Below are 57,671 nucleotides of genomic sequence, written 5' to 3'. Positions count from 1 at the left end.
TAACCGCTTGCTTTGCCTCAAAGATGGCCTTGGCCTCTTTCGCATCTGGATACTGTGCCAACAGATCTGTTGATGGGCAGTAAAGGGCGGCATCGCCTCTTAACGCGCTGATTTTATTTTTAGCAAACGCCTTGGGATTGGCATCATATATAGCAAGCATGGCGCCATAAACACTTACATTCCATTCGTTCGCATAACGATTTGCAACCCGCCAGAGGGTTTCGCTTGAGTCATAATTGAGCAAACATTCCTTAGTTGGCATCATCTTGGGTGCGTTACCAGTCTCTTGATCAGGCTCATCTTTAGAAAATATAAAACCCGTTGTAACGATAGATTCAGAACCCATACTTTTCGTTATAGGGGTTAAATTACTTGATGACACCGCTGGTAAGGACTTAGCTTCTGTTGCCACAATATCCACTTTGTTTAGCCCCACTTCGGAACTAAGCTCTGCAGATTTAACACCTTGAGATATTCTTGTTGAATCCACTGAAGTGGTGTGACTCGCAACGGCAGAAGGCTCCACAAAAAGTGGGATCTTTTTTACCTCATACCAACGATCAACACGATATTCCCTCACTACTAACTGCGCCTTGGGATCTTTGACGTCTTCAACCCCAGTGAGTAACACTAGAAAGCGATTGAGCTCCTGCGCCATCAACTTCTCTTCACCACTTGATTGGCGCAGCACAAATTCAAGCCGTGTAATATCCTGATTATCAGTAATCACATTGAGGCGCATCTTAGGATAAGTCCCCAACTCAAACATCATGTTATTGATGCTCACATGGGATACTTGAGCCATCGAAGATGCACTGCAAACTAAGATGAATAGACCTAATGATTTCACGATATTAGCCATCAATTTACTCTCCACTATCCTTAGATAAACCATCATTAGGACTAGCCCTTGCTAGCCGTGCTGAGTACACTAAACCCCATTCTCATTAAGACTTGCCTAGCATATGTCACTGTTTGTCGAAGTTGCGTTACCTGTACCTATGCGGCAAAACTTTAGTTACCGCGTTCCCGAAACCTACCCGCAAACACCACAAATTGGGGTTCGCGTTAAAGTGCCTTTCGGTCGCCAGCAACTTATAGGGTTAGTCACCGCGGTGACTGACACTTGCAGCCTAGAGCCAAAGCAAATAAAAGCTGTCATTGATTTTATTGATGACACGCCACTATTGCCCGAATCCCTTTATAAATTAACTTTATGGGCAGCAAGATATTACTTTTGCAGCCAAGGGCAAATGCTAACTCAAGCCCTTCCTGTCGCATTACGTAAGGGACTCGATGCCGCACCACAAAAAATCCAATATTGGCAATTAACTGAACTAGGGCAAAATATTGCTCCCGAGATCGTTAAACGCGCTCCCGCGCAGAAAAAACTGCTCGAGTTACTCAAAAAGACTAGCCTAACTCAAGAAGAAGTGATCACTTTCGCGATAAGTAAAACCGCCTTAAAAGCCTTGGAAGATAAAGGTTGGGTTGCTCGTCACGAAAAAATAGCCGAACTTAACCTTGATTGGCGTACCCAATTAGTTCTGGATGAAACACCGCATAGACTCAATAAAGAACAAGCTATTGCCGTGACTATTTTAAATCAGCAACAAGGTTATCATTGCACCTTATTAGAAGGTATTACCGGTTCGGGTAAAACCGAAGTCTATTTGGCCGTACTCGAAGAAATTCTAAAACAAGGAAAGCAGGCACTGATCTTAGTGCCAGAGATTGGCCTAACGCCACAAACCATCAACCGATTTAAACGTCGTTTTAAGGTCAATGTCGCGGTTTTACATTCAGGGTTAACCGATAACCAACGCCTCGAAGCATGGCGTCAAGCTCGCTGTGGACAGGCGGCGATCATTATTGGCACACGTTCAGCGTTGTTCACACCTATGGCCTATCCTGGGATTATTATTCTCGATGAAGAACACGACAGCAGTTTCAAGCAGCAAGAAGGTGTGGGCTATCATGCTCGTGATTTAGCGGTTATGCGTGGCCATTTAGAATCTATCCCTGTCATTTTAGGCTCTGCCACACCGTCACTCGAAAGTCTGCAAAATGCCTTGAGTGGTCGCTATGTGCATTTACAACTTGGTGAGCGCGCAGGTGCCGCCAAAAAAGTAAGACAAGGTATTATTGATATTAAAAATCTGCCCCTAAAGGCAGGGATGTCGGCACCACTATTAAATGAAATTAGGCTGCATCTAGATGCAGGAAACCAAGTATTACTGTTTTTAAACCGCCGTGGTTTTGCGCCAGCCCTGCTATGCCACGAGTGTGGGCACTTACATGAGTGCGACCGCTGCGATGCATTTTTTACTGTGCATCAATCCCTTGGTGAAATTTGCTGCCACCATTGTGGTAACCAATATGCCATTCCCAAACAATGTCACAAATGCGGCAGCACTATGCTGATGGGTCAAGGCATAGGCACAGAGCAACTTGCCGAAGCATTACAGCAGGAGTTTCCGAAATATCCTGTGGTGCGCATCGACCGAGATACGACGCGTCTTAAAGGCTCCCTAGAAAGCCATTTAAGTGCGATTCATAAGGGTGAATATAAAATCTTAGTCGGCACTCAAATGTTAGCAAAAGGACACCATTTCCCCGATGTAACCCTTGTTGGGCTATTGGATGTCGATGGGGCCCTATTTAGCGCCGACTTCCGCGCGCCTGAGCGTTTTGGGCAACTCTATACTCAAGTCGCAGGGCGTGCGGGCCGCGCCAGTAAACCCGGCACAGTGCTACTACAAACACACCAGAGTGATAACCCCATCTTGCGGGATTTGCTGCACCGCGGTTATGGCGAGTTTGCCCGTAGCCAGTTAAAAGAACGCCAACAGGCACTACTGCCACCAGCATGGCATATGGTACTCGTACGCGCCGAAGCGCATTCTGCCTTGGATGCCGACAGTTTTCTCAATGCCTTTGCAGCACTTTTACCTCAAGATAAAGAGTTTGAGGTAATAGGCCCAATGCCTGCGCCACTGGATAGAAAAGCAGGTAAGTTCCGCCGCCAGTTAATGTTTCAGGCCAAGAATCGCAATCGCCTGCAGCAAGAGTTTGAACGTATTCATCCGCTTGTGGAGTTACTCCCCGAAGCAAAGCGTTGCCGCTGGAGTTTGGATAGGGATCCACAGGATCTGCTATAAATCGATTATTTGATAAAAAATCATCGGGAAGATAGCAATTGTTAACCACAAGCGGCTAAAATATGCGGTTATTCCCTGTATTCACTCTTAAAGTTAGTGCTAATTAATCCATGAAATCACATATCCAATCATTACTTGAACAAACAATCGAATCCTTTAAACAACAAGGTATTTTGCCTGCTGATTTTGAAGCACGCATTCAAGTAGATCGAACCAAGGATAAGAGTCATGGCGACTTGGCAACCAACTTAGCCATGATGCTGACCAAGGTCGCTGGCAAGAATCCACGTGAATTAGCCCAGTTGATCATAGATACCCTACCCGCTTCGGCATTTGTGGCTAAGGTTGAAATCGCAGGTCCAGGCTTTATCAACTTTTTCATCAACGACAGTGCCCTAGCGGATCAACTGCAAAATGCGGTTAACGATGAACATTTAGGTATTAAGTTACCGACTCCGCAAACTGTAGTGGTTGATTACTCTTCCCCCAACCTCGCCAAAGAAATGCACGTAGGTCACCTACGTTCAACCATCATTGGTGACAGTGTTGTGCGTGCTCTGGAATTTCTGGGCCACAAGGTGATTCGCCAAAACCATGTGGGCGATTGGGGTACACAATTTGGTATGTTGCTGGCATATATGGAAGAGCTGCGCGCCAAAAATGGTGAGCAGGCTCATCTTGAGCTGTCTGATCTTGAAACCTTCTACCGTGCCGCTAAACTGCGTTTCGATGAATCAGCAGAATTTGCCACCCGCGCTCGTCAGTTAGTGGTTGAGTTGCAATCGGGCGACGAGTATTGCAACAAACTGTGGCGCGAATTTAACGATATTTCGTTAAGCCACTGCCATGAAGTCTACGCCCGTTTAGGTGTGAGCCTAACCCGCGCCGATGTGCACGGAGAAAGTGCCTATAACGCCGACCTCGAACAAGTGGTGAAAGATTTAGATGCCCAAGGTTTATTAACAGAAAGCAACGGCGCCAAAGTGGTATTCCAAGAAGCCTTCCGCAATAAAGAAGGTGAGCCACTGCCTGTGATCATCCAAAAAGCCGATGGGGGCTATTTGTATGCCACCTCAGATCTCGCGGCAATGCGCTACCGCTCTAACGTGTTAAAAGCCGATCGCGTACTGTATTTTGTTGACCTACGTCAGGCGCTGCATTTCCAACAAGTTTTTAGCCTCGCCAAGCTAGCTAAATTTGTTCGTGAAGATATGTCATTGGAACACTTAGGTTTTGGCACTATGAACGGCGAAGATGGCCGTCCATTTAAAACCCGTAGCGGCGGCGTTGTGAAGTTAGTTGACCTGTTAGAAGAAGCCAATGTGCGCGCGCTAGAACTCGTTCGCAGCAAAAATCCTGATATGGATGAGGAAACGCTGGCAGAAATCGCCCGTGTTGTAGGAATAAGCGCAGTTAAATACGCCGACTTATCGAAAAACCGCACCAGTGATTACATCTTCAGCTTTGAACAAATGCTCAGCTTCGAAGGCAATACTGCACCTTACCTGTTATACGCTTATACCCGTGTTGCGGGCATATTCAAGCGAGTCACTGGTCTGGATCTCAGCCAAGCTAAAATCGTGCTTGAGCATGAAAAAGAGAAAGATCTCGGTAACAAATTGGCTCAGTTTGGCGAAATCCTTAATCGTGTTGTCGATAAAGGCCAGCCGCACGTATTGTGTGCCTACCTATATGAGTTAGCAGGCGCTTTCTCTAGTTTCTATGAGGCTTGCCCTGTACTTGCCGCCGATAACGATGAGCAAAAAAATAGCCGGTTACTGTTGTCACAGTTGACTGCTCGCACCCTACAAAAGGGACTCAATCTGCTAGGTATCGAAACCCTAGAACGGATGTAAGCTATGAGCCATCGCGACTATGCCAACAGAAGACCGCAATCGGGCGCTAAACCGCGCCCGATCCGCGCAACCCGAGCTCGGCCAGTTCAAAAGTCTGCACCGCGTAAGAAGTACCCTGTCGCACTGATCCTGTTTGTCATCCTTGCCGTGGGGTGTTTTAGCTATTTTCTGTGGAGTATCAAAGATACAGCAAAACAGCAAACGACAACCACAACACCTAAAACAGAGAGTCGTGTTAAGGTTAAAGAAACTTCAACACTAACCCCAAAAGTGAAAGAAGCGCAAGTGCAGGAAGAACGTCAAGCTGTGACTCTTCCGGTAGAAAAACAAGAGGTAACACCTAAAGTCGATCCTAATGCGCTGCCACCAAAACCTAAGGAAGAGTGGACCTATCTTAACGAGTTAGAAAACAAGCATGTTGAGGTTGATATTCCTGACGTTGTTAGCACACGAGCACCGCAACAATATCAATTACAGTGTGCGTCATTCCGTCAGGAGTCCCAAGCCAATCAAATGAAAGCCGTCATCGCTTTTCAAGGGTTGGAGGCGCAGGTAAGGCAAATTGAAGGGACAACTGGCACTTGGTATAAGGTATCCTTAGGACCATATACCACCAAACGTGATGCAGAACGTAAACGCCATGTGTTGCAAAATGCAGGCATTAACGGTTGCCAGATTTTAGCCGTTCCTAAATAACCCAGTCGTAACCACAAATTAGCGGTCAGTTTTTAGAACTCACCGCTATTTTTATCCCTGCACCTTATTGATTAAAATTCACCACACAACCAAGTCTCCGCCCTTAAATATACGTTTTTATCATTTATCCACTAACACCTCTTTTTGTATAACCCTCTATTTATAAATTGAAAATCAGTTTATTAACAAAGGTTAATACACAGTTAATTTGACCTAGATCAAAGTTAGGCGTATCCCTTAATCAACGGCAAAAAGTTATTTCCGTATGAATAACCAACCTAAAGGTGAAGTAATATGAACGCATTGATAGAGATTGAAGCCAATGAATTTAGTCAACTGTTTAAGGATGGTGACACGTTAGGCATTAGAATGTTTATGGAGCATGTAAACATGCCTTTAGATGTCCAAGATAAAATTTACGATGAAATCTCTGCATTACCCCAACTTGAGCAAAACGCAATTGCTCAGCTCATTGAAACTCACTCACACTCTCAAATTTCTGAGCGTTTAGCATACTAAGAATATGAGATCTCGATAGCGGTATTAAGCAAATATTGGCAAGCTAACGACTCATGCAATAGCTCGGCTTAAATCGAACAGCCATAAAACCTACAATTTTAGCTCCCCCCCATGATAATGCTCAAAAATAAGGCCAAATACTGTGTATTTGGCCTTAGGTATAGGCTTATAAATCAACACGGCAGGGATTATTTATCCTTTAAGCCTGCTTCTTTTAATCCTATGCTATTCATCCAGTAATCAAAATCCACCATATTGCCTGGCAATACCACACGAGTATTTTTTTGGCTCAAGCCATCAAGCTGTTTCATATACTGTTCACCGAGTTGCATCCTCAGCGCGTTATGGCCTCCGGGGGCAGAAATCACCGAGGCAAGCCGTTCAATTGACTCTGCCGTTGCGCGAGATAAGGTTAATATCTCCTCAGCCTTACCTTCGGCCTCGTTAATACGGCGCTGCATTTCCCCTTCTGAGCGGTTAACCGTTTCAGCCTTAACCCCTTCAGAGCGGTTAATCTTACTCTGCTTGTCGCCTTCGCTCTTAGCAAGTAATGCTCTACGCTCACGTTCAGCATTCACTTGCATTTCCATTGCATTTTTAACAGTTTCTGGTGGCGTGATATTTTTTATCTCATAGCGGTGTACACGGATACCCCATATAGCGCCAGCTTGATCAAGCACTTCGACGACCTTAGCCGAAATCACATCACGCTCTTCGAACGTACGATCTAAATCTAAGGTGCCAATCACTGAACGAGTTGTTGTTTGCGCTAATTGGATAGCTGCATAACGATAGTCAGTAATGCCATAACTCGCCTTAACAGGATCAGTCACAGAAATATAAATTACACCATCAACTTCGACGTTCACCTCATCGCTAGAGAAGCATTCCTGTGGTGGAACATCAATCGTTTCTTCTTTTAAGTCATGGATATAAGCCACTTTATCCACAAAGGGGATCAAGGTATGAAATCCCGCATCTAGGGTGGAGTGGTACTTACCCAAACGCTCAACAATGTAGGCTGACTTAGTTGGTACTAAACGAATCGATTGGAAAAGTTTAATAACAAAAATGGCAAAAATAAGACCCCAAATGGCCATCACAGCAAGATCAGTATCGAATGGGATATTCATTAACGCGCTCCTTTACTTACTGTATTTTGACCACTCATAGTGTGAGTGACCTGCTCCATGCCCTCGAAGAAACCTTCGAGCTTCGCCATTTCGGCGGGGACTACCGATACTTGTGCATCATTAAGTATCTTGCCAACTTGAGCGATAAACTGCTCTTTTAACAACATATTCATCGCATCAGTACCACCATTAACCGCTAATGCTTGAGAGATCATTGCCATCCCCTCTGATTTCGCCTTAGCAATGATAGCAATCTCCTGTCCTGTACCTTTGGCTTCATTAATCCGTTTCTGTTTTTGCCCTTCAGAAAGGTTAATGGCCTCTTGACGCTCACCTTCGGACATATTGATCATTGCCGCTTTTTCCGCATTGGCTAAGGTGATTTCAGCGCGTTTGCGACGCTCGGCTTCCATTTGCTTTTCTAAGGTATGGATCACATGGCGTGATGGGGTAATATTACGAATTTCATAACGTAATACTTTGATCCCCCAAGGCTCAGAAGCCTTATCAATCTCACGTACTATGGATTCATTCAAACTATCACGCTCAGAAAAAGTTTCACTTAAGGTTAACTTACCAATTTCAGAACGCATCGTTGTCTGAGCGAGGTTTACCGCTGCTTTACGATAGTTTTCAATACCATAACTCGCCAGTTTTCCATCCATTACCTTAAGATAAACAAGACCATCCACCTCAAGCTGAGTATTATCCTTAGAAATACAACTTTGTGGTGGCACATCAAGTACTTGCTCACGGGTATCGTGACGATAGGCGACACGGTCAAAAAACGGGATTAGAAAATGAAAACCCGGCTGCAATACGGTACGAAACTTCCCTAATCGCTCAATAACGTGAACTTCACGCATTGGCACTATTAGCATTAGTTTGTAGAGAATAAATAAAACAAATAAAATAATTAAGGTAAACAGAAACATAGACTCATCCTTTAGTTTTGAGACGTTGCCTGAGTAACAGGCTCAACCACTAGGGCAATGTTTTCTCGGCAGATAATTCGAACTTCACAACCCACGGCAATAATACTGCCATCGCCAAGAGCAGGCCATTCGCTCCCTTGAAACTCAACCCGCCCCGTTGTTTGTCCGGGACCGATAGTTTGTTTTACACGAGCAATTTGATTGTAGATGTCGAGTTCTTCATCGGTATTATCGACATGTGAATCGCCCCCTACCAGTCTTTGGGTTAACTGCCGAAAGCTCAACAACAAAACAATCGCGGAAATAAACCACAATGTCATACTCTGCACTATGCCTTCCACTAACCCGATACCCAATGCGCCAGCAACAACCAAACAGGCAGCTCCCAGCAATATCACTATACCACCCGGAACAATGAGTTCGGCTAACATCAAGATAATACCAATAACTGACCACATTAAAATTGGATTTGAAAGCTCCATATCCCCCCCTAAAATGAGAGTACCCGTTGCAGCACTATAGCAGTAGACACATCAATGTGCGACATAATATGTCAAAATTTACGTTAAATATAAGCTGCTATAGATATCACACTGTCAAAAAATACCGCGATGAAATTTATCAAATCACTTCTTTAGTTGTTTTAAAATTAAGCATAATCAATTCAAAAAGATAGCTACCATTTAAGTAAACGGATGTCACTTAAAACATAAAAACACTAAAAATCAACTAATTAAACCATTTTAATTACTGATTTTGATTATGTGATTTTGACAACAACATTCGATAAAAACTTTGAATAAATGTGAATTTTTGCATATATTGCCCGCACTTTTTATCTAGACCTTTGACCCGCAGCAACCGCAGTGTTTGACCTTACCCATCAAACTGTGCCGACGTCAGAGCGAGGATTGAGTACAACACTATTTAGCCTCTACCTCTACAACAGGAAATAACAATGAAAAAAACATGCCTATGTCTAGCATTAATGCTTTCTCCTCAAGCATTTGCGGGTGACTTAGTACAGTGGTGGGATTTCAGCGCTACAGCCCTTTATGGCGAAGACTACGATTTAGCGCCATCAGACAAACAAGCCACTATTACCTTAGAAACTGCAGGCGGTTGGAAATACGGAGATTGGTTTGCCTTCCAAGACTTTATCTATTTCAAAGGCAACCACACGGGCATGGATAGCACCACCTATGGTGAAATTTCCCCACGCTTTAGTGCGAGTAAAATTCTTGGCGAGAAAATCGCTTTTGGTCCAGTGACTGATTTATCTTTAGCCCTAACCTATGAAGAAGGCGAAGGCCCAGTTCATAGCCTGCTTTATGGTCTAGGCGTTGATGTCGCCGTACCTTATTTCACTTATCTTAACTTTAATACTTACCGTCGCGATGCAATGAGCACGGGCAACAATAGTGATGGTTGGCAGTTTACCCCAGTATTTCGCATCGATATTCCCGTTGGTTCAGCCAACATAGTGCTCGATGGCTTTATCGATTGGGTGTTTGCGACAGACAAGGATGGTTATGAAGAGAACTTCCACTTCAACCCACAATTAAAATACGACCTAGGTAAGAGTCTATTCGGTGAACATAAAGCCAATAAACTGTTGGTAGGTATCGAATACGATCTGTGGACCAATAAATACGGCGTAAAAGGTGTAGATCAAGACACTTATTCTGTGATTGCTCAATACCACTTCTGAGCTGTATTAGCGCCGTTTTTAAGCCATAAAAAAGGTGCCATTGGCACCTTTTTCATTTTAATCACTCACTTTGCAGGGGAGTGTTACTTAGCTTAATCCAAACTAGGCTAACAATTTTTTCGCGGCAGCAACCACGATAGAAACCGCACTGACTTCCGTTTTCTTCATCGTGGCTTCATCAGGAATTTCTTGCTGAGTACGGTTTACAATCACACCCGCCACACAGGCAGCACGCCAACCTTGAGTTGCACACATAGTAAACAGCGTCGCAGACTCCATTTCATAATTCAGTACGCCCATTTCCTGCCATTCTTTCATTGAACCAGCAAAACGGCGCATAACACGGCCTGTAACAGTGTCATAGCGCTCTTGACCTGGATAGAAGGTATCTGAAGATGCCGTCACACCAATATGTGGCTCTACACCCGCATCGCGACATGCGGCAACCATGGCCGTAGTACATTCAAAGTTGGCAACCGCAGGAAACTCCATAGGCGCAAAATGCAAGCTAGCACCATCTAAACGCACAGATGCTTGGGTCACAATCACATCACCCACATTCACATGGGGTTGAATTGCACCTGTTGTTCCTACACGCAGGAAGGTGTTTACACCTAGCTGAGCTAATTCCTCAACGGCGATAGATGTCGACGGACCACCGATACCGGTTGAGCAGATAACAACAGGCTTACCATCGGCATACGCTAAATAGCTTGTATACTCGCGGTGGCTTGCAAGAAAAGTCGCATTGTCCATTAACTCAGCAATACGTTTTACACGCTCTGGATCGCCTGGCACGATTGCCAAGGTTGCACCATCGAGCATTGCTTTGGTCAAACCTAAATGAAATACATCAGCCATTGTGAAAACCCCTTTCATTTTTGATAATTAAATTCTTATAAAATCGACTTTAACCTAGTATCGAAGCGGTGAAGGTTAACTTGATCACAGAATTATCGGCAAGAAGTAATTGTCTATTCGTAATGTAATTACCAAAACGCTTACAGTCTGATCACAAAGATAGCAAATCTTCCTCAATTCTGGATGAATGTCTGATTTATGTAAAACAAAGTGTGAACCAGATCTAACTTACGCGCTATAGACTACAATTATGATTTTAGAGCGTGCAGGCATCTAGGGATATTTTCACCGTGATTTGACGTTCTTTATATACGAATCTACACATAAGTTTGCTGATTTAACGAAATGTCGGCGATATGAACGTGAAAATATCAATAAAGCCCTTACCATTGGATTGATAGCAGATAAACATAAATCCCCCTTTAGTATGAGCCGAAAGGCAAATGAATATTGATCTAAGTCACAATTCAACCAGCTACATAAGGTTAGGGTTAAAGAGAACAAGACATATAGTAAAACGACAAGGAGAAAGCCAATGTTTCCAGAGTACAGAGAGCTCATTTCCACCCTAAAAAATCAAGATGCCCATTTTCAGCGTAAATTCAATGAGCACAATCAGTTAGATGAAGAAATAAAACAACTGGAAAAACGTGTCGGCAGTGATTTCAATCCTGCGGTGAAAGAACTCAAAAGCAGAAAGCTACATCTAAAAGAAGAGATCTATCAAATCCTTAAATCCCATAACTAGCCTTGTTCGCTAAGTTAACAATAAGGGCGCCTAAGCGCCCTTTTTAATTCTATTTCAAAAGCTTATAAATAATAATCTTTCAGCGGTGGAAAACCATTAAAACATACCGCTGAATAAGTGGTGGTATAAGCCCCTGCGGTTAACCAATACATACGATCACCAATGGCTAAGTCATTCGGTAAGCCATAGCTGTAGTGCTCATACATAATATCGGCACTGTCACAGGTTGGCCCAGCAATGACACATTTATCCAACTCACCCTTTTTCTCGGTATAAATTGGAAACTTAATCGCCTCGTCCATGGTTTCAATTAAACCCGAGAACTTGCCCACATCGGTAAACACCCAACGCTCTAAGGCTGTGTAGGATTTTTTACTGATCAGCACCACTTCAGACACTAAAATGCCCGCATTAGAAATCAATGAACGGCCCGGCTCCAGAATAATTTGCGGTAAATCATCACCAAAATCTTCCTTCAGGAAGTGAGTGATCTGCTCGGCATACACACCCAACTGATTGGTTTTATCAATATAGTTAGCAGGAAAACCACCACCCATATTAATCATTTTCAGCGTGATATTGTGCTCATCGCGCAGACGGTCAAAAATGCTTTTCACTTTGCCAATCGCAGAATCCCAAGCGCCGATATCGCGCTGCTGTGAACCCACATGGAATGAAATACCGTAGGGTTCTAATCCGAGTTCCTGCGCCAATACCAATAGCTCATAGGCCATCTCATTTTGGCAGCCGAATTTACGGGATAACGGCCAATCGGCAGTGTCTGTCCCTTCGGTTAGAATGCGGACATAAATGCGAGAACCTGGTGCTTCTTCGGCGATCATGCGTAAATCGGCTTCTGAGTCTGATGCATACATACGCACACCACGCTCATAAAATGCTCGCACATCTTGGCGTTTCTTAATGGTATTGCCGTAACTCACACGGTCGGCAGTAACACCGACATTCATGACCATATCTAGCTCATAGATCGAGGCGATATCAAAGTTTGACCCTTTATCTTTTAATAAAGATAAGATCTCGGCCGCAGGGTTTGCCTTGACTGCATAATAAACGTTGGCATAAGGAAAACTATTAACCATGTCATCGTATTGTTTCGCAATGATACTGGTATCGATCACCACGAACGGGGTTGCTTTGTCTTTGGCAAACGCTTCAATACGTTTGAATGTGTCCATATCATAATAATCAGCAACATCAATAGATTGAAATTGGCTCATTGGGCCAGAGTCTCCTTTGGGTCAGGTCATAAAAAGTGGGTATGAGTCTTAAAAACGTGCGCAGTAAACGATATTTTTCCATTTTACGCAACGAATTTTTATGCTGAATAACTAACTTTTTATGCCATTTAATTTTAAGGGGATATGTCATCCAAAAAAGTATTTGTAAAACAGATGATTATGCATGCAAACCCGAAGTGAAATTTGCACCTAGTTGGAGAATAAAAAGTGAATTTTTTACGATGTACTTAAATCAGGGATGGATAAGCGAGAATATCCATCCCTAACAAGCCTACTCAAGTGGACTATTTGAAGATGACAAAACCGCGACGCAGTAAGCCAATCACTGTGTCACATTTATTTTCGTGAGCGCTTGGCTCAATGCTTCACTGGAATCAAAATAAGCGATATCGAGAATATTGCGGTGATCAAGCAAAATCATCGTCGCCATATCCTTTGTGTCTGGCAGCATTTGGCTTATCTCACCTTCTCTATCTAGACCGATTGAAAAAGGTAATTCCTTCATTTGCGGTACCGCCACAAACTTAGCAATTAAAGAAGGCATACCACTAATATCAGCGACATAAACTAAGTGATTGGGAAACTGTGTTTCACTTAACGGTTGTAGCGTTTCTTTAATAATATCACCACCTTTCATACTGCGGCTAAAGAGTACTACACGGGTATCATCGGTGACTTCAATTGATTTATCATGCTGATCAACCAATGAAATAGGATTGATAGTATCCCCAGTTACATAACTAGCAGCAAATGCCCATATTGGGGTTAATAGGCAAGACACACATAACAACAGCGTTTTCATAAACACTCAACTCCATATTTGGATAGATGAACAGCATACCCGACTCCCCCTATTGGCTCATTAAAGCAACTGCGATTACATGATACGCTTCACAATGTATGGCAGCTAAGCATGGAATAACCTTTTTAGGTTATACTCATACGATTAAATTTATTACAAGGATATCAAAATGATAGCACCAGGACTGGATCAAGAATTACAGCAATTACAGGGCGTTTATCAACTGATCACTGAGTTTTTAGTCACCTATAGCTTTCAGTTACTTGGTGCTTTATTGATCTTTTTATTAGGTTTATGGGTTGCGAGTAAAGTCTCCCGTTTAGTCGCCAAACAGTTTGAAAAACACAATATTGATATCACCCTTAGCAACTTTGTCAGTAATCTTATTCGGATTCTGATTATTGTTATGGTGGGGATTATCGCCCTAGGCAAAATCGGTATTAGTGTTACTCCAATGGTGGCAGCTATTGGTGCGGCCTCTTTAGGTGCAGGCTTAGCTTTGCAGGGCATGTTATCCAACTACGCTGCAGGCGTAACTATTATCGTAACCAGACCGTTTGTAGTCGGAAATACTATTGAAATTAAAGGCGAAAGTGGTGTTGTTAAACGTATTAATTTAGGAATGACGATACTGACGAATGAAGAAGGTGAGCAAATCAGTATCCCGAATAAACATATCGTCGGTGAGATCCTACATAACTCTTTTAGCAATAAACTGGTCGAAACCCAGTTTAATCTCAGTTACAGCACAGATCCTGAGCATGCAATCGCAGTGATTACAAGCCAACTCACTAATAACCCTTATGTTCATCAGGAAACGACACCTAATATCGGCATAAACGGTTTTAACGCGGTAGGAATTGAAATGGGGGTGCGTTACTGGGTGCCAACCCAGAGCTATTTTCAGCATAAATATAAGGTCAATCTTGATTTATATCATGCACTTAAAAACGCAGGAATTGAGATAGCTTGCCCAATGAAAGAAATTCACTTACAAAATAAATAGCCCAAAATCATAGGTCTAAATCATTCAATTGGTCGACCTTAGTTAAACAGTAAACTTGCATTTTAGTGATAATCCAAGTTTACTGTGACTCCAAATATCGATAGTGACGGACTACTATGTTGTTGATACTCATAATTATTGCGTTTGTTGTATTGTTTATTGTTTTTGCTAAATATCAAAAAAAGCAAGCGCAAGCTAAGGCGCTTGCCGCAGGTGAACCTACGGCGCAACTCAATCATGGCCTAACGCTGATTAACCAAGGCGAAGTCAACGCTGGCCTAGATTATATTCAGCAGGCAGCCGATAAAGGCTTAGCCGTTGCCGCCATTGCTATGGCCGAACTTTATTCGGGTCGATTCCCACAAATCCCCGCCGATCCCAAGGCATCTAACGATTGGTATAAAAAAGCCGCCGAAATAGAGCCTCAATATTTACCCATGCTCACACTACCTAATTTGCTCTCTTCGCAGTCGCAAACACCCGATGAGTTAATCGCACAGGTAGAACAGCTCAAACCTAATGCCGAAGCGGGGCAAGCCGAATTTCAATATGAGCTTGCTTACTTGTATCTAAGCCAGCCCTTTCTCGATCCCGATGCTAGCCAAGCAATTTACTGGTTCGAAAAAGCCGCCGCACAAGAAAACCAAAGAGCCTATTACCATTTAGCCACACTCTACTGGCATGATGAGCGCGTCACTTCGGACTATATCAAAGCACGTGAATACTTTGAGAAATCCGCAGCCGCTGGTGATGAATTAGCAAAAGATGATCTAGGGCATATGCTTGCTGCAGGCCAAGGTGGACCTAAAGATTTAGCGCGTGCAGAGGCATTATTTAGCGAGCGCGCCGCAGACGATGATTTCCGCCAGTATTATCTTGGTAAACGTTTCCTCTACGGTGAAGATTTTGCTGTCGACTATGACAAGGCGTGCCATTGGTTAAGCCAATCTGTCGCTAGAGGTAATGACTTCGCTAAGATTGAATTTGCTCATCTTTTACTGAAAGCGCCACAAAATGAAAGTGATTACCAACAGGCTAAAATTGACTTTGAAGAATTCGCACTTAAGTGGAATGAAGACGCAATGCTAGGCCTAGGCAAGATTTATGAGCAAGGTTTAGACGTGAGTCGCCAACCGATTAAAGCGTTAATGTATTACCAGCTCGCGGCCATGAGCAATAGAGCCGATCATCTAAAAGAATTAGCCAGATTCAGTCAGCAACTAGGCACCTTAGAGATAAGAGAGGCTGAGCGTCTACGTGACAGTTTCTTGCATCAGCATCCAATCCCCGCTGAGCAACAACAATATTTTTATTCCTATAAGGCTGAATCATTTTTAAGTGGTGAAAAACCCACTCAAGAGGCTCTACAAGCGGCAGAAGCTTGGTACATCAAATCGGCAGAGCTAGGTAATGAAATTGCTATGCGGGAACTGGTCAATATTTACGGCGCGGAACAATTAAATAAACCCATACAAATGTTTATTTGGTCTAGTTTATTGCTACGTCATTTTGGTAAATACGGGATGAATAGCGTTCAACGGCTGCATCAAAACACCGCAAAATCATGTTTAACAGAATCCGAACTTGCCTACGCTGAAACTCAAATTGAGACCATAGAAAGCAAACTTGCCCCCTTTATTGAATCGGAAGATTAACCCGCTCAGGTTTGGTCAGATAAAGCTGACCAAACCATCATTTATCTCGCTCGTATAAAACCAAGCGCAAAAGCCACCTTCACACTACAATCTTTATATCGGTCCTAGCTATGCTTCTAAATCGTTAAAAAAATAGAACATAGTCTGACTTGCCATAACACCATAAAGAGTAAAGTCGCCCATTCAGATAGGCAAAAAAATGAAGTTGACTGTGATAACTAAGCTGTTAACGATGATTATCTTTTCATCCTTATGTTTGCCCAAAGCAGCAGCCGCAGTATCGCCAATTGTTTGGCAAGCGCACTGCCGCGATAGGAGCCCCATCATTTATTTTGAACAAGGTGAATGTAAAGGCCCCGGTGCCGCGGTGATAAATGAAGTATTCCGCCGCCTAGGACACAGAGTACATTGGACTGATGTTCCATGGGCAAGAACAATCAAAGTTGCAGAGGCTGGTCAGGTTGATCTCATTCCCTCCCATTCAATGACCACAGAACGAGAGTCCTTCCTCGACCCTATGCTACTTGGCTACGACAAACGATATGTCTATTACTACGCGCTGGCGAGTCAACCGACGGCTATTCGGGAGTTCAATGAACTCACCCCTTATATCATTGGAGCATTAAGAGGGACATTTTATAGCACGCAATTCAATGAAAATATGAATCAACTAAAGGTTTCATTTGTTAATACTAACAGCCAGTTAATTAATATGCTCAAAGCGGGCCGTATTGATTTAGCAATTAGCTCTGAGCAACATGAAATGCATATTTTTGCCAATGATCCCATGCTAAAACAGATGGAATATGTCGATATCAGTAAAAATGGCCGCTACTTCAGCATTCCATTAGCGTCACCACGACACAAATATGCAAAGCAGGTTCATCAAATCGTCGACCAAATGCGTACCTCGGGTGAAATCACGCGTCTATTTGAATCCTATGGTGTCGAGCTACCACTTAATCTCACTGAATCACCTACCGCCACTCACTAATCAATACTCAAATTAACCCTGTCATCATAGAAACAAAAAGACAATTAGACTCAACTTTATCTTAATTTTGCCCTAATTTGTCTTACTGACTGGCTCAATACGGTAGTTTAAGTCTGTTTATAGTCTAAATCATCTGATTTTTATGGCATTTATTTTGCCTAATCAAGCCATGTTCAATTGTGGCAACCTCTATGACTGCGGGCAAAACCCCAACCCATTGTACGACTCAACCATTAAACCGTGTACTCGGTGAAACCAGTGGCGCTTTTGCCGACTTAGGTACTTTTTTACCTTTAGTGTTAGGGCTTATCGCCCTTAACCAGTTTTCCCCCCAAGGGATATTTTTAGGCTTTGGCGTATTCGCGATAATAAGTGCATTTTTTTACCGCCGCCCTATGCCAGTCCAACCGATGAAAGTCATCGCTGCACTGGTGATCGCCCAAGGCTTAACCCCTGGGATGCTACAGGCCAGTGCCATGTTAATGGGCATTATCCTGTTAATCTTGGCCTTTAGCGGCGCCATCACTTGGCTTGCTAAACAATTATCCCAAGCCGTGAGTGTGGGAATTCAATTGGCGATTGGTCTGCAATTGATGTGGATGGGTGCCAAGATGATGAGCGACTTTTGGCTCCTCGGGCTAGGCGCATTTATCTTGTTATTTGTGAGTAAATTCTTGCCATTACGCTACCTTGCCATGCCACTCGTTATCACCGCAGGCATGATCTGGCAAGCCAATAGCCAAACCGACATGGCCACCAGCCTGAGCATTCCCGCCGTGAGTGCATCTTTACATTTGGCTTGGCCGACACTAAACGAATGGAGCTCGGCCGCGATTTTGCTGGTGTTACCGCAACTGGCGCTCACCTTAACCAATGCGGTGATTGCAACCTCGGTTATGGCGCGGGAAAAATTCCCTGAAGATGCCGCCAAACTTACCCCTAAAAACTTAGCGATTAGCTCTGGGCTGGCGAATCTATTGCTCGCACCTTTTGGTGCTGCGGCCATGTGTCATGGCGCGGGAGGACTCGCGGTGCAGTACCACTTTGGCGCCCGAACTCACCTCGCACCACTGATTTTTGGCGGCACTTGTCTTATCATTGCCCTGTTTTGGGATAACCAAATGGCTTGGCTACTTGGGCTGATCCCAGTAGCGATTCTCGGCAGTTTACTGTCTATCGGTGGATTACAATTAGCCTGGTCAAAACGCCTGCTCGACGGCAAGCCTTTCTGTATCTTTGTGATCTTATCTACCGCCGTGACTTGCCTTGCCATTAACGCGGCGGCAGGGTTGGCCGTGGGAATTATTCTCGAACAAGGTCGCCGCACTTGGGCCATCGCTATGCGCTAATATGGCTTTCTCGCATTGTCACTTCGACGCTATTCCCGTGGTAATACTACGGTGACAATGCAACCTTGCTGCCAAGGTAATGCTGCTTCGGTGGTGCAATCTTGGCAGTTTTCAATTTGAATACTCCCGTGATGGCGGGTAACCACATCCTTACAGATCGCCAAACCTAGCCCTAAACCTTCATCCTTGGTTGAGGCGAAAGATGCCATCAACTCACTCGCCTGCCCCTGTAGACCTTCACCATTATCAATAACGAATACTCTGATTTCATGCGGCAAATAGTAGATATCAATCCATAACTGCCGCACCCGAGTATCACCACAGGTTTCTAGCGCATCTAGACTATTTTTCACTAGATTGACCCACATTTGGCTTAAACCCACACTATCACCCGTAAGTTCAAATGGCTCGCCCTGTACTCGTACATTCACTTGTACATTAGCCCTATCTAACTCTCGCCGCAGTAAAGCTAAGGCTTCTTTCACCACCAACGTAATATCTAAAGGTTCAGTCTTAGCTTGGCGCCGTTTAAGTAAGCCGCGAATACGATGCACAACCGCTCCTGCGCGAATCGATTGAGCATTAATTTTTCCAAGCACATCATAAAGTTCGGGATTATTTTGCCCAAGCCTTTCCAGTTGTAACATGGCACCTTCACTGTATTGGGTGATGGCTGCTATAGGTTGATTAAGCTCATGGGCAAGGCCTGCGCCAATTTCCCCCAAAATCGCCGCACTTTGTAACCGCTCTAGTTGCAGTGCCTTATCCTTTAGTTGCCGCTCTGTACTGATTAAAAACTCACTCTTCTGGCGAAATTTATATTCAAGCCAAAGGTGATAAATAGTTGAAACAATAAAAATCAGTAACAACACTCCGCCCCATTCTTTATTTTTTTCCATCCATTTATAAACGGTTTGATAAAGCGGTGGTGAAGCCCCCTGTAGTTGTAGTTCTTTGAATAATTCAATGACTTTTAACTGGCTAACGGGCGCTGTCCAGCCCAACGTATCGGCGGTAATCGCAGCCACATGGTCAGGAGGTAAATCAAATAAAGCGCGGGAGATCTGCATAGTAATCCTCGGGGAAACAGTATCTGCCGCAGCAAATGACCAACTGGGATACAACTGGGTACTTACCTCACAGTCATACCCTGCGGGCTTAGTCGGGTGGATCACTCGAAAATCAGCTTTATTAATCAGCCCTGTCTCAATCATTTCTTCTAAGGTACAAAAGGGGGCTATGGCTGCATCGGCGCTACCATCACGCACCTGATAAATCAGCGGTTCTAACGGGAAACCTAAAAAACGCACTTGCCCAAAAAACTGCTCTGGTAAAAAACCCATTTTGTGCAGCAATCCCATGGCTGCCTGATACCCCCCTAAGGCCTGCGGATCGGTTGCGACCACATTTTTACCCCGTAGATCCTGTAGGGTTCGAATTGGGCTATCAGCACGTACAATGATAGTTGCACCTATCGTGAAAGTGCTGCCTTGATGCTTACGGCTCTTCATCGTCGCTAGCCAAGATAGCGGAAAATTATTACTTAAGTGTAAATACTGCCCTGGGTTGGTCACAATAAACTGCAAGTCATGGCTAAGTAAGCCACTACTCATACCATTAAAATCAACTGGGACAACTTCAAAATGGCTATTAGGTACTTGTTCACTGAGATAATCCATCATAGGTTGCCAACGCTGCTTAGCCTGCAATACACCGTGGTTCGCCAGAACACCCACCTTAAATAAGTTCACTTCGGTCGCTTCATCGGCATAGCTCAAACTCACATAGCTCAACCCTAAAAGTAATAAATAACCGATAGCTTTAAACATTAAGCGCATCTCTTTTGCCTGAGTAATACCAAGACCTTAACTGATAAAAAGACACTAAGCTGTGAAATGCCACCAAACTCTCACCCCACTGTAAAATGAATATTGTGATTTAGTGATATACCTCCCAAGACACAGGGTTAATCTTGAGCACTACACCTTCACGGCTTAAGCTGGTTAGGGCTTGTTGAGGTATGGAGATTTTATGTTTGGCGCTGTAACTCACCAAAACAATCAACAAGCCCTAATAATCTGCCTAATAACACAGGATATATATGCTCACTAAGCTGCCCCTTTATCTTGTCGATGACGATGACGCCATTTTAGATTCACTTGGCTTTATGCTCAGGCAATTTGGCTACCAAGTACAAACCTTTAATAATGGTCGAGACTTTCTCGAACAGTGCCCACTATCTGAGGCTGGCTGCGTAATTTTAGATAGCAGAATGCCTGAAATTACGGGCCAAGAAGTACAGCAAAAACTGATAGAAACCCACAGTCCACTAGGCGTGATATTTCTCACAGGTCACGGTGATTTACCTATGGCATTGAGTGCTTTTCGTAAAGGGGCCTGCGACTTTTTTCAAAAACCCGTATCGGGCAAAGCATTAGTACAAGCCATTGAAAAGGCTCAGTGCGAGAGCCTCGCAACCTTTGAAAAGCAGAGCTTACAACATAAGTTTGACCAACTCACCGAACGCGAACAGCAAGTGTTAGCCCATGTAATCCAAGGCATGACTAACAAGCAAATCTCGGAGGCAATGTTTTTATCCCTACGCACGATTGAAGTTCACCGTGCAAAAATCATGAAAAAACTTGAAGTAAACAATATGGCAGAGCTAGTACAGCACTTAGGCAATCTGAATTCTGTCTTATAAACGGTGAACCAATATTAAGTGCGCAATAAATGGCATTCCCATGAGCGTATAAGTTCTAATCAAAAAACCTTCTATTGCACTAATTGATGAGAGTTAAATATTAATTTTACCTAAATTGGCTTAGATCTAATTACCATTTAACAAAACTGGAATAAGAGAGTTTGATTTGTTACCTTTGCCCTAAATCACTGTAAATTTAACGAAATTACCGATGGACAATCTCATAATAAAACCCGGTTATGTCACTCAATTCCAATGTGTTGGACCTGAATGCGAAGACAGCTGCTGTTACGATTGGCGAATATCATTCGATAAAAAGAGCTATAAAAATACGATTAAACATCCATTGTTAGCAACAACAGCAAAAAGCGCATTTATTGAAACCAAAAAAAGTACAAGCGATTGGGCTGACATTAGACTTAATGAGCAAGGTGCATGTCCATTTGTTAACGAACATAAGCTTTGTGACATCCACGCAAAAGCGGGTGAACAGGCCTTAAGTCATACATGTAAAACTTATCCAAGGATCCACAAGGTCATTGGCGGTAATAAATACGAAAGCCTCTATCTATCTTGCCCAGAAGTCACTCGTTTGGTGTTATTTAATCCTAATGCCTTCCAATTTGATTCTAATATAAGTGGCATAAAACAGCCTTCTACACCAAGTCCTATTTGGCTAGAAAAAACCCATGAATACAGTCTCGACTTATTAGTCAATCTGGGGCTTGATTGGGAACAAGTACTGCTAGCCATTGGGCTATTAATCAAGGTCAGTGACCAAGTTCGTCAAAATATCTTACCGATAGAAGAGCTAGATAAGCGCTTACAGCAACTAAAATTATATGCCCAGTCAGGCGCATTGGCAGAGCAATATAAGAACTTACCTTATTCCCCACAGCCGCAGATGCACGCTTTTATTGCAGTCCATAATGAGTTGTGCAAAACCCACTCGAGAGGTGTGAGAGCAAGATTTACGTCGTTAAATCAGGCGGTTGCCGCACTATGTAACGAAGAAAACAACTATCAAATTGATGCGTTGAATCAAGCATGGGCAGAGCATGCAGTACCTGCATTGATTAGCCATACGGATCTTTTTGAACGATATATTTTGTATTCAATTTACCACCACCACTTCCCCTTAATAGACTCACAACAACTATCTTGGGAAGCATTCCGTTTACTCGTACTCGATTGTTTCATGATCCGCAGCTATTTATCTGCAATAGCCTTTAAAAATAAAGGACTATCTGAAAGTGATATTGTTATGTGTTTTCAGCTTTATCAAGTAGTTAGGCAGCATAAAATTGAGTTTACCCAAAGTATGAGCAAAACATTAGAGGAATGCGGAATAGACAGTGTGCCAGCTGCAATTTGCCTTTTAAAAACAAATATCTAAACGCATAAACAGCACCACACAATAGTAAGAAGAGAACACTATAGCGAAGCAATAACACAGGTGTGAATCTTCACTTTACAATATAGATTTACCCTGTCGTGTGGGCCTGTAGTGCATAACAAATTCATCCTGCCTGCGACAAGCTGTCGCAGTTTGTGCATTTGGCTTTGTTAAAAATCGTATCAAAGCGCACACTCTCGCAATAGGTTCTTTCCTCTGTGCCCTGCTGGCGCTCAAGAAATCCACTGCTTTTGAACCTTCACCCCGAGAGCCTGCCAGTGCCCTCGGGGATTTTTTTATATGTTTGATTTTCGAGTTTCTTTACCTCAGAAAAACACCCACAATAGAATGGAATAATTCAGCACTGGGCTCACACTGCGGACGGGTTATATAATTGACGGCCATTTCAAATGATAAGACCCATGGCAGCCTATGTTCAAATCCTTCATATTCATCATTTTTAGTCTATTTTTATTAACCTCTATTGGCGGCTGTGTTGGGCCATTAAATGCGAAATGCGATGCAAACTCGCCTTACAGCACACAAGAATGCAATGCCGCAGACGCCGCGGTTTATGTTGCTGCCGCCATATTAGAAGGCCCAGATAAAAGTCAAACGTGTAACGATATGTCCGGCAAAGCAAAACAAGACTGCCTCGCTCAGCAACAAGCACTGAAAGAATCATTAGAGAAACATGCACGGAAATCGCATTAAGGAAGAATAAATGAAAGCTTCTGTTTTTATTGCCGCGACCCTCGACGGTTATATCGCGACGCCCGATGGGGATATCGACTTTTTAAATCAGCACCCCAGTACTAATCCCGATGAAGACTTTGGTTATCATGCTTTTATCGACACTATCGATGCGATTGTAATGGGACGAAAAAGCTTTGAAAAAGTCCTCTCCTTCGATTGTGATTGGCCCTATATGAATATCCCAGTGTTTGTATTAAGTCGCAGCGGCATAACAGTACCGTCGGCGTTAAGTGAGCACGTACAAGTGCTTAATGGCGATGCGGCAAATATTAGCAAGCAACTCAGAGAGCGTGGCTTCAAACATCTCTATATCGATGGCGGCCAAACAATCCAAGGCTTTTTAGCGGCAGGGCTAATTCAGGAACTCACGCTCACTCGCATCCCCACTTTACTGGGTAAAGGTATTCCGCTCTTTAGTGACGTACCCCAAGCCATACCATTAATGCCAATCCACACGCAGCAATATGACAATGGTTACGTACAAACCCGCTATCGTGTTATAGACAACACGGCTTTATAAGCCGTTTACATTCGGCAGATGGCATTGAAAGGTAAAGTTCTGGCTTGCCATCTTACAGCAGTCTCATGTAACAACAATGTTAAACAACTAAATATTATCAATGGCTTACTGATTGCAAATCAAAGTTCCGTTAGAATATTGTCCTCTAACAGATAGGTGAGCAATATGAGTCGTTTGCAGTCCTCGAAGGGCTTTACGTTAATTGAGCTGGTTGTGGTCATTATCATCCTTGGGATCTTGGCCGTCGTCGCAGCACCACGGTTTTTAAACCTAGGCCAAGATGCTCACGATGCCAGAGCCAAAACCGCATTTGCGGCCTTTACCTCTGGTGTTAAGCTTTATCACAGTTGCTGGCTTGCGGGCGGTCACTCTGGTTATATCCAAGATCTCGCCTGTTATGGTGATGGAAAAATAGATTCAACCTCCACTGGATTTCCACTCGGTATCGATACGGCAAGTAGCAGTAATGCAGGAACCCAATTACAGGGCGAGTTTTGCGGTGAGCTATGGCACAACCTAATTGGAAACAATGAATTTGTCCTGGCTAATCACTTCGACTGGCAGCAAGTGCCCAACACTGACATTGTTTATTGGTACAGTGGCGGCCCAATAACTAATCCAAATACCTTTTGCTATTTCAATTATGTCTCAGATGATCGTCGTTTAGGCAGTGAAAATTGGGAACTCAAATACTATCCCCTTAATGGCCACACTGAAGTGGGTCGATCCACTCTTTCCCAGTAACCGCCTATTTTCCCCGCGAAAAGAATGCCAAAGATCGCAAACTCCTTTGGCTTTTCTTTCTACAACTTGAATTATTGTCATCTATCCCCATATCTACTCCATCATCCACCGCATGATTTGTCATGGCGGGCCAGAGAAGAGGATTCAAAAGTGACCACTATCGTATCAGTACGCCGTAATAACCAAGTTGTCATCGCCGGCGATGGACAAGTCTCCCTAGGCAATACCGTGATGAAAGGTAACGCCAAGAAAGTGCGTCGCTTATATCACAACAAGGTATTAGCCGGTTTTGCTGGCGGCACCGCTGACGCCTTTACCCTATTTGAGCGTTTTGAGGCCAAACTCGAAATGCACCAAGGCCATTTACTGCGCTCGGCCGTTGAGCTTGCCAAAGATTGGCGAACCGATCGCATGCTGCGCAAACTCGAAGCTATGCTAGTGGTGGCCGATGCGGAAGCGTCGCTTATCATCACAGGCAACGGCGATGTGGTACAGCCAGAGTATGACTTAGTCGCCATTGGCTCGGGTGGTAATTATGCCCAAGCGGCGGCGCTGGCACTGTTGCAAAACACCGAATTATCGGCACTCGAAATCGCAGAAAAGTCCTTAACTATTGCCGGCGATATTTGCGTGTTTACCAATCAATTCAAAACGATTGAAGAACTCAATTACTAAACAGCCCGTGAGGAATATTATGTCTGAAATGACCCCCCGTGAGATTGTCCACGAGCTGGATGCACACATTATCGGCCAGAAAAAAGCCAAACGCTCCGTTGCCGTAGCCCTGCGTAACCGCTGGCGCCGCATGCAACTAGATGCCGACTTCCGTCAAGAAGTCACCCCCAAAAATATTCTGATGATTGGCCCAACAGGTGTGGGTAAAACCGAAATAGCCCGCCGTTTAGCCAAACTCGCGAATGCGCCTTTTATTAAGGTCGAAGCCACTAAGTTCACCGAAGTGGGTTATGTCGGTAAAGAAGTCGAGCAAATCATCCGTGATTTGACCGATATCGCCATCAAACTGACCCGTGAACAACAAATGGGCAAGTGCCGTCAGCTCGCTGAAGAACATGCCGAAGAGCGCATTCTCGACGCCCTGCTGCCTAAGCCGAAAAATGACTGGGAAAGCACAGACACCGACACGGGTTCCAACACCCGCCAAATCTTCCGCAAGAAACTACGCGAAGGTCAATTGGATGATAAGGAAATCGATATCGATGTGGCACAGCCGCAGATTGGTATTGAAATCATGTCGCCACCGGGCATGGAAGAAATGACAAACCAACTGCAAAGCCTGTTTAAAAACATGGGCCAAGCACCGGCAAAACGTCGCAAGATGAAGATCAAAGAAGCCTTTAAGCTATTGATCGAGGAAGAAGCCGCTAAGTTGGTGAATCAAGAGGATTTAAAAGAGCAAGCCATTGAAATGGTTGAGCAACACGGCATAGTGTTCCTCGATGAAATCGATAAAATCTGTAAGCGCGGCGAAACCTCAGGGCCAGATGTTTCACGCGAAGGTGTGCAACGTGACCTGCTGCCGCTGGTTGAAGGCTGCACTGTGACCACTAAACACGGCATGGTAAAAACAGACCATATTCTGTTTATCGCCTCTGGCGCGTTCCAGATGGCAAAACCCTCGGATTTAATCCCTGAATTACAGGGACGCCTACCTATTCGTGTTGAGCTAGATGCACTCTCTGCCGATGATTTTAAACGCATTTTGACCGAACCACACGCCTCGCTCACCGAGCAATATGTGGCACTCATGGGGACAGAAGGCGTTAAGGTCGAGTTTACCGAATCTGGCATTGAAAGCATTGCCAAAGCCGCATGGCAAGTCAACGAGCGCACCGAAAATATCGGCGCCCGTCGTCTGCATACTGTGATGGAAAAGCTAATGGAAGATATTTCTTATGAGGCTTCCGACAAGTCTGGCAGCGCCTTTGTGATTGATGCCGATTATGTGAGTGCCCACTTAGATAATCTGGTGCAGGACGAAGACTTAAGCCGCTTTATTCTCTAGTGCGCCCCCGTTCATCGCCAAGCCCAAACAACTTGGCGATGAACGACAACTCAAAAGCAAAAGTGTGACTTAAACGAAAAAGCCTCCTCCCAGAGATAGACAGCTCTGGCTTACCCTTTGTATCCTTGGCGGCAAGCGGTTACATTAATCAGGCGTTATTTTAATGAGTCCTTATCTTATCCCTAGCATTTTCTGGTAACCAACCTATGACCACAGCAAGCCCCAATGTCATTGATCTTAAACTGAAACGTAAATCGCGCATTCTAGAAATCAGTTTCGATAATGGAGAGCAATATCAACTTAGCTGCGAGATGCTCAGAGTCTACTCGCCCTCTGCCGAAGTGCATGGTCACGGCAACCCAAAGCTGGTCACCCATAAGAAAAACGTCAATATCACCAGCATCGAACCGGTTGGTAACTATGCGGTAAAAATCGTCTTCGATGACGGCCACGACACAGGCCTATTCTCGTGGAAAGTACTCTACGATCTCTCCACCCACCAAGTGGAGTTATGGGAAAAATACTTAGCTCGCCTACGCGCTGAAAAAGCCTCGCGCGAACCGCTGATCTCGATGAATATTAAGTACAACTAATCGGTTGAATAGCCTAGTATTGCCCAAGGAGATTGCTCTGTTTTCTCCTTGGGCCATAACACCAAAGCCTTACTGACTAGGGCATCTAAGGAAAGATAATGTCGGAAAAAGTCCCCTGCACAGCCTGCCAAACCTTAATCATGCCCAGCACCGCCGAGCGAAACGCGGGCTTATGTATGCCCTGTAAAAATGGTAATCGAGAAAATATCGAGCAGGCAAAAGCCTATTATCAGCAGGAGCGGGAATTAGATAAAACTTGCCCTTTTAGAGCACTGTGGCGAGATATTGTGGTGAGGGTGCACGACGATAAGCAGGGTTTTCACACGCTAAGCGAAGCAGCGCAATACTATTACGCAGTCAATTGCCTATCTGGCGAAGTCTATAACGGCGGCTTCATTCAATATTTCGATAACTCATCGGGCGAGCATTATGAAGTTGCCGAGCGCGGCCTTCAGCAAATAGGCGCTTTGCACTCGTTAGCTCTATTACAACAAGCCAAACAGGCGGTATTTGGCGACCATCCAGTCCCCACCAATAGAGACCAGCGTCTGGCCGCAACTGATAATCCAATAGCCGAAGCACGACTCAATCAACTCGATGATGAGTTTTATAAAGACTTGGATAATCTTGATATCAAGCTAGAGAGCTATGCGCGACAAACTGGGTTGGTTAACGCCATCGAATGATTGCGGGTTTATTATAAGTACTTTAAGCAAGTAATTAAGCGTTGCGTTAACTTAAACTTTCAGTAGTCTTTTTAAGTTTAAAGTCGTGGGGCTTCACCCCCTGATTTTTATAAAGAGTCGACCAAGGAGGACTGCTCGTCCTATCCTCCTTGCCCAATCCCAAATCACAGCGATAAAACTTCCCCTGTAAAACCACCTTCAGATTGATCCCAACCACCCATATCATCGTATCCCCAATTGCAAAGATCATTCACCAGAGCCCACCTAATGCAATTACGGCAGCAATTAAAGCACTTCCATTCGGTCAGGTTAATTTTAGGCGATCAGCTTAATGCGCAGCATACTTGGTATAAGCAGGTCGATCCCAAGGTACTGTATTTAATTGCAGAATTACATCAAGAAAACACCTATGTGACGCACCATGTGCAAAAGATCTGTGCCTTTTTCAGTGCTATGACACAATTCGCCAGCAAGCTTTGCGCGGACGGGCATCAGGTGCGTTACCTCACCCTCGACGATACCCAAAACTTTGCCGATCTGAATGCCTTACTCCAACACTATATCACCGAAACAGGTGCAATTAAGTTTGAATATCAACGGCCTGACGAATATCGACTGTTAGCCCAGTTAAGCCAACTTAAGCTTGCCAATATAACGGTGAACTGCGTCGATACTGAGCACTTTTTATTACCCTTTGCCGAGATTGATAGGGAGTTCCCCCAAGGGCAGCACAGAATGATGGAGCATTTTTATCGGCGAATGCGCAAAAGATTCAATATCTTAATAGAGGATGGCAAGCCTGTTGGTGGGCAATGGAATTTTGATGCGAGCAATAGGCAAAAGCTTAAATCCCAAGATCTGAAATCATTACCAACACCCTTGATGTTTGGCCACAATGTAGAAGACATTCTCGAGCGCCTTAAACGCCATGGCATTAACACTATGGGCAAGGCGGATATGCATTTACTCTGGCCGATAAACCGCGCGCAAAGCCTCGAGTTGCTTAGGTATTTTTGCGAGTATTGCCTGCCCGCCTTTGGCCGCTTTCAAGATGCGATGACCCAGCAACATCCGGCGCAGTGGAGCCTATATCATAGCCGGCTGTCATTTAGCCTAAACGCTAAACTTATCAGCCCATTAGAAGTGATTAATGCGGTGATTGAGCATTATCAGGCCAACCCGCATATCGAGATAGCCCAAGTCGAAGGTTTTGTTCGGCAAATCCTCGGCTGGCGAGAATACGTTCGCGGAATTTATTGGGCGAATATGCCGCAGTACGCCAGTATTAATACCCTCGAGGCCACACGCAAGCTGCCCGACTACTTTTGGAATGGCAAGACTCAAATGAATTGCCTGCGCCATGCGTTATCTCAATCATTGGATTTTGCCTATGCCCATCATATTCAGCGCCTAATGGTGATCGGCAATTTTTGTTTATTAACCGAAATCGAGCCAAATCAGGTAGATGAGTGGTATTTAGGCGTGTATGTGGATGCGATTGAATGGGTCGAAATGCCCAATACTCGCGGCATGGCACTATTTGCAGATGGCGGCATTGTCGGCACAAAACCCTATGCTGCAAGCGGCAGTTATATCAATAAAATGAGCGACTATTGCAGCGGTTGTCATTACAAAATAAAAGAACGTAGCGGCGCACTCGCTTGCCCATTCAATAGCTTTTATTGGCGCTTTATGAATAAACATCGCGCACGATTGTCGCAAAACCCAAGGATTGGCATGCTGTACCAGACTTGGGACAAGATGGAAGAATCCGTCCGAAACACCATATTAGCCACTGCCGAGCACAATCTTGCCAATCTAAACCGTTTATAGCGGCACATTTTATAATGGCACATTGACCATGGAGAATTTTGTTATGGAAATACTTATCGTTGGCGGAAGTGGTGGCATTGGTAAAGCCATGGTTAAACAAATCCAAGAAACATATCCAGATGCGGCTGTGCATGCCACCTACAGGCATCATCCTCCCCAAGATGTGCAGGAGAAGATCCAATGGCATGCGTTAGATGTAACCAATGAAGCCGAGATTAAACAGCTAAGTGAACAACTCGCTAAATTAGATTGGGTCATTAACTGTGTTGGCATCTTACACACCCAAGATAACGGGCCTGAAAAAAGTTTACAGTCCCTCGATACGGATTTTTTCCAGCATAATCTAAAGTTAAATACGCTTCCCAGCGTCATGCTGGCAAAATACTTTGAGCCTGTGTTAAAACGCAGTGTGTCTGCAAGATTTGCCGTGGTGTCGGCCAAAGTCGGCAGTATTACTGATAACAGATTGGGTGGCTGGTATAGCTATCGCACCTCAAAAGCGGCACTGAATATGTTTCTTAAAACGCTGTCGATTGAATGGCAAAGGACAATGAAACACTGTGTGGTACTATCACTTCATCCCGGCACTACAGATACGTCATTATCCAGACCTTTTCAGCAGAGTGTGCCCAAAGATAAATTGTTTACACCGCAATACGTTGCCCAGTGTTTATTGAGCATTATTGCCAATGCCACTCCAGCTCAAACGGGAAGATTTTTAGCCTACGATGGTGCAGAGCTTCCTTGGTAGAGCAATAAGGCAACGCTTAGCACTGACACAGGTTAACTCTGACAGCGATTAACCTTGGCAAAAGTAGGCATAGTTTATTCGGCTGCCTTGCCCCCATACCGCCGTCCAACAATTCACATCGCTCATATAACCAAAGTAGATAGCCTGCAACGTATCGCATTCATCTTGAAAGGGCGCCTTATTGTCGTTAATAAATTGCGCCGAGGCCGCCAAAATATCACTGCATACCTCATGATCGGCGACTAACCAGATAAAGTCATCACGCCAATAGTCCCGTGCAACAGCCTCTTCGGGAGAATATAAATCCAGTTTTTGTTGTAGAACTTGCCGCTGCTCGGGCGTGACGAAGCAAGAGATCGCCAGTTTATCCAATACCCCAGCGCCACCCGCCCAAAAGGATAAATCAAAGTCTAACTGCTGCGGTTCTGGCGCAAATCCCAATAGATTTTCAATCACTTGTAAACTTTTGGCTAAATTTGCATCGGGCCTGCGATAACGCACCTCAATACCATCATACTCACGCATCCTACGACTCCTTCCTTGAGATCATTCTCGTTTACTTTAGCGGCCCAGTTTCACTCACGGGTTTCTTTAATAACTTACGCTGCAAAGTACGGCGATGCATACCAAGCTGGCGGGCGGTAGCCGACACATTGCCCTGATTCGCATTGAGCACTTGCTGAATATGTTCCCACTCCAGCCGTTTAGGATTAAGCGGCGAGTCATCAATTTCATCCTCTTGCAATAAATGTGACTGCGTATCTATATCCAGCGCAACAAGCAGTGTTTGGGTATCGACAGGTTTAGCCAAATAGTTATCGGCGCCGAGGCGAATCGCTTCCACCGCCGTTGCGATACTGGCATAGCCTGTGAGCAAGACCATCATCACCTTCGGCAGTAAATTACGCAGCGGCACAATTAAACTTAACCCATTGGCTTCAGCAAGCTTCATATCCAACAGAATATGGCTGGGTCGAAACTCCCGCGCCACCAGCAGTACATCGCTAGCATCATGGGTTAGACGACAATTAAAGCCATGGCGCGCAAGACGACGTTCCAAAATACTCGCAAGGGCGTGGTCATCCTCAACAATCAACAATTTTTTCATGGCGTTATCTTATCGACCAAGGCGGTCTTATCTAATGTTTTCGGGTCAACTAAAACCGTAAAACAAATTTGGGCAACGGTTCCGCCCTGCGGGTGGTTAGCCAGAACTAACTGTGCGCCTAGCCTTTCTAAGCTGGCATGACTAAGTAACAGTGCAACCCCTAATCCTTTAGGGCTTTCAACCAGCAGAGTACCGAGTTGAGGCAATAATGATGGTGCAATTCCGGCGCCGTAATCGCGGATCCGCACATAAAGCAGCTCTTCATTTGGCTCGCTATCCACACTAATATCCACCTGCGCCACACCTAGCGTTTCAGCACTGGCGCGGGCAGCATTTTCAATCAAAGCCATGATTGCAGGTGCAAGGCTCATATCAGTCAAAATGTGTAGCCCTGTCAACTGCGAAGGGGGACAGGCAATCTGCCAATTAATCTCTGTATGTGGCATAAGTAATGAGGTTTTTTGTTTAAGTCCATCAATAAGCTCATTTAAAGCTAACGGATGCTGACGACGGTCACGAATCGATTCTGTGGCTAGCCGCAATTCGGCAAGAGTATGTTCACAGCGACCGAGAGCAATTTCCATCTCGCCCACACTGGCAGATACAACACGACCTTCTTCCTTAACTTCGTCTAACAATAATCTTAAGGTTGAGAGTGGCGTAGCCAATTGATGTGCCATTTGAGCTGACGCCGTCCCTAGCGCGAGTAATTGCTCCTGACGCAATTGTCCCTCACGCATAAAGGCCAATTGCGCGTCTTGACGACGCATACGTTTAGTGATCAGCGCGACACTGGTCGTCATCACTAATGCTGAAATCACAAAGTTAAACCACATTCCCAAATAGTGGGAACTCATATCCATACCGTGGTGCTGCATTTGCGATTCTGGCACGGTAAAAATCATCAAGCTATAGGCAAGGGTCGATATCGCCGTCAGGCTCCAAGGTGCCCAAATTGGTAATGTGACAGCGGCCAAGGCGATAGGCAATAACAATAGCGAGATAAAGGCATTGGTGGCACCACCGGAAAAATATAACCACGAAATCCAAAATAGTGTATCTAACCCCAGCGCAATAAATAATCCACTTTCTTTTGCAAACAATGGCTTGCGTAATACGAGTGTGAGTGACAAATATAGTGTCTCCAACACGAGTACATGCACTAAAGGTTCCATTTGCAAGCTAAGGCCAAAGGTGTCGGCTGCAAAGGTGGTTAAACCCATTTGTAATAACAAACCTAATGTTCGTAGCAATGCAACTTGGTCGGCTGCAGGTAAACTTGTGCCCAAAATCTTCGTCATTGCAACACCTATATGCCGTCGCTAAGTGAATTCACTTTAATTTAAAAAGCCTTTAATATTCAATGCATTTATTAAATACTGCTCGACCTTTAAGTCTATCTTGACGAGTGGATTTTAAAACTCAAACCCATTGCACTGAGCATTGTGGTGAATACCGCTCACAGGATCCACAAACCGCAAACGTTGGGCCATTAACTTTAACGGTGTAGCAAAATTATCTGGACCTTTGGGCTGTAATTTTGGATAAAATCTGTCGTTTAACAATGGCATACCTAGACTTAGCATATGCACTCTTAGTTGATGCGTTTTTCCCGTAATCGGGCTTAAATGGAATAATCCTAAGTCGTCTTTTATCGCCACCAAACTGATTTCAGAATGGCTATTCGCTTCACCTTCAACCACTTGCATCGTGAAACTCGGATCACCTGGCTGCATACGATTTTTTACCGTCCAATGCAGTGGCAAAGTTAAATGGCCTTTTTGGTATTGCTCAATAATTCCAGGTGTGAGTTTTGCAATGGCCTGATAATTCTTACAAATGGCATTATCGACAAAAAGTTGATGATAAAGATGACGTGTTTCAGGCTGAATTGTCATCAAAATCACTCCTGCGGTTTCACGGTCTAATCTATGGGCCGGAGCAATGGTCTCGATGCCCGTTCGCAGCCTCAATCGATGTACTAAACACTCATTCACATAATTACCACTAGGCGTTACAGGCAAAAAATGCGGTTTATAGGCCAAGATAAGGTTATCGTCTTGAAATAGAATCTGTTCTTCAAAGGGGACTTTTGTCTCAACAGGTACTTCGCGATAGTAATATACCCTCGCCATTGGACGGTAAAGCGTATCTAGCGCGATCAAACTGCCATCCTGCCAATGCACTTTGCCATCGAGAATACGCTCACGCCAAACCTCTTCACCGATACGCGCAAAGTGTGTCGAAAGAAACGCAAATACTGTCGGCGTATCGGTAATATTCCGGGGCAGTACTACATAGGAAGGTTGAGCGGCGCGGACAGTTAAGGTCATATCGAAAAAAAGCGGCTATTGATAAGCCGCTATTCTAGCGTTTATAGGCTTTTTCAGTCTACATGCGACTTGATCAGTTGTAATACAAAATCCAGTGTCTTATGGCAATCTGGTTGATTGACCAACACTAATTTATCTTTGTTATACATAGGTAAAACCTCAAGCCAACGCTGGCTGACCCAAGCCGCATCTTCTAAATGCACTTGGGCATAAAGCTCCAAGAGCGCGGGGTTAACCTCATAGAATTGCTCTAGAGCGGCGCTAATTAATTCAAACTCACCTTTGATTGGCTCATGCCGCCAATTACGACAAGGTAAGGTACGCGACATCCAGACTTTATCTTTAGCCTGCGCAGCTGAAAGTATATTTACCCTTTGTCGCCCTTCGAGCACAATGCTAAGAGAATCATCCTCTAACTGATTAAAATCAATAATATTGCACTGAGTCGCAGTAGGATAACAGGGCGGATTTCCACGTGGATTTGCCGCAGCAAAGGCTAAATCATATTTCCCTTTAAGCACATCTGCCACCATTCGCAAATAACCGGGCTCCACCACTCTAACTTCAATCCTTCCCTGTGGCAGTAACAAGGCATCGCGTATGATTAACGCCATTTCTCGTGTTTGCATAGCAACCTCCCGCCCTGAAATAAAAGGAAATGATCAGTAACTCACCTACATTCCCTATTAACTTAGAGTGTAGCAGTAGAAATAATTTCCTTCCTAAGCAAGTAAAAAAGCATCCACCCGATTTGTGTAACCAGAAACACCTCCACTTTTTAAAAGTGTCTTAAGGATGACTCCCGACAACATATTCATTTATATCGATTTAGAACAGTCCGCTCTGAGTTAGTACATATCCGTCTAAATGTAACAATTGTTATGGTGTTAACCTTCGTTCGGTCTAATTGTTGTTTTATATATACATTATTGAGAGGTTGTATGCGTCTAGCCGTTATCGCATTAGCAGTATCATCTACATTGACTATGTCTGCCGCACAAGCAGATTCACAACACGCTGCCGTTGAAAAAATTGAAGTTATCGGCTCACGTATTGCCTTGCGCACGGCAACCGACAGTGTTGCCCCTGTCGATATCATCACAGCTGAACAACTCGAATCAACAGGTATGACGGAAACCGCGAAAGCGCTGCAATTTGCGGCGCCAAGCTATAGCTTTCCATTCTCCTCGGTGACTGACGGTTCAGATGCGGTTCGCCCCGCGAGCTTACGCGGCCTGTCGCCAGACCACACCTTAGTACTCGTAAATGGCAAGCGTCGCCATGGTTCTGCCCTAGTACATTTAAGCGGCACTATGGGAAAAGGCTCCTCTAACGTCGATTTAAATGCGATTCCAATGACAGCGATAAAACGCATTGAAATTCTCCGAGATGGTGCCTCAGCGCAATACGGTTCAGATGCGATTGCCGGCGTGATTAACGTGGTACTCAAGGACAGCGATCAAGGTGGTAGCGTCTCGGCGCAAGCCGGACAAACCTACCAAGGTGACGGTGAGCAATGGCGTGTAGGCGTTAACCATGGGATCAGTTTAAGCAATGATGGCTTTGTGAATGTCGCCCTAGAAGCGCATCACAAAGACAGCACAAACCGCGCAGGACTCGATCCACGGCAGCAATACCCTAAACTAGCAGATGGTTCTGACGATCCGCGCGAAGCGACATTTAACCGTAAGAGCCACCAGGTTGGTGATGCCGAATATGATAATGTCGGTTTATTTATCAATGCGGCTCAGCCTATCTCTACTGATGGAAAACTGTATGCCTTTGGCGGCATCAGTCAACGTGAGACTAAATCAGGGGCCTTTTACCGTTTAGCTCTCGATGCCCGTAACTTACCCGAAGTGTATCCCGACGGTTTTTTACCGCAAATTAACCCCAAAATTATCGATTCTTCTCTTACCCTAGGCTATGAATTCAATCTAAGTGATTGGGATATTGATACCTCTGTGGGATATGGTAAAAACTCATTCAACTATAATATCGTCAATACGTTAAATGCTTCATTAGGTCCTGAAAGTCCTACTGAATTCGATGCTGGAACATTGGCTACCCGTGAAACCAATATCAATTTAGATATTTCTCGCTATTTTGCCTTTGTGAACGATTCTGAAATTCTGTTTGCGACGGGGATTTCATGGCGTCAAAACGGTTATGAAATTGAAGCCGGAGAAGAAGGCTCCTATATCAATGGTGGCTACAATGGTAAAGCACCCGGTAGCCAAGGTTTCACCGGTTTTACCCCTGAGTCCGAGGTCAATGAAACACGCGATAATACAGGCATTTATGCCGAACTTGAAAACCAGCTAACCAACGAGTTTTATTGGGCTGCGGCGCTGCGCTACGAAAACTATTCTGACTTTGGTGGCAATACAAGCTGGAAGTTAGCGGGTCGTTATGATTTTACCGACAACTTAGCCCTGCGTGGCACTATCAATACAGGCTTTAGAGCGCCAAGCGTACAACAACTGTACTTCAGCAACATATCAACCCTATTTAATCCCGATCCTGTGACAGGCCAGCTAGTTCCAGTTGAATCAGGCACCTTCAACACCTTATCACCAGTGACAAAGGCGCTTGGAATTAACGAACTAGAACCTGAAATATCGCAATCATTTAGTCTCGGTCTTGTTTATACCAATGACTCTGGCCTCGCGGTAACACTCGACACTTACCAAATCGAGATTGATGATCGCATCATCTTATCTGGCTCCCTAAGAGCGACTGATAGCCCTGCGGTTGCAGCGGCACTTGCGGGCACCAATGCCGATTCAGCACGATTTTTCGTCAATGCCGTCGATAGCCGCACTCGCGGGGTCGATCTCGTTGTTAGCCAAGATATTGATATTGGCACTTGGGGCGATTTACGGGCGAATTTAGCCTATGCCTATAATAAAACCGAGATCCAAGACATCAATCTGCCGTCTATTTTAGGCGGATTAGAAAAGAAACTCTTTGATGGTATAGAAAGAACCCGCATGACGTCTGCTACGCCGCATAACACGGGCAGTATTGGGCTAACCCATGAGTTAGGGGACTTTAAAACCAATGTTCGCTTAAACTACTTTGGTGACTATAGTGAAGGTTATTCAACGGGCGATGTAAACTATAGCGATCAATGGGTAATGGATCTGTCGGTAAGATACGCCGCCACTGATGCGCTAAGCTTTACCGCTGGGGTGCAAAACTTGTTTGATGTGTATCCAGAAAAACGACCAGATAACAATAACTTCAATGGTATCTTCGTCTACCCATTAACCAATACCCCCTTTGGCTTTAATGGTGGCTACTACTTCTTAGAAGCCAAATACACTTACTAATGAGTTCATCGTTTCATAACAACAGGCCATTCCATGGCCTGTTGTTTTATCTTTAAACTTGATGTCTAAACCAAAGGGATCTGATTATAATCAGCCATAATTTATCCATTTCCCTTCTGCCATATCGAGTAACAGATGATCGTTGATACTTTAGCTAACCGTCATATTTATCAAACCCTAAATCCCCGTATTGCGAGTGCGCTGGAGCATTTAGCAACGACTGACTTTAGTCAGCTACCTGTGGGAAATTACCCTCTCGATGGAGATGATATTTTTGTGATAGTTAACGACTACCACACAAAACATCAATCAACTGAATCCTTTGAAGTGCACCAAAAATATATCGACGTGCAATATGTTTTCAGCGGAGAAGAAGAGTTTGGTTACTTGCCTTTAGTCGATCAGACTCCCTCAAAACCCTATTTTGAAAAACATGATTATGCGGGATTTGATTACGAGTCAAATAAAGAAAATGCCTCTTATATCAAACTCAAAGCGGGCATGTTTGCGCTATTTTTCCCTGGCGACATACATATGCCCGGTACAGGGCATCCTGCGACCGCAGTACGCAAGGTCGTGATAAAAGTCAAAGTGTAAGCCTATTGCCCAAATTCAAGTTCAATATCTTTTAGCGTAATAGCAGCTTAAAGCCAGAGTGATATGCGCTTTGGCTATTTCCGATTAAGGCCAAATATTGCTAAAATTGTCACAAATTTAAAGGAGAGTCCCTGAAATGCCCATTTACGTTGTCGGTCACAAAATTCCCGATTCTGATTCAATCTGCGGTGCTATCGCCTTAGCTTATTTAAAAAACCAAATCGGTGAAGAAGCCGTTGCCGCACGTTTAGGTGAGTTATCGCCAGAAACGGCTTTTATTTTAGAGCGTTTCGGCTTTGAAGCGCCAGAATACAAAACCAGCTATGCAGGCGAGCAGGTCTATATTGTTGACCACTCTGAACTGACTCAAGCACCAGACGATATCGCTAAGGCGACAATTGTCGGTATCGTTGATCATCACAAATTAGGCGATCTGACAACAGATACCCCATTAGAATGTTGGATCCGCCCAGTCGGTTGCAGCAACACAGTAATCAAGATGATGTACGACTTTTACCAAGTCGCCATTCCTAAAAACATTGCTGGCATTATGATGTGCGCCATTTTGAGCGACACTGTGATTTTCAAATCACCCACTTGCACCACAGCGGACATTCGCTGCGTTGAAGCCTTAGCTGAAATTGCGGGCATTGAAGATTTTAAAGCACTGGGCATGGAAATGTTCAAAGTAAAATCTGCCGTTGAAGGCACGCCTGCACGCGATCTCGTTATGCGCGACTTTAAAGACTTCAACATGAATGGTCACTTAGTCGGTATCGGCCAGCTAGAAGTCATCGATCTGTCTGTATTTGATACAATCAAAGCTGAACTGGAAGCCGATATCAAAGCACTGAAAGTTGAAGGCAACCGTCACAGCGTATTGTTACTGCTGACCGATATTATGAAAGAAGGCTCTGAGTTGTTAGTGGTTTCTGACGATGCCGATCTGGTTAACCGCGCTTATGGTAAAACCCCAGTTGATGGCAAAGTATGGTTAGACGGTGTATTAAGCCGTAAGAAGCAAGTTGTGCCGCAACTACAAGCTGCATTCGCTTAATCGCGATGCGCGATACAAAAGGCCGAACTGAGTTCGGCCTTTTGTATTTCAACCAATCAGATATTTACTGCTAAACCCCTTGTGCATAATCAGATATAGCAAGCATGAAACTTTGCTCATAAACCTATTCAGTCTTAGCGCTTCACTTGTATGATGCTACATATTCCAAGTTAATATTAAACCTTTTCCCTATGCCTGATGCATTACAACATATCATGAGTGAGCTCACGCCATGGCTACAAGAATATGGTTATGTCTTACTGTTTATCGCTATCGCGGTCGAAGGATTTGGCATTCCTGCTCCGGGGCAATCCCTATTAATCGTCGCCAGTTTATTAGCCGCTACAGGTCAAATGTCATTATCTGCTGTTTTGATGGTGGCCGCTTGTGGTGCACTTTGCGGGAATAGCTTTGGGTATTATATCGGTTGGCGCTTCGGGGAGGTGTTACTGAACAAAGGCTGGATAAAACCACAATTAGAAGACAAGATCCACAGCGTTATCGGTCAATATGGTATAGCAGCATTAATCCTGAGTCGTTTTATCGAAGGCTTAAAACAATTCATGTTTATCGGCTGCGGACTGGCAAAAATGCCGCTGAAACAGTTTGTAGTAGGTAACTGTCTTGCCACCAGTATTTGGGTAAGTATATTTGGTCTTGGCCCCGCCATTATCCGTGATGAGATAACACCAATATTGGCATTCTACCACCAGCATAAATATCCAACATGGGCAGGTGTCAGCTTGATACTTGCCGTACTTATCCTGCTTACTTGGCGAAAGTGGCAGACCAAAAATCCACAATAACCTGTTTATGATAAATGTTTACCTGAACACTAGAATAAACTGGCATGATAACTACAGGTTCATTTAAAGGTTAAACCCATTTTCGACCTGAAATTGACCTGAATCAATTAGTTAATTTGGTCTTTTAGTGATCTAAAGTAGTCACTTTACGTATACTAAACATCAGATATGGCAAGAAACCTAATATCAAAATAAGGTGTTATTAATGAATGTAATAAAACGTTTGTATTCAGGCTTCGCTGTGCTGCTATTGATCATGCTTGGTATCACACTCTTTGGCTTGTTCAAAATCAGCATAGCTGATGAAAATTTGACTGAACTGTCCGAGCAAACGGCTGTAGAACAACGCCAAGCCATTAACTTCCGTGGTAGCGTGCATGATAGGGCTATTTCCATTAGAGATGTCGTTTTAGCCAAAGATAACGATAAATCAAAATTACACCAAAATGACATTGTTCGTCTGAATGAGTACTACCAGAAAGCGGCAGTTACATTAGATGCCATGTATGCAAAGGTAAAGCACACACCAGAAGAACAAAACCTACTACGGTCAATCAAAGAAATAGAGGCTTCAACCTTATCATTAACCGAAAACTTGCTCAGTATGATCAATAATGGCCGTCAAGCCGAAGCAACCGATTATTTGATTACCACAGTTTCACCTGCCTACAGTGAATGGCTTAAACGAATTAATAAGTTAATTGATTATCAAGAAGAAGCAATACAACATCAAGTTGCCTCGGCACGTGAACAAACAAACAGTTTCCAGTGGATCATGCTCGTTGTGACCACTATTGCGATTATTATCGGCTCCCTTGTGGCGATTAGTACCGTTAATCGATTAAAAAAACTTGTCGGTGGCGAGCTTGAATATGCGGCTTTTGTTATAAAAGAAATCGCATCAGGTGATTTAACGACACAAGTTAAATTCCATACTTCCGAAAGTATTTTAAGTGCACTTAAAGATTTAACTGACCATATGTCAGGGATCACTAAAAATTCAATAAAGGCTGCCAGCGAACTACTTTCAGCATCAAACGAATTATTACTGACAGCAAAGTACAATGAAGATTTAATCAGTAATCAAAAAGCCGCCACAGAGCAGGGTGCTACAGCAATAAACCAGATGTCTTCGACCGTTTCTGAGGTTGCAAATCACACCAGTGATGCCGCCGTTTTAGCACAAACGGCAATGAATGAGTTCAATGCAGGGCAAAATGAAGTGAGCAAAACTCAGTCAAGTATTAATAAACTTGCAGACAAAGTTAGCGAAGCTGCTGTGATTATTAACAATTTATCAGAGGATAGCCGTCAAATTGGTTCAGTATTAGAAGTGATTCAAAGCATTGCAGAGCAAACAAATTTACTCGCACTCAATGCCGCAATTGAAGCAGCAAGAGCTGGGGAGCAAGGCCGTGGCTTTGCCGTGGTTGCCGATGAAGTTCGAAATCTAGCACGCCGCACGCAAGAATCCACAGGGCAAGTACAAACGGTTATTGAGAAGATGCAAAGCAACTCAATAAATGCTGTCGCCGTGATGAATGAAGGTAAGACTCAGGCTGAAATCAGTGTCGAACAAGCCAAATCTGCAGGTGATTCATTGTATGCAATCAATCTATCAGTCACCAAAATAAGCGATATGAACACTCAGATCGCCACTGCTGCGGAAGAACAGTCCGTCGTGGCATCAGAAATCAATCGTAACTTTAGCCAAATTACTCATTCCGCCTCGCTCGCAGAGGAACAAGCCAGTAAAATTACCATTGCAAGTCAAAAACTTGAAGTACTGGCAAAAACATTAGAGCAAAATGTTAAGCAGTTTAAAACAGCATAATCTCGTTTAAACGACCACCAGATTGACAGATAACATCAAGTACAATCTGGTGGTTATGGCTTGATACTGAACATATCCTTAAGCCATTAGCACTTTCCCTAGATGGCTTACATGTCTTTAGTCTCAGGTCGAGGTTTGATGTCTTCCTCAGGCTGACTCTCAGACGTTGAGTCTGGCTCAGAATCAATGATTGGCACTGGTGGCACTTCGGTAATAGGAGATTCATCTTGACGCTGAGAGTCTGAACTTTGCTCATTTGGTAAAGGTTCAACGATAACAACAGGCTCCTCTGGTACGGCTATTTCACCTTCCGCAGAGACTACTGCTCCAGACTCTGGCGTTAGCGCGCCGAGATCTTGGTTGGCTGGACTTTCAACCGCATGTTTAGGTAATTGATTTCGATACAAATCAATCATACTCATCACTTCAGACAAGGCTTTGGCATGATCCGCTGTGAGAATACCATTGTGCCCAGAGACAATCTCATCCGACACAGCCAACACCCACACTGCCTGCATATTAGCATCGGGACAGGTTTGTACGCTGCGACGAGCCTGTAAGCGAGCGCGAATTTTCCAACCTGAATTGGCAAGAGTCATCATACAGCCAGGAATTTTATCGTGAGCCATCAGTGCCGAAGGCATCTTTATTGGGGTATTGCAGTTTCCACCAGAACATTTATCGATATCATGGGTAATTGCCCAAGAGTTACCCACAGCACGCTCGCCATCCTTGATATAATTGAAAGCTTCTTTTACCGCAAAATCCCCCTTAGATTGCAGCACAACCATACTCGGTTTTTGCCTATCCAAACTCACTAACTTATCTAAAGGTTGGTAATCCTTCGCAGGCACAGCGGGGTTTAACAACAAAAATAAATTGGGATTATCTTGGCCATTATCAATTGCAGCTTTAATACGATCCTTACTGGCGTGTAATACAACTGAACCGCCTAGGCTATGGCCTATAACGGTATAACGCAGTAATTGATGATTAGAGACTAAGCCATCTAGCTTATCAAATAACTGCGACAATCCCTGCTGACCAATGCGTTTAGCCACTCGTTTACGTTGCAAAATCGTCGGAAAATCTATGGGTTCAATTTGACTGGTTGCATCGTCCGAGCCGTCGAGCCAGAAAGGATCATATTTATCGCCACGCCAACCAATATAAAGACCCAATAAGTTACGTTGTTTATCTGATGCCGCCATTTGTCGGTAAAATTGTTCAAACGCCACAAAATTTTCATCTTTTGGATTAGCACTATGGTGCCAGCCATGAACGAAAATTAGCAACTCAGGAGCGATATCGTTATTGGGTTGTAAAATACGATCCCGTAAACCTTGCCACTGTCTATCATCATGAGCTTGGCCTTGATCATTAAACTCAATAACATGAAAATTTTGCTCCGCGATATCGGGACCGGGAATGTGATAAGCCTGATCTGGAATAAAAGGAAGTAAAATACAAAGAGATAACAACATTAAAAACAGTAGCTTGTACTGAGTAAACTTCTTGAGGCTCATTTATAACAACATAATCAACGGCCAGACTAGGCCAACATAGACGTGCTGAAAGGGGCTAACAGCAAAATTGCCCAAATTATACGCTAAGCCCATAAAGCCAGCTAGTGTCTCACCTACTTTTCATGTCAATCGAACACAGGGTTAACGCCATGTGTCTGGAAGTGCCACTTGTGCCCATAGCTCTTGGCATAATGGTTGGCTATGATGCCAATCACCACCTCGAAGCCATTTCACGAGAGTATCCCCCACCTGAGGATAAGCAATCGGATTTGGTGATGCCGCTTTAAGCCAACGCTTTAGCACATAAATATCAAGCGTCATCATGCTATCTGCGGCGGCAAGCAATTGTAATGCGGCCACATTTGATAACTGTTCAAACTGCCCAATCAAAGGTTTTACCAATAGTTTTTTCCCTAATGTTAACGCCTCGCTGGCAAGTTCAAACCCTGCATTACCAATCACGCCGCCGCAACTCGCTAGATGTTGCTTAAAACCATCACGGTTAAAGCCATACCATTGGATATGTTTGGCTGTTTGCACCTGAGGTTGCTGGCTGTGATACACCAAGAACTGATAGTCAGAAAAAGGAGCCAGAAAACTGGCTATCGTATCCACATCTTCAAAGGGTAAGTACACAAGGATTTGGTGAGTATGCTCAGAAGAACAGGGAACGACCTCAACAAAGGGGGGCAATATCGGAAACCCGAAATGGTGCCAATGGCAACCGAGCGCCACATCCACAGGCGCAAAGTACATAAGCAACAACTCGTTAAGCCAAGTATTCCCCATTTTAGGCACAGGATGGATCAGCGCAGCTTGATGGCTAATGCCAATTGATGGCACGCCTTGACGCCGTGCAGCCCAAGCAGAAATAGGCTCGAAATCATTAAGAACCAGATCGTAACAACTTAAATCTAAAGCTTGAATATCTTTCATTAAGGATAGTGATAAGTTCTGTCTCACCGTTTGTGGCAAATTAAGCCGCCCAGAATGAGTCGCAAACGTCATTCCTGTTTGCACACGATAATCACCAAAACATTGCATATCAAAGTATTGATCCGGCTTACGCCCAGAGAATAAAAAGTCCACTTTAATATCTTGCTCCATCAGCGCCTTAGCCATCACTCGAGCACGACTTAAGTGGCCATTCCCTGTGCCTTGAACTCCGTAGAGTATTCGCATTCGTTATCCTTTAACCAATAAATATGAAAGATGTTGGTAATAAAATGAAGTGGTACATTTAATAGGATGTGAGTTAAATCAGTTGATGAACGAGTAATACAACTCCAGCCCCTAGTGAAGCCCCGGCCATGATATCTAAGGGATAGTGCACTCCTAATGCAACACGCGAACAACTAACACCTAGCGCCCATAAATATGCTGCGGGAGCGGCAACGGGATAAATCTGCGCCACACTTGTCGCCATGATAAAGGCCGCTGCCGTATGGCCAGATGGCAAACTAAAACGATCCGATGGCTCAAAGCCACTTTCAAACCCCACTAAGGCGTGGCATGGACGAGTTCGCCGAATGCTATTTTTCAATAATAAATACAGCGGCAATTCAACCAGAAAACTCACTAACATTAAATTGAATAGCGCCTGCCCCTGAGAATGAGCCAACATCAAACCTACAGATAAATACAAGTACAGATGTCCATCGCCACTCGCAGATAGTCGCTTGGCATAGGCATAAAGACCATGGCGATCAGTAAAGGCGACAATACAACAAAAAAATCGCTTATCTAAGTCTGCAATGTAACTCAACATAAAACAGGCTCCTTGCTGGTATACCAGCGAGTTTTACTGCAATGTGAATCCGCATTCTCTGTGTCGCTTTACTAAAATGCTCAAATTCAGTAATAGATTCTTTGCTTTGAGGCTTGGTTTTTAATACTTGTCTTGATGCTCATATAACACCAACTCAAGTACGATGTTGTTAAAATGAGACTAAAAAATCGCTATGACGCCTCTGTGACATCTAGCCTAAAGTTTTATGACAATAATGACCGTTGGTGCGCTGAAATAACCGATTAGCAGTGATTTGCTGAAATAAGCGGTGGGAATAACGAAGGAGTGTTGTTCTAAATTGATATGCCTCAAGTTTAGAACAACACGTCTCGATAAAATTTAGGCTATGGCGTTTGGATTTGCCTTAGCACGGTAAATTTTCGTCAAATGATAAATGTTAATACAGGCAACAAACGCATTCATCCCTGCTACTGGCCAAGCTGAAATAAACACACCATAGATAACAAAGAGTGTACATCCCACAAAATTCAACCAGCGTAACCAAATGATATTCTTCATCATTAGAGAGATTGCCACCATTACAGAGGCAAAATAACCAATAATTTCAATCGTATTTATAGCTTCCACAGGCACCTCTCGAAGGCCCTCTACCGTCCATAAGCATAACGGGGGGTCCATGCCCCTAAAGCAAATTAAGTTAAGTAAGTTAATTTAAACTTGGGATATAATAACAAATCACGCAACAGAGTTGTAATAAAAAACCGTTATTTAATGACTAATATCAAGTTTTTGGCTTGAATTCCGATTATATGAAGAAACTTTACCACTAAAGTGTTAACGAGCTAATGGCAACAATACCGTGATTGATAACACTTTTCTTTTCAATAATCCCTTTTATACTGGCGTAAACTCGCTAAACTGTACGCAACGCGGATCAATAGGAGTGTAAATATGGAATACAACACCTCAGAACTATGTGACATGTACTTAGATGTCGTAGATGTAGTCGAGCCCATGTTCAGTAACTACGGTGGTTGTAGCTCTTTTGGCGGTTCTATTAGCACCATTAAGTGCTTTGAAGACAACGGCCTAATTACCGAAGTCTTACAAGAAGATGGCCAAGGTAAAGTCTTACTCGTCGATGGCGGCGGCTCATTACGCCGTGCTCTTATCGATGGCGCTATCGCAGAGCTTGCGGTTAGCAACAACTGGGAAGGCATTATCGTTTACGGTTCTGTACGCGATGTGGATGCACTAGAAGAATTAGACATTGGCATTCAGGCTCTAGCCTCGATTCCAGTGGGTGCAGATGGTAACTCCGTAGGTGAAGTCGAAATTCCCGTCAATTTTGGCGGCGTGACTTTCTTACCAGGTGATCATATCTATGCTGATAACACTGGTATTATTTTATCACCTGAACCACTCGATATTGAGTAGTCTAAGTACTGTTTGATGAAAGCCAGCTAAGCTGGCTTTTTTTATTATCTATTTTATCCAATGACCATTGAATAACCGCCCTAGCCTACGTCACAATAAGTTATCTTTGGCTCAATAAGAATAATCATATGCCCGAATTTATTCCTTTTACTCATGCCGATGTTGCGATGCTTGTCAACTCAAGAGCAGGTGAAACCAAGCTAGGTCAATGTGTGCATACTGCAAATCAAGAGCATACTTTAGATGTGATTCTTCACACAGCCAAAGCTCATGGTGCTCAGTTTGCAATTTTGGGTGTCGGTGAGGACATAGGGCCACGTGCTAACTTCGGCCGCAGCGGTGCAACAGATGCGTTCACAACCAGTATGCAGCAATGGCTCAACCTGCAATCGAATCGTTTCCTTTCCGGCGCCGAATGCCTAGTGCTAGGCCAAGTTAACACCGCCGATCTGCAGCAACAAACCACGAGCAATACAACAGCTAACAATGACGTCACCTTAGATGAATTACGCGATGCGGTAGAACAACTCGATGAGCGCGTGATCCGTATCGTCAGTGCAATTTTAAAAGCGGGTTTAGAACCCATACTCATCGGTGGTGGCCATAACAATGCCTATGGTTTGTTGATGGCAACCTACGGCCATTATCAGCGCCAAGTCGCGGCGGTGAATCTCGATCCCCATTCGGATTTTCGTCTGCTTGAAGGTCGTCACAGCGGCAATGGCTTTAGCTATGCTGCCGACCGTGGCGCCTTAGGTTGTTACCATGTACTGGGATTGCACGAGTTAAAAAACAGCGAAACAAACCTAAGCCAGCTCACTGAATTTGGCGGCACTTGGCATAGCTTGCAACAGATTTGGGTTCGCCGCGAAATCAGCCTCAACCAAGCCTTGCTTGAGATTGCGACCAAACTCAATAACACAGGTTTACCCGTAGGCTTAGAACTCGACGTCGACGCTATCGCTAAAATGCCTAGTAGCGCCTCAACTGCAGCAGGTGTGCCGCTGCTCGATGCTGCGCATTATGTCAATTATATCGCCCGTCACTGCCCTTGTGCTTATTTGCATTTAGCTGAAGCGGCACCGATCTGTCACGAGGCAGGCATAGAAGCTGGATTTAGGGATGTAGGTCAAAGCCTAAGTGAACTTATTTATGCCTATGTTCAAGGCCGCATACAATATTTGGCACAATAACATGTGCAGGTAACGTCTAACTACACGCTAAGCTATTCAACAAATCTTGATATTGTGGTCTAATGCCTGTCCGTTTTATGTGGTCGTAGGCACATAACTTGTTGTGCTATACCAAGTGGCGTAAACAAAGACACTGACGTTAGTTTACTAACTCGATCACAGAGTGATAGATCAAAGATTCAGCAAATGCAGGCGATGGCATACACTCGCAGCTAATACATTGCAAAACAATAGGAACACATTGATGTCTGAGGGCGAATCTAAAAGTACCCACTTTGGTTACAAAACTGTAGAGGCCGATAAAAAAGCCGAACTCGTTGCCGGCGTGTTTCATTCTGTTGCCGCTAAGTACGATATCATGAACGATGTAATGTCCTTCGGCATCCACCGTTTCTGGAAGCGTCATACCATTGAGGTTTCTGGTGCTCGCCCTGGTATGAAAGTCTTAGACTTAGCAGGCGGCACAGGCGATTTAACTGCAAAATTCTCTCACTTAGTGGGCGATAAAGGTGAAGTGGTGTTAGCCGACATTAACGATTCGATGCTGAAAGTCGGCCGCACTAAGCTGCGCGATAAAGGTATAGTCAACAATGTCAGTTATGTACAAGCGAATGCAGAAGCACTGCCGTTTCCCGATAACCACTTCGACATTATTACCATCGCCTTTGGTCTACGTAACGTGACCGATAAAGATGCGGCGCTACGTTCAATGAACCGCGTGCTTAAGCCCGGTGGCAAGTTATTGGTGTTAGAGTTTTCTAAGCCTCAGCATGAAATCATGCGTAAAGTGTATGATTTATATAGCTTCAAAGTCTTACCTAAGATGGGTGAACTCATCACTAAAGATGCAGATAGCTATGAATATTTGGCGGAATCGATTCGCATGCACCCAGATCAAGATACTCTGAAGCAAATGATGGTTGATGCAGGCTTCGAACAAGTCGACTACACCAACATGACCGACGGCATTGTCGCATTGCACCGTGGTTATAAGTTCTAATGATGCCGCAAGAAGTTGTGTTACTTGCCTGCGCTGCAATTGAAACAGGCCTGAAAAAGCTTCAGGCCCAAGCGGGCGGTGATTATTCGCGCCGACGCAATCTACATGGAAAAGTATTTCGCATCCAATTATCACAACTTAGCTGGCCGATTTATTTGATCTTTGCCAAAGAGATCCAAGTACTCAGCCACTACGAAGGCGAGGTCGATGTCAGTCTACATGCCGATGCAACGACACTTTACCGTGTGACGGAAGGGGCTAACTTAACCGAATTAATTAAACAGGATAAACTCAAACTAGAGGGCGACCTCAATTTATTACAAAGTTTTAGCCAATATCTACGTGGTATAGAGTTTGATTTTGCGGAGCCCATATCACGCTACTTAGGTGATGCCGCCACCCATAAACTCATCAGTACAGGCCATCAGGCAAAGAATTTTGCCCTCGATGTTTTACGCAAAACTCGCTCCCATTTAGGTCAACTTGCAGTTGAAGAGTATCGCCTCGCACCACACAAAATTGAATTAGTTCATTTTCGCGATCAACTGGATGATTTAGTCAGTGATACTCTTGCCCTTGAACAGCGAATAATCCAATTAAGAGACCACATTAAGCCATGACCCTTACCAGTATCCGCCGCGGTTACCACGTCATAAAAACCCTGCTTCAATACGGGTTAGATGAAGTCCTGCCGCCAAAGATGACCCCTTGGTACTTTACACTCGCTCGTAGCAGCTTATTTTGGATACGTAATAAACATAAAAGCAAACCCGGTGGTGAACGCTTAAAACTGGCAATGCAAGAGCTCGGCCCTGTTTATATTAAGCTCGGACAAATGCTCTCAACCCGGCGCGATTTATTGAGTGATGAATGGGCCATTGAGTTAGCCATGCTCCAGGACAAAGTCCCTCCCTTCGATGGTGTGCTCGCTCGCAAAGCAATTGAAGCCGAGTTAAAAGCATCGATTGAATCTTTGTTTGATGACTTTGATGAAACGCCATTGGCCTCTGCATCTATTTCCCAAGTTCATACCGCGACGCTCAAATCAAATGGTAAAGCCGTAGTATTGAAAGTGCTCCGCCCTAATGTAGAGGCTAAAATTCTGGCCGACCTACAGTTGATGTCACAAACTGCTAATCTGCTTGAATATTTTCTTGGTGAAGGTAATCGCTTACGCCCAGCTGAAGTGATTGAGGACTATCGAGTCACCATTTTAGGCGAGTTGAATTTGAAGCTAGAAGCCTTAAATGCAATAAAGTTACGCAATAACTTTCTCAACTCAGATGCACTTTATGTCCCTTATGTTTATGAAGAGTTTTGTTACCCGCGTTTAATGGTAATGGAGCGCATTTACGGCATCCCAGTCTCCGATATTGCCGCCCTAAAAGCACAAGGTACAAACTTTAAATTACTAGCAGAACGCGGGGTTGAGCTATTTTTTACCCAAGTGTTCCGCGATAATTTTTTCCATGCAGATATGCATCCGGGGAATATTTTTATCTCCCGCGACCATCCCGAGAATCCTTACTACATAGGCCTAGACTGCGGCATTATGGGCACACTCAGCGAAGTCGATAAGCGCTATCTGGCAGAAAACTTCCTCGCATTCTTTAATCGCGATTACCACCGAATCGCCCAACTTTATATTGAGTCAGGTTGGGTATCAGAAAAAACGGATCTACAGGCTTTCGAACAAGCAATCAAAGTAGTTTGTGAACCTATGTTTAACAAACCACTCGATGAAATATCCTTCGGCCACGTGCTATTAGAACTCTTTCGCACAGCACGCAGCTTCGATATCGTAGTACAACCACAACTGGTATTACTGGAAAAAACCTTACTTTATATCGAAGGTCTCGGACGCCAGCTTTACCCACAGTTGGACTTATGGCAAACCGCGAAACCCTTTTTAGAACATTGGATGGCTGAGCAAGTGGGGCCTAAAGCGATGTTTAAAAAGGTATCCACAAAACTGCCATATTGGTCTGATAAACTACCTGAATTCCCTGAACTAATTTACGACAACCTTAAGTTAGGCAGGAAATTGCTGAGTTCTCAGCAACAAATGCTAGATAAGTATCTGAAACATCAGCAGCAAGCTCATAAAAGCAATTACATGCTTATCACTTCTGCGGTTTTATTGATCTGTGGCACGTTATTATTCAACCAAGACGCTACACTGTGGTTCCCTTACGTATGCTTAACTTCAGGCGTACTTATGTGGTTCATCGGATGGCGATCTAGGCCAAAGAATCGTAAATTTTAGCTAGCACTAATTAATCAGAGGTTCATAATAGAACCGATTTCAATTAAGAGGATACCTTCATGGGTGGCATTAGTATTTGGCAACTTCTTATCATTGCCTTAATCGTTGTCTTATTGTTTGGAACGAAGAAATTACGCTCTTTGGGTGGTGATTTAGGTGGTGCGGTTAAAGGCTTCAAAAATGCAATGTCTTCAGAAGAAGATAAAAAGGCATTAGAAGATACCGAAGCAGCTAAAACAGCGCAAACAACTCAACAGGCGACTGAAAAGAAACCTGAGTCTAACAAAGAACAGGCGTAACTCTATTATGTTTGACGGTATCGGCTTTATGGAGCTGCTGCTGATCGGTGTTTTGGGGCTAGTCGTTCTTGGCCCCGAACGTTTACCGGTCGCGGTACGTTCGGTTACAGGTTGGATCCGCGCGATGAAACGCATGGCCAACTCAGTCAAAGAAGAGCTTGAGCAGGAGCTAAAGATTGAGCAATTACATGCCGATCTTAAAAAAGCTGAAAGCAAAGGGTTATCTAATCTTTCGCCTGAACTCAAAGAGTCCATTGAACAGTTAAAACAAGCGGCGCAATCCGTAAACCGTCCTTATCAAGTTCAAGACTCTTCATCCCAAGGGACGGCTGCACCGGATAATCAAATTCACAGTCCAGCTCAAGTGAGCCAGACCAATCCGACGACCCCATTAGAGACAAGTCAACATTTGACGTCTCCCGCCGCTCACAATGAGCCATCTCAGGGCGTGGATACCAGTTCTAACCCGAAAGCCAACGGATAATTCATGTCGCAACAGCAGCCACTTATCAGCCATTTGCTTGAACTTAGGTCCAAGCTGCTAAAATCCATTGCTAGCGTGTTATTGGTGTTCATTTGCAGTGTGTACTGGGCAAATGATATCTACCATTACATGGCAATACCTTTAATGCAGTCTTTACCGCTTGGTGGCAGTATGATTGCGACAGATGTCGCTGCGCCATTTTTTGCGCCTTTTAAATTGACGCTCGTTTTATCATTTTTTGTGGCTGTGCCTTATGTGTTATTTCAAATTTGGTCCTTCGTTGCACCGGGTTTATATAAACATGAAAAACGCTTAGTGATGCCACTGCTATTCAGCAGTACCGTATTGTTTTATCTCGGCATTGCCTTTGCCTATTATATTGTATTTCCTGTTGTTTTTGGATTCTTTGCTAATAATGCACCGGAAGGAGTTCAAGTTGCGACGGACATTACTAGCTACCTAAACTTCATTTTGAAGCTTTTCTTTGCCTTTGGCCTATCCTTTGAAATCCCCATCGCAGTCGTTTTACTCTGCTGGGCCGGGGTCACAACTCCTGATGACTTAAGACAAAAACGCCCCTATATTGTTGTTGGCGCCTTCGTTGTTGGTATGCTATTAACACCACCTGACGTCATCTCGCAGACTATGCTTGCTGTACCAATGCTGCTATTGTTTGAAGGTGGTTTATTCGCCGCTCGTTTTTACAGCAAACCTAGCGACGAATCGGACGACGAAGAACAAACCAATAGCTAACGTCTTAGCTGGCGTTAGAGAAAATATAATAATAAGGAAGATTCTCATGCGCTTAACTATTATGGCTGTAGCTATAGCTATGGTATCAGTGCAAGCTAATGCCAGCATTGAACAGCAGCTAACCCAATGTGCCGCAACGGCGGATAAACTTGAACGCTTAATTTGCTATGACAAACTAGCAGAAAGCGTCAAAGGTGTAACACCAGCCATAGTAAACACTCAAGCTCCAACCACAATGACAATTGTTGCACCGGTTTCAGAACTGGCGGCTACCGTTGCAACAACGTCACAAGCACCTGCTGCGAATATTGCCGATGACTTTGGAATGGAAGCTAAGCGCATTCAAGAAAATACTGTAGATAAAATTTATTTGGAAGTTCAATCTACAACTGAAGATGCCTACGGCGCGCTTAAAGTCACTTTCACCAATGGTCAAATTTGGAAACAAACTGAAGGCCGTAAGTACAACTTAAAGCAAGGCGAGACGGTTTATATTGAAAAGGCAGCTTTAGGTTCTTTCTTAATGGGTACTGATAATCGCAATGCCAAAATTCGGGTGAAACGCCTAAAATAATGCCCTCATATATAGATATCGCTGTCAATTTACTTGGCAGCGCACTCGAGCCAGAAATAGCATCAATCATACAAGCAGCGGCGAGCCAAGGGGTTTCGCCGTTAATTGTTATTGGCAGCGATTTAAGTGAAAGTGCAGCCGCCATTACCCTTTGTAAACAATATCCGAACCAACTTTATTGCACTGCAGGTGTACATCCCCATCATGCGAGCACTTGGAATACCGATTCAAGTAAGTTACAAGCTCAGCTTTGCCAAGCACCTCAGGCCGTTGCTATTGGTGAGTGTGGTTTAGACTATAATCGTGATTTTTCACCAAGACCTATCCAGCGTCAGGCTTTTATCGCCCAACTGGAATTGGCGGTTGAGTTGAAAATGCCCGTACTGATGCACGAACGGGACGCTCATGAGGATTTTATCGCTATTCTACAAGAATATAGGCCACAGCTTACGGGTGCATTACTGCATTGCTTTACTGGAACCCATGCACAAATGGAGACCTACATTTCGCTCGATTTACACTTAGGCATTACTGGCTGGGTGTGTGACGAAAGGCGAGGCCAAGAGTTAGCACAACTCGTCCCCTTTATTCCACAAGAACGCTTACTGATAGAAACTGACAGCCCTTATCTTCTACCAAGAAGCATGCGACCTAAGCCAAAATCGAGCAAAAACAAGCCGGAATACCTCCCCTATATTGCAAAATACATTGCAGATTTGAGGGGGGAAAATGCAGATGAATTTGCTGCACGCTGCTATCAAAATAGCTTAGCGTTTTTTAATTTGAGTCGAGATAATGGCTAAAGTAAGTCGCTTTCTTTTATTCTTTCTTGGGCTGCTAACGTCTGTAACTTCCGCTGCGGCTTTACTCCACATCGACACAGATACACCAACACCACTGAACTTAACTCCTTGGCTACAGGTAAGTCATCCTTCAACAACGCAATTGGCAGATATCCAGAATCTGTCTAAACAAGAATGGCGTAACTTTACCAATAAAGATATTCAAAAACTTAGTCAACATAACTTTTGGCTAAACATCAGTTTGAATAGTACTGATGAAAGTCTTTCACGGATCTTAGCCCTAGATAATCCTTTGTTAGATAAAGTGACTATCTACCACCTCATTAATCAAAAACCATTCAACGTAGTTTATATGGGAGATAGTCTGCCTTACTCTGAACGGCCGTTACTCAGTAATATTTTCCTCTACCCTTTCAAAATCAGTGCTAATGAAGAACACACTTTTTATCTGCATATTGAAACGGAAGGCAGCGCAGCAGTCCCACTCTACCTCTGGTCTGCAAATGATTTGGCACAAATAGCAGAATCAACAGCCGTTGAGCATGGATTTCAATTAGGGGTGTTAGCTGCTATAGGCATTTTTAGTCTTTTTATTGCTGTCGCTTCAGGATCTTTCAGCTATAGCTACTATTCTGGTTATGTGCTTAGCATGACTTTACTCGTCGCAACGATTAACGGCTTCGCTTTCCGTTTTATTTGGCCAGAATGGCCTATGTTGCAACAAATTATGGTGCCTATACTACTACCTGTAGTCATGGCATTCGCGTTGATGTTTACCGAAAAGATTCTGCAACTCAAATACTATAATCGCCATATGCTGCTTATTTGCCGCTACAGTGCTGTATACATTTTACTCGTTGGGCTATTACTGCCATTTATCCACTATGGCACAGCCTTATACATTGAGATTATTTCAGTCGCCATTCTCAGCCTCATCCTTATGGTGCTTGCTATTATGCAAGCCATTAATGGACATAAACTTGCCAGACTTTACACTATAGGTTGGGTCAGCATGCTAACAGGGGCCTGTATCAGTAGCCTGCTATATCTGAGCGTGATTGATTTAAATATGAAACCTCAGACACCAGTTATGCTCGGACTCACCTTTGAGATCATCTTCATGTCCCTCGTACTTGCAATCCGATATAACGATGAACGTAAGGCAAAACTGCGTATTCAGCAAGAGGCATTAAAGCAAGCCCAGAAAATTCGTAGTGCTCGAGAAGAAGCCCTGAAACTAGAAGCTGAAACCAATGAAAAGCTGGAGCAAATGGTGCAAGAGCGCACCTTAGAGCTTGAGATTACACTAAGAGAATTACACGAAGTAAATCAAAAACTCACAGAACAAAGTACTATCGATAGTCTCACTGGTGTTAAAAACCGCAGCGCTTTTGATAAACGATTGCTTGCAGAAAGCCGGATCAGTCGCCGGCAAGAAACTCCTATTGCGGTATTAATGCTTGATATAGATAAATTTAAATCAATCAACGACCAGTTTGGCCATTTAGCAGGCGACCAAGCATTAAAGATTATCGCTCAAACATTACAACAAAACTTAAAGCGTCCAACGGATCTAGTATCACGTTTTGGTGGTGAAGAGTTTGCTATCATCCTCCCCAATACAACTGCAGACGGTGCACTTCAAGTTGCTGAAACTATAAGAGATGCAGTAACGTCAATTGGTTTAATGTGGGAAGGAAAACCCATCCCTCTCACCGTCAGTATAGGTGTGAGCGCAGATATAGTCGCCAGCGATCAACACAGTACAACCTTACTTGAACAAGCAGATAAAGCGCTCTATCAAGCAAAAAATAGTGGGCGTAATCAAGTGAAATTATATTCTTCTGCAACAGCAGAACCTAATTAGGAGTCAGAAGTGAATATTATTACCAGTGCTTTTCCACAGCGCAGAATGCGCCGCATGCGTAAACATGATTTTAGTCGTCGATTGATGGCCGAAAATCATCTAACGGTCAATGACTTGATTTACCCAATGTTTATCCTTGAAGGTACTAATCGTAGTGAAAAAATTGCCTCTATGCCAGGTGTCGAACGCTACTCGATAGACTTGCTACTGAAGGAGGCTGAAGAACTGGTTGAGTTAGGTATTCCATTGATCGCACTTTTCCCTGTGACACCTGCAGAGAAAAAGACATTAATGGCAGAAGAAGCCTATAACGCAGATGCCCTAGTACAACGTGCTGTGCGCGAGCTCAAAAAAGCCTTTCCACAGCTCGGCATCATGACGGACGTGGCACTAGATCCCTTCACCACTCACGGTCAAGACGGCATCATAGACGAAACCGGTTATATCCTTAACGATATCACAACCGACATTCTCGTGAAGCAAGCGCTATCGCATGCAGAAGCTGGCGCAGATATCATTGCACCATCAGATATGATGGATGGCCGTATTGGTGCAATACGCCAAGCACTTGAAGCGGCTGGTCATGTGAACACCCAAATCATGGCTTACTCAGCAAAGTACTCATCAAGCTACTATGGACCATTCCGCGATGCTGTCGGTTCAGCAGGCAATCTAAAAGGAGGCAATAAACACAGCTACCAAATGGATCCTGCAAACAGTGATGAAGCATTGCACGAAGTCGCACTGGATATTCAGGAAGGTGCAGATATGGTCATGGTCAAACCTGGTATGCCTTATTTAGATATAGTGCATCGTGTCAAAACCGAACTTGCAGTGCCAACATTCGCTTATCAAGTCAGCGGTGAATACGCCATGCATATGGCAGCAATCCAAAACGGTTGGTTGGCAGAAAAGGCGATCGTGATGGAGTCCCTACTCTGCTTCAAACGTGCGGGAGCCGATGGTATTCTCACATATTTCGCCAAACGCGCAGCTCAGTGGCTTAAAGAAGCCTAGACGCAGTTTGAATGTGGGAAGCAAGAGCAGCCAGATGGCTGCTCTTTTTGTATCTGCAATTTTTAATACCGATTACATTCTTATGGATGACCACCCACATTTGGCCCCCAAAAGACATTCATCCACGTACAGTCAGGCAACAGCAATTATCTATATGGCGCAGTGTGTCCGGCAATGAGGGCGACACAAGCGATTATTGCGCCGCATATGTACGAGCATTTAAAGCTGATTTCAGCCGCCACCGCATTTGGGCACCATGCTCTGCTCATCATGGACGGCGCAGGCTCGCATCAACAAACTTTGATAATCTCACGCTTCTCAAGTTACCCCTTATTCACCGGAGTTAAATCCGATAGAGCAGGTATGGCAGTGGCTACGTCAAAATATGTTGGGCAATTGTTGTTTTAGCGGCTATGCCGACATTGTCGAGCAGTGTTCCATCAAACATGGGTGGACGTTATTTTTGCCCCAGCTTAGCTGGCGAGTCGACATCGAGGTAAGTTTTCGCGAAGCGGATAAACACAAAAGCCCTAGCGGTTTAGGCTAGGGCTTTTGTGTTTATTTTGGCGCTTGGCGATGACCTACTCTCACATGGGGAGACCCCACACTACCATCGGCGCGATTGCGTTTCACTTCTGAGTTCGGGATGGGATCAGGTGGTTCCACAATGCTATTGTCACCAAGCAAAAAATTGTTTTCTAGGAAAAGGCACTAGATTGTAATGGTGCTGATACCCAGAATCGAACTGGGGACCTCATCCTTACCAAGGATGCGCTCTACCGACTGAGCCATATCAGCAATTCTTTATCATCAGTGATGATTATCCATTTTTGATTTCACTTTTATCGAAAAGTAGAAACCTAAATTAGGCGCTTGGCGATGACCTACTCTCACATGGGGAGACCCCACACTACCATCGGCGCGATTGCGTTTCACTTCTG

55 protein-coding genes, 1 tRNA gene, 2 rRNA genes and 1 pseudogene (2 of these 59 only partly in view) are annotated in these 57,671 nt (G+C 44.1%); 39 read left to right on the top strand and 20 right to left on the bottom strand.

Translation table 11 applies throughout. From position 1 onward, the window contains the following. Window positions 1–862: the 5' portion of a FimV/HubP family polar landmark protein gene (locus MZ182_RS02430; RefSeq protein WP_248068644.1), read on the bottom strand. The gene continues 5 nt to the left of window position 1, outside the view; the window shows 862 of its 867 coding nt (coding positions 1–862); the start codon lies at window positions 860–862; its stop codon lies beyond the left edge, outside the window. Window positions 863–965: 103 nt separating this feature from the next. On the opposite strand from MZ182_RS02430, the gene priA reads away from it, so the two are divergent. From priA to MZ182_RS02410, 4 genes are all read left to right on the top strand, one after another. Further along, a complete protein-coding gene (priA, locus tag MZ182_RS02425; RefSeq protein WP_011790861.1) occupies window positions 966–3,161 on the top strand; it encodes a primosomal protein N' in 2,196 nt (731 codons plus the stop codon). 110 nt (window positions 3,162–3,271) lie between these two features. Then, window positions 3,272–5,017 (top strand): arginine--tRNA ligase, encoded by a 1,746-nt coding sequence (argS, locus tag MZ182_RS02420; protein WP_011790862.1) that lies wholly within the window; start codon window positions 3,272–3,274, stop codon window positions 5,015–5,017. Window positions 5,018–5,020: 3 nt separating this feature from the next. Beyond that, window positions 5,021–5,713, top strand: coding sequence for an SPOR domain-containing protein (locus MZ182_RS02415; RefSeq protein WP_014609744.1), 693 nt, complete (start codon window positions 5,021–5,023; stop codon window positions 5,711–5,713). 294 nt (window positions 5,714–6,007) lie between these two features. After that, the gene (locus MZ182_RS02410) at window positions 6,008–6,232 is read left to right on the top strand and encodes a hypothetical protein (protein WP_011790864.1); all 225 of its coding nucleotides are present in this window, start codon (window positions 6,008–6,010) and stop codon (window positions 6,230–6,232) included. Between the two features lie 188 nt (window positions 6,233–6,420). Here MZ182_RS02410 and MZ182_RS02405 read toward each other — a convergent pair whose 3' ends face one another. The 3 genes from MZ182_RS02405 to MZ182_RS02395 are packed head-to-tail and all read right to left on the bottom strand — an operon-like array spanning window position 6,421 to window position 8,782. Beyond that, window positions 6,421–7,365: an SPFH domain-containing protein gene (locus tag MZ182_RS02405; RefSeq protein WP_011790865.1), complete on the bottom strand. Its 945-nt coding sequence runs from the start codon at window positions 7,363–7,365 to the stop codon at window positions 6,421–6,423. Then, on the bottom strand, window positions 7,365–8,300 hold the full coding sequence (locus tag MZ182_RS02400) for an SPFH domain-containing protein (RefSeq protein ID WP_011790866.1): 936 nt from the start codon (window positions 8,298–8,300) through the stop codon (window positions 7,365–7,367). The genes MZ182_RS02405 and MZ182_RS02400 overlap by 1 nt, the downstream gene beginning before the upstream one ends. 11 nt (window positions 8,301–8,311) lie before the next feature. Continuing rightward, on the bottom strand, window positions 8,312–8,782 hold the full coding sequence (locus tag MZ182_RS02395; protein WP_011790867.1) for an NfeD family protein: 471 nt from the start codon (window positions 8,780–8,782) through the stop codon (window positions 8,312–8,314). A gap of 476 nt (window positions 8,783–9,258) precedes the next feature. Here MZ182_RS02395 and MZ182_RS02390 point away from each other — a divergent pair, with 476 nt between their 5' ends. Continuing rightward, entirely contained in the window at window positions 9,259–10,011 is a 753-nt protein-coding gene (locus tag MZ182_RS02390) for an outer membrane protein OmpK (RefSeq protein WP_011790868.1), read from the top strand. 102 nt (window positions 10,012–10,113) lie between these two features. Here MZ182_RS02390 and udp read toward each other — a convergent pair whose 3' ends face one another. After that, window positions 10,114–10,872 (bottom strand): uridine phosphorylase, encoded by a 759-nt coding sequence (gene udp / locus MZ182_RS02385; RefSeq protein ID WP_317233124.1) that lies wholly within the window; start codon window positions 10,870–10,872, stop codon window positions 10,114–10,116. A 535-nt stretch (window positions 10,873–11,407) separates the two neighbouring features. Between udp and MZ182_RS02380 the strand changes: the two genes are divergently transcribed. Further along, window positions 11,408–11,620: a YdcH family protein gene (locus MZ182_RS02380; protein ID WP_011790870.1), complete on the top strand. Its 213-nt coding sequence runs from the start codon at window positions 11,408–11,410 to the stop codon at window positions 11,618–11,620. A 62-nt stretch (window positions 11,621–11,682) separates the two neighbouring features. Here the strand turns inward: MZ182_RS02380 and MZ182_RS02375 are convergent, their stop codons facing one another. Then, the gene (locus MZ182_RS02375) at window positions 11,683–12,858 is read right to left on the bottom strand and encodes a type III PLP-dependent enzyme (protein ID WP_011790871.1); all 1,176 of its coding nucleotides are present in this window, start codon (window positions 12,856–12,858) and stop codon (window positions 11,683–11,685) included. A 343-nt stretch (window positions 12,859–13,201) separates the two neighbouring features. Continuing rightward, on the bottom strand, window positions 13,202–13,681 hold the full coding sequence (locus MZ182_RS02370; RefSeq protein WP_011790872.1) for a hypothetical protein: 480 nt from the start codon (window positions 13,679–13,681) through the stop codon (window positions 13,202–13,204). A 169-nt stretch (window positions 13,682–13,850) separates the two neighbouring features. Between MZ182_RS02370 and MZ182_RS02365 the strand changes: the two genes are divergently transcribed. The 4 genes from MZ182_RS02365 to MZ182_RS02350 all read left to right on the top strand — a co-directional run bounded on the left by MZ182_RS02365 (window position 13,851) and on the right by MZ182_RS02350 (window position 18,685). Beyond that, entirely contained in the window at window positions 13,851–14,687 is an 837-nt protein-coding gene (locus MZ182_RS02365) for a mechanosensitive ion channel family protein (RefSeq protein ID WP_011790873.1), read from the top strand. A 116-nt stretch (window positions 14,688–14,803) separates the two neighbouring features. After that, window positions 14,804–16,342: an SEL1-like repeat protein gene (locus MZ182_RS02360; protein WP_248068636.1), complete on the top strand. Its 1,539-nt coding sequence runs from the start codon at window positions 14,804–14,806 to the stop codon at window positions 16,340–16,342. A gap of 199 nt (window positions 16,343–16,541) precedes the next feature. Continuing rightward, entirely contained in the window at window positions 16,542–17,336 is a 795-nt protein-coding gene (locus tag MZ182_RS02355) for a substrate-binding periplasmic protein (RefSeq protein ID WP_248068633.1), read from the top strand. 191 nt (window positions 17,337–17,527) lie between these two features. After that, window positions 17,528–18,685, top strand: coding sequence for a putative sulfate/molybdate transporter (locus tag MZ182_RS02350; RefSeq protein ID WP_248068630.1), 1,158 nt, complete (start codon window positions 17,528–17,530; stop codon window positions 18,683–18,685). Between the two features lie 29 nt (window positions 18,686–18,714). Here MZ182_RS02350 and MZ182_RS02345 read toward each other — a convergent pair whose 3' ends face one another. After that, on the bottom strand, window positions 18,715–20,523 hold the full coding sequence (locus tag MZ182_RS02345) for a PhnD/SsuA/transferrin family substrate-binding protein (RefSeq protein ID WP_248068627.1): 1,809 nt from the start codon (window positions 20,521–20,523) through the stop codon (window positions 18,715–18,717). Window positions 20,524–20,786: 263 nt separating this feature from the next. Between MZ182_RS02345 and MZ182_RS02340 the strand changes: the two genes are divergently transcribed. The 11 genes from MZ182_RS02340 (at window position 20,787) to MZ182_RS02290 (ending at window position 30,691) form a co-directional block, all read left to right on the top strand. Then, a complete protein-coding gene (locus MZ182_RS02340) occupies window positions 20,787–21,389 on the top strand; it encodes a response regulator transcription factor (protein WP_011918560.1) in 603 nt (200 codons plus the stop codon). Between the two features lie 211 nt (window positions 21,390–21,600). Then, window positions 21,601–22,785 (top strand): flagellin lysine-N-methylase, encoded by a 1,185-nt coding sequence (fliB, locus tag MZ182_RS02335; protein ID WP_025008524.1) that lies wholly within the window; start codon window positions 21,601–21,603, stop codon window positions 22,783–22,785. A gap of 432 nt (window positions 22,786–23,217) precedes the next feature. Then, window positions 23,218–23,499, top strand: coding sequence for a hypothetical protein (locus MZ182_RS02330; RefSeq protein WP_011790879.1), 282 nt, complete (start codon window positions 23,218–23,220; stop codon window positions 23,497–23,499). A gap of 10 nt (window positions 23,500–23,509) precedes the next feature. Beyond that, window positions 23,510–24,061 (top strand): dihydrofolate reductase family protein, encoded by a 552-nt coding sequence (locus MZ182_RS02325; RefSeq protein ID WP_248068624.1) that lies wholly within the window; start codon window positions 23,510–23,512, stop codon window positions 24,059–24,061. A gap of 165 nt (window positions 24,062–24,226) precedes the next feature. Continuing rightward, window positions 24,227–24,805: a type II secretion system protein gene (locus tag MZ182_RS02320; RefSeq protein WP_248068621.1), complete on the top strand. Its 579-nt coding sequence runs from the start codon at window positions 24,227–24,229 to the stop codon at window positions 24,803–24,805. Between the two features lie 150 nt (window positions 24,806–24,955). After that, entirely contained in the window at window positions 24,956–25,480 is a 525-nt protein-coding gene (gene hslV, locus MZ182_RS02315; protein ID WP_011918556.1) for an ATP-dependent protease subunit HslV, read from the top strand. A gap of 19 nt (window positions 25,481–25,499) precedes the next feature. Then, a complete protein-coding gene (gene hslU, locus MZ182_RS02310; RefSeq protein WP_011790883.1) occupies window positions 25,500–26,828 on the top strand; it encodes an HslU--HslV peptidase ATPase subunit in 1,329 nt (442 codons plus the stop codon). Window positions 26,829–27,034: 206 nt separating this feature from the next. Then, on the top strand, window positions 27,035–27,421 hold the full coding sequence (locus MZ182_RS02305) for a gamma-butyrobetaine hydroxylase-like domain-containing protein (RefSeq protein ID WP_014609736.1): 387 nt from the start codon (window positions 27,035–27,037) through the stop codon (window positions 27,419–27,421). 98 nt (window positions 27,422–27,519) lie between these two features. Then, on the top strand, window positions 27,520–28,107 hold the full coding sequence (locus MZ182_RS02300) for a DMP19 family protein (protein WP_248068616.1): 588 nt from the start codon (window positions 27,520–27,522) through the stop codon (window positions 28,105–28,107). A gap of 267 nt (window positions 28,108–28,374) precedes the next feature. After that, window positions 28,375–29,940 (top strand): cryptochrome/photolyase family protein, encoded by a 1,566-nt coding sequence (locus MZ182_RS02295; protein ID WP_248068599.1) that lies wholly within the window; start codon window positions 28,375–28,377, stop codon window positions 29,938–29,940. Between the two features lie 43 nt (window positions 29,941–29,983). Then, window positions 29,984–30,691, top strand: coding sequence for an SDR family oxidoreductase (locus MZ182_RS02290; protein WP_248068597.1), 708 nt, complete (start codon window positions 29,984–29,986; stop codon window positions 30,689–30,691). A gap of 48 nt (window positions 30,692–30,739) precedes the next feature. On the opposite strand, the gene MZ182_RS02285 is transcribed toward MZ182_RS02290, so the two are convergent. From MZ182_RS02285 to MZ182_RS02265, 5 genes are all read right to left on the bottom strand, one after another. Next, window positions 30,740–31,216, bottom strand: a complete 477-nt coding sequence (locus MZ182_RS02285; RefSeq protein ID WP_248068595.1) for a hypothetical protein — start codon at window positions 31,214–31,216, stop codon at window positions 30,740–30,742. Window positions 31,217–31,247: 31 nt separating this feature from the next. Then, complete coding sequence (locus tag MZ182_RS02280; RefSeq protein WP_248068590.1) at window positions 31,248–31,799, bottom strand: response regulator transcription factor; 552 nt, start codon at window positions 31,797–31,799, stop codon at window positions 31,248–31,250. Beyond that, window positions 31,796–33,100 (bottom strand): sensor histidine kinase, encoded by a 1,305-nt coding sequence (locus MZ182_RS02275; protein WP_248068588.1) that lies wholly within the window; start codon window positions 33,098–33,100, stop codon window positions 31,796–31,798. Before MZ182_RS02275 ends, MZ182_RS02280 begins: the two co-directional genes overlap by 4 nt. Before the next feature lie 114 nt (window positions 33,101–33,214). After that, window positions 33,215–34,132, bottom strand: a complete 918-nt coding sequence (locus tag MZ182_RS02270; protein WP_248068585.1) for a pseudouridine synthase — start codon at window positions 34,130–34,132, stop codon at window positions 33,215–33,217. Window positions 34,133–34,185: 53 nt separating this feature from the next. Beyond that, the gene (locus MZ182_RS02265; protein WP_011790892.1) at window positions 34,186–34,761 is read right to left on the bottom strand and encodes an LON peptidase substrate-binding domain-containing protein; all 576 of its coding nucleotides are present in this window, start codon (window positions 34,759–34,761) and stop codon (window positions 34,186–34,188) included. Between the two features lie 312 nt (window positions 34,762–35,073). Here MZ182_RS02265 and MZ182_RS02260 point away from each other — a divergent pair, with 312 nt between their 5' ends. The 5 genes from MZ182_RS02260 (at window position 35,074) to MZ182_RS02240 (ending at window position 41,761) form a co-directional block, all read left to right on the top strand. Beyond that, window positions 35,074–37,467 carry a TonB-dependent receptor plug domain-containing protein gene (locus MZ182_RS02260; protein ID WP_248068572.1) on the top strand — a complete coding sequence of 798 codons (2,394 nt, stop codon included), beginning with the start codon at window positions 35,074–35,076 and terminating at the stop codon, window positions 37,465–37,467. Window positions 37,468–37,602: 135 nt separating this feature from the next. Continuing rightward, a complete protein-coding gene (locus MZ182_RS02255) occupies window positions 37,603–38,064 on the top strand; it encodes a YhcH/YjgK/YiaL family protein (protein ID WP_014609729.1) in 462 nt (153 codons plus the stop codon). 136 nt (window positions 38,065–38,200) lie between these two features. After that, complete coding sequence (locus tag MZ182_RS02250) at window positions 38,201–39,121, top strand: manganese-dependent inorganic pyrophosphatase (RefSeq protein WP_025008532.1); 921 nt, start codon at window positions 38,201–38,203, stop codon at window positions 39,119–39,121. 191 nt (window positions 39,122–39,312) lie between these two features. Continuing rightward, window positions 39,313–39,927: a DedA family protein gene (locus MZ182_RS02245; RefSeq protein ID WP_011918544.1), complete on the top strand. Its 615-nt coding sequence runs from the start codon at window positions 39,313–39,315 to the stop codon at window positions 39,925–39,927. Between the two features lie 205 nt (window positions 39,928–40,132). Then, window positions 40,133–41,761 carry a methyl-accepting chemotaxis protein gene (locus MZ182_RS02240; RefSeq protein WP_248068570.1) on the top strand — a complete coding sequence of 543 codons (1,629 nt, stop codon included), beginning with the start codon at window positions 40,133–40,135 and terminating at the stop codon, window positions 41,759–41,761. A gap of 107 nt (window positions 41,762–41,868) precedes the next feature. Here the strand turns inward: MZ182_RS02240 and MZ182_RS02235 are convergent, their stop codons facing one another. The 4 genes from MZ182_RS02235 to MZ182_RS02220 all read right to left on the bottom strand — a co-directional run bounded on the left by MZ182_RS02235 (window position 41,869) and on the right by MZ182_RS02220 (window position 45,664). Further along, the gene (locus tag MZ182_RS02235) at window positions 41,869–43,287 is read right to left on the bottom strand and encodes a thioesterase (RefSeq protein ID WP_248068567.1); all 1,419 of its coding nucleotides are present in this window, start codon (window positions 43,285–43,287) and stop codon (window positions 41,869–41,871) included. A gap of 141 nt (window positions 43,288–43,428) precedes the next feature. After that, the gene (locus tag MZ182_RS02230; protein ID WP_248068564.1) at window positions 43,429–44,469 is read right to left on the bottom strand and encodes an MJ1255/VC2487 family glycosyltransferase; all 1,041 of its coding nucleotides are present in this window, start codon (window positions 44,467–44,469) and stop codon (window positions 43,429–43,431) included. Between the two features lie 73 nt (window positions 44,470–44,542). Then, a complete protein-coding gene (locus tag MZ182_RS02225; protein ID WP_011790900.1) occupies window positions 44,543–45,055 on the bottom strand; it encodes a phosphatase PAP2 family protein in 513 nt (170 codons plus the stop codon). A gap of 360 nt (window positions 45,056–45,415) precedes the next feature. Continuing rightward, the gene (locus tag MZ182_RS02220) at window positions 45,416–45,664 is read right to left on the bottom strand and encodes a YgjV family protein (RefSeq protein WP_014609726.1); all 249 of its coding nucleotides are present in this window, start codon (window positions 45,662–45,664) and stop codon (window positions 45,416–45,418) included. Between the two features lie 324 nt (window positions 45,665–45,988). Here MZ182_RS02220 and rraA point away from each other — a divergent pair, with 324 nt between their 5' ends. The 13 genes and pseudogenes from rraA to MZ182_RS02155 form a co-directional block, all read left to right on the top strand. Next, a complete protein-coding gene (rraA, locus tag MZ182_RS02215) occupies window positions 45,989–46,474 on the top strand; it encodes a ribonuclease E activity regulator RraA (protein WP_011790902.1) in 486 nt (161 codons plus the stop codon). A gap of 128 nt (window positions 46,475–46,602) precedes the next feature. Next, the gene (locus tag MZ182_RS02210) at window positions 46,603–47,667 is read left to right on the top strand and encodes a formimidoylglutamase (protein WP_248068561.1); all 1,065 of its coding nucleotides are present in this window, start codon (window positions 46,603–46,605) and stop codon (window positions 47,665–47,667) included. A 244-nt stretch (window positions 47,668–47,911) separates the two neighbouring features. Continuing rightward, window positions 47,912–48,667 carry a bifunctional demethylmenaquinone methyltransferase/2-methoxy-6-polyprenyl-1,4-benzoquinol methylase UbiE gene (gene ubiE / locus MZ182_RS02205; protein ID WP_011790904.1) on the top strand — a complete coding sequence of 252 codons (756 nt, stop codon included), beginning with the start codon at window positions 47,912–47,914 and terminating at the stop codon, window positions 48,665–48,667. Continuing rightward, window positions 48,667–49,287 (top strand): SCP2 domain-containing protein, encoded by a 621-nt coding sequence (locus MZ182_RS02200; protein WP_248068558.1) that lies wholly within the window; start codon window positions 48,667–48,669, stop codon window positions 49,285–49,287. The genes ubiE and MZ182_RS02200 overlap by 1 nt, the downstream gene beginning before the upstream one ends. Beyond that, a complete protein-coding gene (gene ubiB / locus MZ182_RS02195; protein WP_248068555.1) occupies window positions 49,284–50,933 on the top strand; it encodes a ubiquinone biosynthesis regulatory protein kinase UbiB in 1,650 nt (549 codons plus the stop codon). Before MZ182_RS02200 ends, ubiB begins: the two co-directional genes overlap by 4 nt. 59 nt (window positions 50,934–50,992) lie before the next feature. After that, complete coding sequence (gene tatA / locus MZ182_RS02190) at window positions 50,993–51,232, top strand: Sec-independent protein translocase subunit TatA (protein ID WP_011790907.1); 240 nt, start codon at window positions 50,993–50,995, stop codon at window positions 51,230–51,232. 7 nt (window positions 51,233–51,239) lie between these two features. Beyond that, complete coding sequence (gene tatB, locus MZ182_RS02185) at window positions 51,240–51,716, top strand: Sec-independent protein translocase protein TatB (protein ID WP_011790908.1); 477 nt, start codon at window positions 51,240–51,242, stop codon at window positions 51,714–51,716. A gap of 3 nt (window positions 51,717–51,719) precedes the next feature. Further along, window positions 51,720–52,469, top strand: coding sequence for a twin-arginine translocase subunit TatC (gene tatC, locus MZ182_RS02180; RefSeq protein WP_011790909.1), 750 nt, complete (start codon window positions 51,720–51,722; stop codon window positions 52,467–52,469). A gap of 46 nt (window positions 52,470–52,515) precedes the next feature. Continuing rightward, complete coding sequence (locus MZ182_RS02175) at window positions 52,516–53,043, top strand: hypothetical protein (protein ID WP_011790910.1); 528 nt, start codon at window positions 52,516–52,518, stop codon at window positions 53,041–53,043. Next, window positions 53,043–53,846, top strand: a complete 804-nt coding sequence (locus MZ182_RS02170; protein WP_011790911.1) for a TatD family hydrolase — start codon at window positions 53,043–53,045, stop codon at window positions 53,844–53,846. The genes MZ182_RS02175 and MZ182_RS02170 overlap by 1 nt, the downstream gene beginning before the upstream one ends. After that, on the top strand, window positions 53,839–55,713 hold the full coding sequence (locus tag MZ182_RS02165; protein WP_011918537.1) for a diguanylate cyclase: 1,875 nt from the start codon (window positions 53,839–53,841) through the stop codon (window positions 55,711–55,713). The genes MZ182_RS02170 and MZ182_RS02165 overlap by 8 nt, the downstream gene beginning before the upstream one ends. Window positions 55,714–55,722: 9 nt before the next feature. Then, window positions 55,723–56,730: a porphobilinogen synthase gene (gene hemB, locus MZ182_RS02160; RefSeq protein ID WP_011790913.1), complete on the top strand. Its 1,008-nt coding sequence runs from the start codon at window positions 55,723–55,725 to the stop codon at window positions 56,728–56,730. 89 nt (window positions 56,731–56,819) lie between these two features. After that, a pseudogene (locus MZ182_RS02155) lies at window positions 56,820–57,277 on the top strand (transposase); the annotation flags it as partial. 21 nt (window positions 57,278–57,298) lie between these two features. On the opposite strand, the gene rrf (MZ182_RS02150) reads toward MZ182_RS02155, so the two are convergent. The 3 genes from rrf (MZ182_RS02150) to rrf (MZ182_RS02140) all read right to left on the bottom strand — a co-directional run. Continuing rightward, a 5S ribosomal RNA gene (gene rrf, locus MZ182_RS02150) occupies window positions 57,299–57,414 on the bottom strand. A 38-nt stretch (window positions 57,415–57,452) separates the two neighbouring features. Continuing rightward, window positions 57,453–57,528 (bottom strand) — tRNA-Thr (locus MZ182_RS02145). Window positions 57,529–57,601: 73 nt separating this feature from the next. After that, window positions 57,602–57,671 (bottom strand): 5S ribosomal RNA (gene rrf / locus MZ182_RS02140) (it continues 46 nt past the right edge of the window).

The organism is Shewanella sp. JNE2 (assembly GCF_023159115.1).
GTDB classification, from domain to species: domain Bacteria; phylum Pseudomonadota; class Gammaproteobacteria; order Enterobacterales; family Shewanellaceae; genus Shewanella; species Shewanella putrefaciens.
This window is presented reverse-complemented; position numbering and strand designations above follow the sequence as displayed.

Bases quoted from the DNA above. Each gene is read 5' to 3' on its own strand.
- MZ182_RS02415 (WP_014609744.1), top strand. From the start codon at position 5,021: ATGAGCCATCGCGACTATGCCAACAGAAGACCGCAATCGGGCGCTAAA.
- MZ182_RS02325 (WP_248068624.1), top strand. From the start codon at position 23,510: ATGAAAGCTTCTGTTTTTATTGCCGCGACCCTCGACGGTTATATCGCG.
- MZ182_RS02320 (WP_248068621.1), top strand. From the start codon at position 24,227: ATGAGTCGTTTGCAGTCCTCGAAGGGCTTTACGTTAATTGAGCTGGTT.
- MZ182_RS02250 (WP_025008532.1), top strand. From the start codon at position 38,201: ATGCCCATTTACGTTGTCGGTCACAAAATTCCCGATTCTGATTCAATC.
- MZ182_RS02410 (WP_011790864.1), top strand. From the start codon at position 6,008: ATGAACGCATTGATAGAGATTGAAGCCAATGAATTTAGTCAACTGTTT.
- MZ182_RS02290 (WP_248068597.1), top strand. From the start codon at position 29,984: ATGGAAATACTTATCGTTGGCGGAAGTGGTGGCATTGGTAAAGCCATG.
- ubiB (WP_248068555.1), top strand. From the start codon at position 49,284: ATGACCCTTACCAGTATCCGCCGCGGTTACCACGTCATAAAAACCCTG.
- MZ182_RS02280 (WP_248068590.1), bottom strand. From the start codon at position 31,799: ATGAAAAAATTGTTGATTGTTGAGGATGACCACGCCCTTGCGAGTATT.
- MZ182_RS02240 (WP_248068570.1), top strand. From the start codon at position 40,133: ATGAATGTAATAAAACGTTTGTATTCAGGCTTCGCTGTGCTGCTATTG.
- MZ182_RS02365 (WP_011790873.1), top strand. From the start codon at position 13,851: ATGATAGCACCAGGACTGGATCAAGAATTACAGCAATTACAGGGCGTT.
- rraA (WP_011790902.1), top strand. From the start codon at position 45,989: ATGGAATACAACACCTCAGAACTATGTGACATGTACTTAGATGTCGTA.
- ubiE (WP_011790904.1), top strand. From the start codon at position 47,912: ATGTCTGAGGGCGAATCTAAAAGTACCCACTTTGGTTACAAAACTGTA.
- tatB (WP_011790908.1), top strand. From the start codon at position 51,240: ATGTTTGACGGTATCGGCTTTATGGAGCTGCTGCTGATCGGTGTTTTG.
- MZ182_RS02285 (WP_248068595.1), bottom strand. From the start codon at position 31,216: ATGCGTGAGTATGATGGTATTGAGGTGCGTTATCGCAGGCCCGATGCA.
- MZ182_RS02270 (WP_248068585.1), bottom strand. From the start codon at position 34,132: ATGACCTTAACTGTCCGCGCCGCTCAACCTTCCTATGTAGTACTGCCC.
- MZ182_RS02265 (WP_011790892.1), bottom strand. From the start codon at position 34,761: ATGCAAACACGAGAAATGGCGTTAATCATACGCGATGCCTTGTTACTG.
- tatA (WP_011790907.1), top strand. From the start codon at position 50,993: ATGGGTGGCATTAGTATTTGGCAACTTCTTATCATTGCCTTAATCGTT.
- MZ182_RS02175 (WP_011790910.1), top strand. From the start codon at position 52,516: ATGCGCTTAACTATTATGGCTGTAGCTATAGCTATGGTATCAGTGCAA.
- udp (WP_317233124.1), bottom strand. From the start codon at position 10,872: ATGGCTGATGTATTTCATTTAGGTTTGACCAAAGCAATGCTCGATGGT.
- MZ182_RS02355 (WP_248068633.1), top strand. From the start codon at position 16,542: ATGAAGTTGACTGTGATAACTAAGCTGTTAACGATGATTATCTTTTCA.
- MZ182_RS02225 (WP_011790900.1), bottom strand. From the start codon at position 45,055: ATGTTGAGTTACATTGCAGACTTAGATAAGCGATTTTTTTGTTGTATT.
- MZ182_RS02260 (WP_248068572.1), top strand. From the start codon at position 35,074: ATGCGTCTAGCCGTTATCGCATTAGCAGTATCATCTACATTGACTATG.
- MZ182_RS02295 (WP_248068599.1), top strand. From the start codon at position 28,375: ATGCAATTACGGCAGCAATTAAAGCACTTCCATTCGGTCAGGTTAATT.
- MZ182_RS02350 (WP_248068630.1), top strand. From the start codon at position 17,528: ATGACTGCGGGCAAAACCCCAACCCATTGTACGACTCAACCATTAAAC.
- MZ182_RS02345 (WP_248068627.1), bottom strand. From the start codon at position 20,523: ATGCGCTTAATGTTTAAAGCTATCGGTTATTTATTACTTTTAGGGTTG.
- MZ182_RS02245 (WP_011918544.1), top strand. From the start codon at position 39,313: ATGCCTGATGCATTACAACATATCATGAGTGAGCTCACGCCATGGCTA.
- fliB (WP_025008524.1), top strand. From the start codon at position 21,601: ATGGACAATCTCATAATAAAACCCGGTTATGTCACTCAATTCCAATGT.
- MZ182_RS02235 (WP_248068567.1), bottom strand. From the start codon at position 43,287: ATGAGCCTCAAGAAGTTTACTCAGTACAAGCTACTGTTTTTAATGTTG.
- MZ182_RS02405 (WP_011790865.1), bottom strand. From the start codon at position 7,365: ATGAATATCCCATTCGATACTGATCTTGCTGTGATGGCCATTTGGGGT.
- MZ182_RS02360 (WP_248068636.1), top strand. From the start codon at position 14,804: ATGTTGTTGATACTCATAATTATTGCGTTTGTTGTATTGTTTATTGTT.
- MZ182_RS02200 (WP_248068558.1), top strand. From the start codon at position 48,667: ATGATGCCGCAAGAAGTTGTGTTACTTGCCTGCGCTGCAATTGAAACA.
- MZ182_RS02210 (WP_248068561.1), top strand. From the start codon at position 46,603: ATGCCCGAATTTATTCCTTTTACTCATGCCGATGTTGCGATGCTTGTC.
- MZ182_RS02390 (WP_011790868.1), top strand. From the start codon at position 9,259: ATGAAAAAAACATGCCTATGTCTAGCATTAATGCTTTCTCCTCAAGCA.
- MZ182_RS02395 (WP_011790867.1), bottom strand. From the start codon at position 8,782: ATGGAGCTTTCAAATCCAATTTTAATGTGGTCAGTTATTGGTATTATC.
- priA (WP_011790861.1), top strand. From the start codon at position 966: ATGTCACTGTTTGTCGAAGTTGCGTTACCTGTACCTATGCGGCAAAAC.
- MZ182_RS02275 (WP_248068588.1), bottom strand. From the start codon at position 33,100: ATGACGAAGATTTTGGGCACAAGTTTACCTGCAGCCGACCAAGTTGCA.
- tatC (WP_011790909.1), top strand. From the start codon at position 51,720: ATGTCGCAACAGCAGCCACTTATCAGCCATTTGCTTGAACTTAGGTCC.
- MZ182_RS02380 (WP_011790870.1), top strand. From the start codon at position 11,408: ATGTTTCCAGAGTACAGAGAGCTCATTTCCACCCTAAAAAATCAAGAT.
- MZ182_RS02255 (WP_014609729.1), top strand. From the start codon at position 37,603: ATGATCGTTGATACTTTAGCTAACCGTCATATTTATCAAACCCTAAAT.
- MZ182_RS02400 (WP_011790866.1), bottom strand. From the start codon at position 8,300: ATGTTTCTGTTTACCTTAATTATTTTATTTGTTTTATTTATTCTCTAC.
- MZ182_RS02340 (WP_011918560.1), top strand. From the start codon at position 20,787: ATGCTCACTAAGCTGCCCCTTTATCTTGTCGATGACGATGACGCCATT.
- MZ182_RS02370 (WP_011790872.1), bottom strand. From the start codon at position 13,681: ATGAAAACGCTGTTGTTATGTGTGTCTTGCCTATTAACCCCAATATGG.
- MZ182_RS02300 (WP_248068616.1), top strand. From the start codon at position 27,520: ATGTCGGAAAAAGTCCCCTGCACAGCCTGCCAAACCTTAATCATGCCC.
- MZ182_RS02375 (WP_011790871.1), bottom strand. From the start codon at position 12,858: ATGAGCCAATTTCAATCTATTGATGTTGCTGATTATTATGATATGGAC.
- MZ182_RS02170 (WP_011790911.1), top strand. From the start codon at position 53,043: ATGCCCTCATATATAGATATCGCTGTCAATTTACTTGGCAGCGCACTC.
- MZ182_RS02330 (WP_011790879.1), top strand. From the start codon at position 23,218: ATGTTCAAATCCTTCATATTCATCATTTTTAGTCTATTTTTATTAACC.
- MZ182_RS02230 (WP_248068564.1), bottom strand. From the start codon at position 44,469: ATGCGAATACTCTACGGAGTTCAAGGCACAGGGAATGGCCACTTAAGT.
- argS (WP_011790862.1), top strand. From the start codon at position 3,272: ATGAAATCACATATCCAATCATTACTTGAACAAACAATCGAATCCTTT.
- MZ182_RS02165 (WP_011918537.1), top strand. From the start codon at position 53,839: ATGGCTAAAGTAAGTCGCTTTCTTTTATTCTTTCTTGGGCTGCTAACG.
- MZ182_RS02305 (WP_014609736.1), top strand. From the start codon at position 27,035: ATGACCACAGCAAGCCCCAATGTCATTGATCTTAAACTGAAACGTAAA.
- hslU (WP_011790883.1), top strand. From the start codon at position 25,500: ATGTCTGAAATGACCCCCCGTGAGATTGTCCACGAGCTGGATGCACAC.